This is a genomic window from Streptomyces sp. JW3 (assembly GCF_052216785.1).
Lineage (GTDB): Bacteria > Actinomycetota > Actinomycetes > Streptomycetales > Streptomycetaceae > Streptomyces.
The window spans coordinates 1-43974 of the sequence record NZ_JBQOUX010000066.1; the positions used below are offsets into that span (position 1 = coordinate 1).

A 43974-nucleotide genomic window follows, 5' to 3' on the forward strand; every position below is an offset into this window, starting at 1 on the left:
GGGACCGTCACCGACGGTCCCGGCCCCCGGCGCGTCGCGCTACGGCACGGGGACGGCGGGCGCCCGGTCCGGGAGGAAGCGGTGGCTGCGCCCGGCCAGGTACGCCGCCTGGTAACGGGGCACCTCGCGGTGCCAGTTGAGGATGCCCGCCATCCAGTTCTCCAGGTCGGTCACATAGCCGCGCATGATCTCGCGCGCCTCCTCGGAGAGCTGGAAGTCGTCGTAGACGACCGGCAGTTCGTGCGCGACCACGTGCTCGAACTGGCGCATCCGCTGGCTCATCAGGTCGTGCACGACGTCGAGCGCGGTCGGGTAGTCGATGCCGAAGAAGTTCTGCACGACCAGGATCGCGTTGTGGATCTCGCCCTCGTACTCGATCTCCTTCTGGTAGGAGAAGATGTCGTTGAGCAGGCAGGCCCAGTCCATCGCCGCGTTCTCCAGCGAGCGGACCGGGCCGCTGCGGTAGACCTCCGGCGGGACGGCGGGGCCGTGGCCGGCCCGGCACAGGCCGAGGGTGAGGTCGGAGCCGAAGGTGTCGCGGCGCATCTCCAGGTAGTCCACCGGGTCGGGGACGCGGTGCTGGATCTGGTTGGTCAGCTCCCACACCCAGGCGGCGGTCATCTTGTCGACGGCCTGCCGCAGCGGCAGCCGCTGCGCCGGAGTCATGCCGGCGGTGGTGCGGGCCCACAGGTCGGTCAGGGAGCGTTCCATCGCGTTGGCGGGCGGCGGCACCGGTTCGCCGGCCAGCGGCATGCACGCGGACAGCCGGGCCGTGGTCAGCCGGGCGGCGGCCAGGTCGCGACGGTGGCCGTAGACCAGCGGGTAGTAGTCGTCGCCGTAGGTGCCGAAGGCCAGCCAGCCGGAGGCGAGGTCCAGCTGCTCCTGGCCGGCGTCCGGGTCCAGGCCCGCGGCGCACAGCGGCAGGTCGCAGCTGAGCAGCTTGTCCTCGTCCCACACGCCTTCACTGAGGATGCCCATCCGCAGCGACCACTCGGACAGGTGGCGCCGGGAGCCGTCCAGGGCGGGGCTGAGGGTCAGCGGGAACGGCATCCGGATGTCCGGGATGCGGGACGGGCCGACCGGCTGGAACGGTACGTGGGTGAAGGACCGCAGCCGCCGCTCGGCGCCGGCCGCGGCGAGCAGGGCGCGGATGTCGGCGGCGGCGCCGCCGGGGCCGGCCGGGACCCGCTGCCAGGGGGTGGCCGTGGCGGTCGGGGACACGTTCTCGTTCATGTAGCGGCTGGAGCGCAGGTGCCACTCGTGGCCGCCGGACTGCCAGTCCTGGAGCCCCGTGGCGTAGGCGGCGACGGCGGCGGCCTCGGGCGGGGTCAGGCCCTGCTCCAGGGCCACCGCCGGGACTTCGGTGAACGCGGTGTGCTCGAACTGGTGCAGCCGGGAGGTGAGGACGTCGTTGACGATGTCGGCGGCCTGCTGGGTGGTGCAGCCGAAGAAGGTCTCCAGGACCAGCACGCCGTTGCTCAGCTCGCCCTCGTCCTCAACCTCGCGCTGGTAGGAGAAGAGGTCGTTGCGCAGGTGGACGGCGTCGGAGAAGGTCTCCATCAGCACCCTGAGCGGCCTGGTGCCGGCGACGGCGGCCGGCACCTCCGCGGTGGCGTACTCCACCAGTCCGGCCGACCAGGGGGCGCCGCCGACCTTGCGGCGCATCTCGATGTACTCGACCGGGTTGGCGATCCGCCCCTCGTTGATGTTGGACAGCTCCCACAGGGACTCGTTGAGCAGGTGCTCGGTGGCGACGGCGAAGCGGCGGCGCCAGTCGGCCGACATGGCCGGCACCGTGCGCTGCCACAGGTCGGCGAGGCCGGCCTCCACCGGGTTTTCCGGCTCGGGCATCCCGGCCGCGAGGTCGAGCGGCATGAACAGCGGGAGCCGGTCCAGGTGAGCCTTGCCGGCGACGCGGTCCTGGGTGCGCTTGTACTTCTCCAGGAAGTGGTCGTCGAAGAAGAACACCCACACGTACCAGTCGGTGATCAGGGAGAGGGCCGGTCCGTCGCAGTCGGGATGCGTGTAGGCGCACAGCAGGCCGTAGTCATGGGCGTCCAGGTCGGGCTGCTCCCAGACTCCGGAGCCCTCCAGCATGCCCATGTCGCGCGCCCACCGGGCCGAGTGGGCGCGCGCCTCGTCGACATGGGGGTTGAGCCGGGCGGGATGCGGCAAGTAGAAGTGCGGGAGTTCGAAGGGCTGCTGCGTCATGGCCGGGCCCTACCCAGGGCCTTTCGGGGGCATCCTCGGGGCGGCTGATGATCACACCATCGCGTGAATTCGGGCCGGGTCAGGAACCTCGCGCGCCCTCAGTCCCGTACCTGGATCAGCGCGTGGGTCCCGCCGGTGCGCCAGCGCTGTTCCTCGGCGGCGACCAGCGCGGTCTCGGTGGCGGCGGCCAGGCCGGTGATCACGTCGGACTTCAGGGTGCGCAGCGCGGCCACCGGGCCGGGGAAGTACCCGGTGACGTCGGCGAACGGTGTGGTCGGCGGCCAGCGCCGGTCGCCCACCAGCCGCCGGTAGTTCAGGTCGCCCTTGACCACGGTGAGCGTCGCGGCGGCGAACTCGGCGCGCAGGTCGGCGGGCATGTCCGCATAGGGCAGCGGGGCGCAGGAGAAGGGGTGGGCGCGGACGGTGAGCCGGCCGTCGGTCAGGGCGGCCCACAGCCGGTGTCCGTACTCGGCGGCGGCACCCTCCGCGCCGGTCAGCCGCCGTACCGCGGCCAGCACGTCGGCGGGCGTGGCGTCGGAGACGTAGTACGGGTACGGCTTCACCTGGAGCACCGCGCGGGTGATGTGGCCGTGGCTGAGGAGGTGGTCGACGAGGAGCAGGTCGGGGACGAGCTCGCGGCCGGCGTTGTCGGCGACCAGGCACAGGGTGCCGGACTGGCCCGCGGGCGGCAGCAGGGACCACAGGCGGGCGCTGTCGTCGGCGACCAGCGGCGGGGCGTCGCCGGCGGCCGCTGCGGTGCGGGCGGAGAGACGGAAGCCGAGGTCGGCGCGGTTGCCCCAGAGGGAGCCGTGCAGCAGGGCGTCCGCCTGGCGCTCGGCGGGGAGCCGGGAGAGGCCGTCGAGCGCGGCGAGTTCCCGGTCCGTCTCCGGGGCGTCGAGTTCGGCCAGCTTGACCGGCCGGAAGGGGTCGATGCCGTGCCAGGGGCCGGGCTCGGACCAGCCGGTCGCGTCCAGCAGCCGGCGGTAGAACCAGCTCTCCGACCACAGCCACGGCACCTCGAACCAGGACCGGCCGGCGTACTCGTACATCCCCCAGGCCGCCCAGCGGTCGTGGTCGGCGGCGTCCTCGGGCAGGGGTTCGATGCCGCCCCGCAGACAGTTCTCCAGCAGGGCGTCGAGGGCGCGGCGGCGGTCGGGGCCGTAGGGGAGGTTCCGCCGCACCTGCCGGATGATCGCCGGGTGCCGTTCGGCCAGCACGGAGTGCGGGAAGGAGCCGGGCGCGTCGGCGCGCAGCACGGGCGGCAGGGCGTCCGGACCGGCGGAGGGCCTCTCGGACGGCGTGGGGAGGTCGGGCGCGGGGAGGTCGGGCATGCGGCTCACCGTAGCGCGGTGGTCACACCGGTCCCGGCTCCCGCTCCAGGCGCACCGCGAGGCGGGCGTAGTGGGGGCGCCGGGTCACCGGCACCAGGGCCCGGATCAGCAGCCGCCACATCTCGGCGACCCGGCGGGGCTGGCGGGCGACCGGCTCCACGGCGCGGCCCACCACGCGGGTGCCGACGAAGGAGCAGACGAAGGTGTGGGCGACGGCGTCGACATCGATGTCCGGGTGCAGGTCGGACTCCTCGACCGCGCCGACCAGCCGGGCGGAGGCCAGCTCCAGCCACTCGGTGAAGGGGTGCCGCAGCGGCGGCCGGACCGGCACGCCCGCGGTGGCCAGCCGCAGTCCGGCGCGCAGCACCGGGCCCTCGACGGAGAGCCGGGTGACGCCGAAGGTCAGCCGCATCAGGGCTTCCAGGGAGGAGTAGCCCCGGCCGTCCATCTCGCGGGCCAGCCGGCGCGAGGTCCGGGACTGCAACTCCATGATGGCCTGGGCGAGATCGTCCTTGGCCGCGAAGTGGAAGTAGAGCGCGCCCTTGGTCACGCCCGCGCGGCGCACGATGTCGCTCAGGCTGGTCGACTCGTAGCCCTGGCGGTCGAACAGGTCGGCGGCGGCCGCGATGATCGTCGCACGGGTCTGCTCGGCGCGTAACTGCCTCGCCATCGGATGGACACTCCTGGGCTGGAACCGAACGGGCCATGCCGTGTGTTCTGACCCGCAGCAGACAATAACTCACCCTGCGATCAGCCTCTTTGACGAGGTCGCGGGCCGGCCGGCGGCGTCGGCGGGGCCCTGGCGCCCGGTCCGCTCGGCGCGCGGATTGTCACGATGCGGTAGTGACAACCGCCATCGCATCGTTGGTCACTTGACTACCGGTGGTCACACGCGATTGGCTCCGGCCCAGCGAGACTCACCCAGTTGGCGCACAGCTGTCGCCCGACGGTGGCCCCTCGCCCTGTTCCTCCTGCTCGGCCGCTCAGCGAGGTGCCGCTTTCCCATGAACAGTTCTCCCCCGCCGCCCGCCCCGTCCGCGCGGCGGCGTCTGGCCGCCCTGGCGGTCGCGGCCTGTCTGCTGACGGCGGGCTGCTCCGGTACCGCCGACGACGCGGCCGCCGCGAGCGGCGGCAAGCCGGACAGCGGCCGGATCAGGATCGCCCTGGTCACCCACGGCGGCGAGGGCGACGCCTTCTGGGACCTGGTGCGCAAGGGCGCCGAGGCGGCGGCCGCCAAGGACGGCGTCGACCTGACGTACGCCGGCGACGCCGACACGGCGGGCCAGGCCGAGCTGGTCCGGGACGCGATCGGCGACCGGGTGGACGGCATCGCCGTGACCCTGGCCAAGCCGGGCGCGATGAAGCAGCCGGTCGCCGAGGCGCGCGCGGCCGGCATCCCCGTCGTCGGCCTCAACTCCGGCATGGACGCCTGGCGGTCCACCGGGCTGCTGGAGTACTTCGGGCAGGACGAGAGCGTGGCGGGCCGGGCCGTCGGCGACAAGCTCGACGCGCTCGGCGCCGAGCACACCCTGTGCGTCATCCACGAACGCGGCAACGTCGCGCTGGAGGCGCGCTGCGCCGGCGTGAAGAAGACCTTCGGCGGCGTGACCGAGATGCTCTACGTCGAGGGCACCGACATGGAGGCGGTGCGGGACGCGGTCGCCGCCCGGCTCGGGCAGGACACCCGGATCGACGAGGTCGTCATGAACGGCGCCCGGTACGCGCTGACCGCGGTGCGGGCGGTGCACGACGCGGGCAGCAAGGCCCAGGTCGCCACCTTCGACCTCGACAAGGACCTGGTCGCCGCGGTCAAGCGCGGGGACGTGCAGTTCGCCGTCGACCAGCAGCCCTACCTCCAGGGCTATCTCGCGGTGGACGGGCTGTGGCTGTACCGGACCAACGGCAACGTCAGCGGCGGCGGCACCGAACCGGTGCTGACCGGGCCCGCGTTCGTCACCAAGGCCAACGCGGACGCGGTCGGGCGGTTCGCGGCGGGCGGCACGCGGTGAACCGGTCCGCGGCCCGCCAGGTGTCCCAGACCCCGTCGGCGCCCCCGGCCCGCCTCTCCTCCCCGATACCGATCGCCTAGGACGACGATGTCTGCACGGACAGGTGCCCCGCGCCGCCTCGGCCGCCTCGGCTCCATACGTCTCTCCCTGATCCTGCTGGCCGTGGTCCCGAGCGTCACCCTCGCCGTGATGTGGGGCGTGACCACCAACCGGATGTTCTCCGAGGGCCTTGAGCTGCGGTCGCAGACCCAGCTGAGCCGGGCCACCGGCGCGATGGGCACCGACGCCACGCTCGCCCTCCAGCGGGAGCGCGGCGTCTCGGCGACCTGGCTGGCGACGCCCGGCGGCTCGCGCAAGGAGCTGGCGGCGCGGCGCAAGGAGACGGACGCGGCGGTGGCCGAACTGGTCGGGCAGAGCGACGCGATCCACCGGGCGCCCGCCCGGGTCTCGGAACGGCTGTACGCGGTGCTCGGCTCGCTGGGCAGCCTGGAGTACTACCGCGACCAGGTCGACGCGCCCACCGACATCACCCCCGACCAGGCGCTCGACCAGTACTCCTCGATCGTCGACGAGCAGATACACGCCTTCCAGGAGCTGTCCCAGGTCGACGACGGCGACCTCACCTCGCAGGCCGGCCCGCTGGTCGCCCTGGAGCACGCGGCGGAACTGACCTCCCAGGAGGACGCCCGGCTCACCCTGGCCTGGCCCGCCGGGCGGCTCGACGAGGCCGAGTGGACCGCGTTCTCCCAGGCGGTGCACACCCGGCGCTGGCTGGTCCAGGACCAAATCATGCCCTCGCTGCGCGGCACGGCGAAGACCCAGGTCGAGTCCATCCTCGCGAGCGAGGCGTGGCAGACCATGGAGGCGGTCGAGGACGAGGTGCTCGCGGCCCGCGGCGCGGACGGGACCGGCGCGATCCGCATGCCGGACGCCCGGCAGCGGTGGACCGCCGCCTTCGACGAGGTCTCCCTGCGGTACGCGCAGCTGATCCGGCAGCAGACCACGGACCTGCTCGACCGCAGCGCCGAGGAGGCGCGCGGACTGCTGCTCACGGCGGGCGCGCTGAGCGCGGGCGGACTGCTCGCCCTGCTGCTGTGCGTGGTGCTGTCCTGGCGGATCACCCGCTCGCTGTCCCGGCGGCTCACCGGTCTGCGGCGGGCCACCCTGAGCCTGGCCGAGCAGCGGCTGCCCGACGTGGTGGCCCGGCTGGAGCGGGGCGAGACGGTCGACGTGGAGTCGGCGACCCCGCCGCTGGACTACGGCCGGGACGAACTCGGGCAGGTCGCCCAGGCGTTCAACGCCGCGCAGCGCACCGCCGTGCACACCGCCGTGGAACTCGCCGACACCCGGCGCGGCTTCCAGAAGGTGATCCTCGGCATCGCCCGGCAGAGCCAGAACCTGGTCAACATGCAGCTCGGCAAGCTCGACGCGCTGGAACGCCGGCACACCGACCCGGAGGTCCTCAAGGGCCTGTACGAACTGGACTCCGTGGCCAGCCAGTTGCGCCGCTACGAGGAGAACCTCGTCATCATCAGCGGCGAGCAGCCGCGGCGCAGCTGGCGGGAGCCGGTCGCGCTGGTCGACATCCTGCGCGGCGCGGTCGGTGAGGTCGCCGAGTACCAGCGGGTGGAGATCTCCACCGACGAGGACGTCTTCCTGGCGCCGCCCGCGGTGGCCGACGTGATCCATCTGCTGGCCGAGCTGATCGACAACGCCACCGCGTACTCGCCGGCGCCCGCGCCGGTCGGGGTGCGGGCGGCGATGGTGGCCCGGGGCCTGGCGGTCGAGATCGAGGACCGGGGTCTCGGCCTGTCCGAGGAGGACTACGTCTCGTTCAACGAGCAGTTGGCGGTGGAGCCGAAGTTCGACGTGGTGGCCCTCGCCGGCGATCTGCGGCTCGGCATGTTCGTCGTCGCCCGGCTCGCCCACCGGCACGGCATCACGGTCACGCTGCGTCCGTCGCCGTACGGCGGCACGACGGCGATCGTGCTGGTGCCGCACGAGATCGTGGTGCGGGAGCGGCCGGAGCGCGGGACCGAGGACGAGGGCGAGGGCGACACCGTGCGGCCGGCGCCGGCGCCCGCCCCCGCCGCCACGCCCGTACTCACCCCGCGGCCCGACCGCGGCTTGCCCTCCCCCCTCCCCCGCCGCGTCCCGCAGACGAGTCTCGCCGCCGAGTTGCGCGAGGAGCCCGGGGCCGCCGCGGAGGGCGACGGTTGCCCCGACTTCACCGCCGAGCGTGCCGCGTCCTCCCTGGCCGGTTTCCAGCGCGGCACCCTCCAGGCCCGTGACGAGGAGCCCGAGGAACGGGACGGCCGCGCCCCGGACTCCGCCCGCCGACCGCTCACGAAGGACACGCCATGACACGCCCCTCGCCCGCCACCCACACCCAGCTGGACCAGTTGCTCACCGGACTCGTGGAGCGGGTCGCCGACGTCAACCAGGCCGTCGTGCTCTCCGAGGACGGGCTGGTGGTCAGCAAGTCCACCGGGTTCCTGCGCGACGACGCCGAGCGGCTCGCGGCGACCGCCTCCGGCCTGATGAGCCTCAGCAAGGGCGTCAGCATGGACTTCCGGGGCGGCCCGGTGCGCCAGGCGCTGATCGAGATGGCCAACAGTTACCTGGTGCTGACCTCCGCAGGACCCGGCGCCCACCTGGTGGTGCTCACCGGTCCGAACGCCGATGTGGGGGTGGTGGCGTACCAGATGAACATGCTGGTGAAGAAGATCGGTGAGCATCTCAGCGCGGCCCCCCGGGGCGTCACGGGCCCCGGTGCTTGACCCATGAGGGAAGGCGACGCGTGACATGAGGGAAGGCGACGCGGAGGGCCGGCTCGTGCGGCCGTTCGCCCTGACCGGCGGGCGCACCCGGCCCAGCCGCGCCGACTTCACCCTCATCACGACGGTGACCGCGGTGCACCCGCCGCCCGGCCGGACCGGGCGGCGGCAGCCGGAGCACGCCCGCATCCTGCGGCTGTGCGCCGAGCCCGTCGCCGTGGCGGAGCTGGCGGCCCTGCTCGACCTGCCGGTGAGCGTGGTGGTCATCCTGCTCTGCGATCTGCTGGAGGACGGCCGGATCGTCGCGCGGGCGCCGCACCCGGTGTCGCACAGCACCGCCGACCTGGACCTGCTACGGAAAGTGAGGGAGGGCCTTGGCCGGCTCTGAGTCCGTCACCGCGGCGGCATCCGCTCCGGACGCCGTGAAGATCCTCATCGCCGGCGGCTTCGGCGTCGGCAAGACCACCATGGTCGGATCGGTCAGCGAGATCGCCCCGCTGCGCACCGAGGAACCGCTGACGATGGCCGGCCTGGGCGTCGACGACCTGGCCGGCATCGAGGAGAAACGGTCCACCACGGTGGCGCTGGACTTCGGCCGGATCACCGTCGGCGACGACCTGGTGCTCTACCTGTTCGGTACGCCGGGGCAGCAGCGGTTCTGGTTCATGTGGAACGACCTGGCGATCGGCGCGCTCGGCGCGGTCGTCCTGCTGGACGTGCGCCGGCCGGAGTCGAGTTTCGCCGCCATCGACTTCTTCGAGCGCCGGGGCATCCCGTTCGTCGTCGCGGTCAACGGCTTCCACGGGGAGCACCCTTATCCGGCGGAGGAGATCCGCGACGCGCTGGCACTGCCGGACCAGGTCCGGGTGCTGCTGTGCGACGCGCGTGAGCGGATCTCCTCGCGGGATGTACTGATCGCCCTGGTCGACCAGTTGATCGCCGCGGCGGCCGGCTAGTACCGGGATCGGTCAGTACCGGGATCGGTCAGTCCAGGCCGGCCGTCTTCAGCCACGCCTTGGCGACGTCCAGCGGGTCCTTCTTGTCCAGCTGCACCTGGGCGTCGAGGTCGAGCAGCGTCTCGGTGTCCAGCTTCGCGGACACCGCGTTCAGGGCGGCGACGCCCTCCTCGGACAGCCCGTCCTTGTTGACCAGCGGGGTGACGTTGGCGAAGCCGAAGAAGTTGTCCGGGTCCTTCAGGACGACGAACTTCTCCTTCACGATGGTCGGGTCGGTGGTGAAGATGTCCGCGGCCTGCACGGTGTTCTTGGTCAGCGCCGCCTGGGTCAGCGGACCGCCCGCGTCCAGCGCCTTGAACGACTTGAACTTCAGCCCGTACTTCGACTCCAGGCCCTTCAGCCCCTGCTGCCGGGTCTGGAACTCGGGCGAGCCGCCGATCACGAGGTCCGGGGCGATGTCCTTGAGGTCGGCGAGCGTCGAGTCGGCGGTGAGGCCGTACTTCTTCGCCGTGGCGGCGTTGACGCTCACCGAGTCCTTGTCCTCGGCGGGCGAGGACTCCAGCAGGGTGAGGCTTTTGTCGAGCTTGGCCTTGGCGGTCGTGTTGACCTCCGCGGCGGAGGTCTGCTCGGCGTCCGCGTCGAGGTAGGCGAGCAGCGAGCCGTTGTACTCGGGCAGTACGGTGACGGAACCGTTCTTCATCAGCCCGTACGTCGTCTCGCGGCTGCCGATGTTGTGCTTGTAGGTGACCTTGAGGCCCTTGGCCTTGAGCGCCTCGCCGTAGATGTCGGCGAGCAGCGTGCTCTCGGCGAAGTTGTTGGAGCCGACGACGACCGTGCCGGCCGCCGCCTTGTCCCCGTCCAGGGGGTTGTCGCCGCCGTCGTCGGAGGAGGAACAGCCCGAGAGCAGTGCCGCGGTGGCCATCAGCGTTACGGCCGCCACACCGGTGTGCCTCGTCCTGGACCGGCTGCTCTTCGCAGTGAAAGTCATTCACCGATCCCATCCCGCCGCTTCTCGGTCAGTCAAGAACAGCCTGGTTACGGTTTTCTGCGCACCCCCGGGGACACCGCGAACCGCCCGGCCGCCCAGAACAGACCCAGCGTGACCAGGGCGAGGACGGCCACCAGGGTGGCGCCGCCGACCACCTTCTCGTAGTCGCGCTGGTAGAGCCCGTCGACGATGTACCGGCCGAGGCCGCCCAGGCTGACGTAGGCGGCGATGGTGGCCGTGGAGACGATCTGGATGGCCGCCGAGCGCAGTCCGCTGAGGATCAGCGGCAGCGCGACCGGCAGTTCGACCTGGAGCAGCACCCGGGACTCGCGCATGCCCATGCCGCGGGCGGCGTCCACCGGGGCCGGGTCGACGGAGCGGACGGCCTCGTAGGTGGTGACCAGGATCGGCGGGACGGCGAGGACGACCAGCGGGATCATCACCTGGGACAGGCCGAAACCCATCGCGATGACGATCAGGACCAGCAGTCCGAAGCTGGGCAGCGCGCGGGCGGCGGTGGCGACGAAGGCCAGCGCGTTGCCGCCGCGCCCGGTGTGCCCGGTGACCAGGCCGACCGGCAGACCGATCAGGGCGGCGACGGCGAGGGCCAGCGCCGAGTACTGGAGGTGTTCGAGGAGGCGCTGCGGGATGCCGTCGTAGCCGTGCCAGTGGGCGCCGTCGCTGAAGAAGGCGTTGCCGAAGTTCAGGACGTTCATCCGGTGGCCTCCGCCGGGCTGCGCCGGGTGCGGGTGCCGCGCGGCATCCACGGGGTGAGCAGGGCGCGCAGGGCGACCAGGGCCGCGTCGCAGGCGATGGCGAGGACGGCGGTGGTGAGCACCGAGTTGGCGGCCAGTTCGGGGCGGTCGTACTTCTGGGCGGCGGCCAGCAGGTTGCCGAGGGCGCCCTGGTTGCCGATCAGCGCGCCGACGCTGACCAGCGAGATGCTGGAGACGACGGCGACCCGGAGGCCGGCCACGATGGCGGGCACGGCGATCGGCAACTGCACCTGCGCGTAGCGGCGTACCGGCCCGAAGCCCATCGCGGTCGCGGCGGCCAGGGTCTCCTCGGGCACCGAGCGGACGCCGTCGACGAGGGCCGGGACCAGGACGACCAGGCTGTAGACGGCCAGCGGGATCATCACGGTCAGCTCGGTCTGGCCGGTGTAGTCGATGAGGACCACGAAGAAGGCCAGCGACGGGACGGCGTACAGGACGGTCGTCACGCCGAGCACCGGCGGGTAGAGCCAGCGGAAGCGGACGCAGAGCTGGGCGATCGGCAGGGCGAGGACCAGTCCGGCCAGCACCGGCAGCAGGGCCTCGCGCAGGTGCAGGCCGATCAGTCCGAGCCAGGTGTTCTGGAGGTCGCTGGGGATGTCGAAGAAGCCGTTCACGACACCGCCCCGGTGGACGCCCCGGCGTGCTCGGCGTGCGCGGCGCGGATCGCGTCGCCGATGGCCGTCTGCGAGACCACGCCGGTGACCTTGCCGGCCGCGTCCACGGCGACCGCCCAGCCGGTGGGCGAGAGCACCGCGCAGTTCAGGGCGGCGCGCAGCGAGTCGGTGCCGGGGGTGAACGGCCGCCCGTACGGCAGCAGCCGCGCCGGGTCGATGTCGCCCGGGGTCAGGTCGCGCGGTTCGCTCCAGCCGAGCGGGCGGCCGTCGTCGTCGGTGACCAGCAGATACGGCGACTTGGCGGCGGCGCCGATCCGCTTGGCGGTGGCGTCCACCGGGACCACCGGGACGGTGCTCAGCTCCAGCGCGGCGGACGGGAAGAAGGACAGCCGCCGCACGCCCCGGTCGGCGCCGAGGAAGCCCTCGACGAAGGCGTCGGCGGGGTCGGAGAGCAGTTCGGCGGGGGGCGCGTACTGGGCGAGGTGACCGCCCTCGCGCAGCACCGCGACCATGGTGCCGAGTTTGATGGCCTCGTCGATGTCGTGGGTGACGAAGACGATGGTCTTGCCCAGTTCGTCCTGGAGGCGCAGGAGTTCGTCCTGGAGGCCCTTGCGGACCACCGGGTCGACGGCCGAGAACGGCTCGTCCATCAGCAGCACCGGCGGGTCGGCGGCGAGCGCGCGGGCCACGCCGACGCGCTGCTGCTGGCCGCCGGAGAGCTGGTACGGGTAGCGCTTGGCGAGCGAGGTGTCCAGGCCGACCCGGGCCATCAGCTCCGCCGCCCGGTCGCGGGCCTTCTGCTTGCTCCAGCCGAGCATCCGGGGCACGGTGGCGATGTTGTCGACGATCGTCCGGTGCTGGAAGAGACCGGCGTTCTGGATGACGTATCCCATGGAGCGGCGCAGGGTGGTGACGGGCTGCCGGGTGACGTCCTCGCCGTCGAGGAGGATGGTGCCCTCGCTGGGCTCGACCATCCGGTTGATCATCCGCAGGGTCGTCGTCTTGCCGCAGCCCGAGGGGCCGACGAGGACCGTGATCGAGCGGTCCGGTATCTCCAGCGACAGCCGGTCCACCGCCACCGTGCCGTCCGGATACCGCTTGGTGACTGATTCCATCCGTATCAAAGCGCCGAATACCCTTCGGGTGGGCGGACATGCCGGGAGTGCTGGCCAGGGGTTGTACGGGCAGTTGCGTGTGCGACTGCCGGGTGAGTCTAGGCCAGCCCCTTGAACCGGCCGCCTGGCACACCTGCCCCGGGCCGTGGCCGTTACGCCGCCGCCCGGCGCCCGGTCCGCGTCACCGGCAGTCCCGGGGAGCGCAGTACCCGGCGGTCCGCGTCCACCGCGAAGACCGCGCAGCCCGGCCGGGCGGCGGCCCAGGTGACGCCCTCGCGGCCGAGCGCGAAGGCGGCGGTGGCCGCGGCGTCGGCCTCGGTGAGGGTGGCGGCCACCACCGTCAGGCTGAGCAGTCCGGTCGCCGGGCGGCCGGTCCGGCCGTCGATGATGTGGTCGCCGCGCTCGTAGCGGGCGGAGGTCGCCACGGCCGCGTCGGTGATCTCCAGCACCGTGCACAGCCGGTCGGCGTGCTCGGGATGCCGTATCCCCACCCGCCAGGGGCCGCCGGCGGCGACCACGTCACCGCCGGCGTTGAGGCAGAAGCGGCGCGCCCCGGCCGCGGTCAGCAGTTCCGCCGCCCGCTGCACCGACCAGCCCTTCACCACCGCGCAGGGATCGAGCCGCCGCCCCGGCAGCCGGGCGTCGAAGGCGCCGCCGGTCGCCGTCCGGTACTCCGCGCACAGGCCGAGCACCTCCCGCAGGTCGTCGCTCGGCTCGAAGGTCTCGCCCCGGTCCAGCCGGGACACCTCGCTGTCGGCCCGGAACGGACTGAACCGGGCGTCCACCTCGCGCAGCCATGCGAAGACCGCGTCGGCGGCCTGCCCGGGAACGCCCTCGTCGTCGATCCGCAGGGAGACCGGGAACCCCATGACGTGCTCGACGCGCCGCACGTCAGAGCCCCGCCGCGTCGAGCACGGCCTGAAGCGACTCGCGGTACCCGTCGCTGGTGACGGTGGCACCGGAGACGGTGTCGATGTCGGCGCTCTGCGCCTGGAGGGTCTCCTCGACGAGCTGCGGCACGGCGGCCGTGGTCTGCGGGTGGTGGGGCTGCTGGAGCATGGTGACGGCGGTGATCCGCTCGTCCTCGAAGGTCACCTGGACCTGGACGGGGCCCTTCTCGGTGTTCACGGTGGTACCGCTGACGACCCGCCCGGCGGCACCCGAAGGGGAGGGGGAGGGGGCCGCGGCAGGGGTGGGGGCGGCGGCCTGCGGGGCCGTCGTGGGCGCGTACCGCCACACGGGAATCAGCCCCGCGACGCTCAGCACCAGAACAGGTATGGCTCGTTTCACGGCGTGCTCTCGTCTCCCCCTCAGCCGGCCAGGCTGAAGCGCTCGAAGTGGATCTGCGGACCGGGCACGCCCAGCTCGCGCAGGCTGCCCAGGACGGCGTTCATCATGGGCGGCGGTCCGCACAGGAAGACGTCGCGGTCGGTGAGGTCGGGGATCAGCCGGGCCAGTTCGGCCGGGGCCAGCCGGTCGGGCACCGGCGGCCCGGTCACCAGGTGCAGTTCGGCGCCCTTGGCGGCGGCGAGGTCGCGCAGTTCGTCGTAGAGCACCGCGTCCGGTTCGGCGGTGACCCGGTAGAGGACGACGGCGTGGCCGTCCAGCTCCTCCAGCAGCGCCCGGATCGGGGTGACGCCGACGCCGCCCGCGACGAGCACGGCGTCCGGCCGGGTGCGGTGCAGGGTGGTGAACGCGCCGTAGGGTCCCTCGGCGAACACCCGGGTGCCGGGCCTCAGCCGCCGCAGCGCGGCGCTGCCGTCGCCGGCGGTCTTGACGGTGAGCCGGAGCGTACGGCCGTCGGGCGCGGCGGACAGCGAGAACGGGTTGGCCTGCCACCAGCGGTCCCGGGTCAGGAACCGCCACAGGAAGAACTGGCCGGCGCGGGCCGGCAGCCGGTCCAGGTCGCGGCCGGTGACGTACACGGACACCACGTGCTCGTTCTCCGGGACGACGGCGGTGACCCGCAGCCGGTGCCGCCAGTTCCGCCACAGCGGCAGCGCGAGCCGCCCGGCGAACACCGCGCCCAGCGCGAGGCCCCACACCGTGTACCAGTACCCCGTCCCCCACGACGACGACGTGAACGACGACCCCGCGGCGACCTGGTGGGTGAAGGCCAGTACCACCGCGACGTAGGTGTACAGGTGCAGGAAGTGCCAGGTCTCGTACGCCAGCCGGCGCCGCGCGGCCCGCGCCGAGACGCCGCCGATGACCAGCAGCAGCGCGAAGGCGACCAGCGCCCGCAGCACGCCCTCGACCGTCTCGGCGAGGTCGACGAGCTGGTTCACCGGGTCCAGCCCGGACCCCCGCGCGTACCCGAAGGTGATCAGCACCACGTGGGCGAGGAGCGTCCACAGCACGCCGAAGCCGGTCCAGCGGTGCCAGGAGGTCAGCCGGTCCATGCCGATCCGCCGGTCCAGCCAGGGCAGCCGGGCCACCAGCAGCAGCTGGAACGCCATGAACAGGGCGCCGTACAGCCCGGCCAGCCGGCCCAGCACGATCAGCGCGTTGGAGGCGAAGCCGCCCTGGACGAAGAGGACGGCCACGACGGCCGCGTTGGCGGCGAACAGCGCGTACAGGCCGGTACGGGCCAGCACCCGGGGGCGCAGCAGCGGGGTACGGGGCGGCTGGACGACACGGGGAGCGCGTGGGGCAGTGGTCACGCCCCGAGCTTCACCCGGCCGCCCTGTCGTTTTCCTGTCGACCGGCTTTCGAGTGGTTATCGATCCCGGTACGGCGATGACCTGGGGCTCGGCGGCGCGCGGCGGGTGGCGCACTATGGGCGGGTGGAAAAAGTACGCCTCCTCGTCGTGGACGACGACCCGCCCATCGCCGACCTGGTCGCCACCGTCGCCCGGTACGAGGGCTGGGAGGCGGTGACCGCCAACACCGGCGAGGAGGCGCTGCGCACCGCCGCCGCGTTCCACCCGGACATCGTGGTGCTCGACCTGATGCTGCCGGACCTGGACGGCTTCGGCGTCCTGGACCGGCTGCGCCGCTCGGGCACCCAGGTGCCGGTGGTCTTCCTCACCGCCCGCGACCAGGTCGCCGACCGGGTGGCGGGGCTGACCCGGGGCGGCGACGACTACCTGGTCAAGCCGTTCGCGGTGGAGGAGCTGATGGCCCGGCTGCGGACCGTGCTGCGGCGCAGCGCCGGCCCCGGTTTCCAGCGCTCGGTGCTGAGCGTCGGCGACCTGACCATGGACGAGGACACCCGCCAGGTGCGGCGCGGCGCGGCCCTGCTGTCGCTCACCCCCACCGAGTACGAGGTGCTGCGCTACTTGATGCGCAAGTCCCCGACCGTGCTGACCAAGGCGCAGATCCTGGACCATGTGTGGGAGTACGGCTTCGGCGGCCGGTCCAACGTGGTGGAACTGGTGGTCAGCCGGCTGCGCCGCAAACTGGACGAGGCGGGCGACGGCGACGCGCTGATCCACACGGTGCGCGGCTTCGGCTACGCGCTGCGCCGGGCCGCCCAGTGAAAGGTCCGGTGCGTCCGGTACGGCGGCTGTGGCGGGCCTACCGCGACTCGCGGCTCGGCACCCGCCTGGCCCTCGGCCTCGGCCTGCTGTCGCTGCTGGCGTTCGCCGTGGTCGGCACGGCGCTCACCACGTACATGCGGGACTACCTGGAGGCCCGGCTCGTCGACCAGATGAAGCTGGCGCAGGTGGTGCAGACCAAGGACGCGGCCGAGCACGGCACGGTGCAGCGCAAGCCGTACTACGGCTGGTACACGGCCGTCTACGACGTCTCCGCCGCCTCGGCCGACCTGCGCGAGCCCGCCGACGTGCCCGCCGACCCGGGCGCGCTGACCGCGCTGGCCGAGGAGATGGCCCGCTCGGGGCAGGACATCACGCGCACCGTCCGGATCGACGGCCGCGGGCCCTACCTGCTGCGGGCCTGCGAGGTGCAGCCCGGGGTGGTGCTGGTCAGCGCGGCGCCGCTGGGGGACGTCGAGAACACCATGGACCATCTGATCGCCGTACAGGTGGTCGCGTTCGGGGTGGCGCTGCTGGCGCTGGTGGTGGTCGGGCGGCGGATGCTGCGGCGCGGGCTGAAGCCGCTGAGCGACATGGCGCACACCGCGCACGGCATCGCCTCGCACGACCTGACCGAGTCGGCGGCCCGGCTGCCGCTGCGGGACGCCGGGCGGGACGGCGGCCGGGAGGTGGCGGAGCTGCGCACCGCGTTCAACGCGATGCTGGAGCACATCGACGACTCGCTGGCGGTGCGCGCCGAGGCGGAGGGCCGACTGCGCCGGTTCGTCGCCGACGCCTCGCACGAACTGCGCACCCCGCTGATGTCGGTGCGCGGCTACGCCGACCTCTTCCAGTACGCGGCCGCCAACGAACCCGCCGAACGGGACCGCCATCTGGCCCGGCTGCGCGCCGAGGCGGCCCGGATGGGCGTTCTCCTGGACGACCTGCTGCTGCTCGCCCGGCTGGACGCGGCCGAGGTGGCGGCACCGCTGCGGATGACCGGCACCGACCTGACGGAGCTGGCCCGGCAGGCCGCCGACGCGTTCCGCGCCTCGCACCCGGGCCGTCCGCTGACCGTGACGGCCCCCGCCGAGCCGGTCCGCCTGCCCCTCGATCCGCAGCGCGTCCGCCAGGTCCTGGACAACCTCCTCACCAACGCGGCCGTGCACACCCCGCCCGGCACGGCGGTGTCCCTGCGGGTGGCGCGCGACACGGAGACGGCCCGGGTGACGGTGGCCGACACGGGCCCCGGCATCCCGCCCGCCGACCGGGAACGGGTCTTCGACCGCTTCTACCGCGTCGACAAGGCCCGCAGCCGCGACCGGGGCGGCAGCGGGCTGGGCCTGGCGGTGGCCCGGTCACTGGTGGTGGCGCACGGCGGCACGGTGGAACTGACCAGCGCGCCGGGGACGACGGTGTTCACGGTGACGCTGCCGCTGGACGGCGCGGACGGCGCGGACGGCGCGGATCTTACGGACCGCTGACGGACCCGCCGCGCTCCCGCCGCCGGCCGGCCGGCGGTCCTAGCGTGTCCGTATGCGTGTACTGGTCACCGGCGGTGCCGGGTTCATCGGGTCCCATGTCGTCGAGGCGCTGCGGGCGCGCGGCCACGAGGCGGTGGTGTACGACCTGGCGGACGACCCCGCCGCGGACGTGCGGGACGCCGGGGCCGTGCGGCGGGCGCTGGGCGGCGTGGACGCCGTGTGCCACCAGGCGGCGATGGTGGGCCTGGGCACCGGCTTCGCCGACGCGCCGGACTACGTCTCGCACAACGACCTGGGCACGGCGGTGCTGCTGACCGCCATGGCCGGGGCGGGGGTGCGGCGGCTGGTGCTGGCCGGGTCGATGGTGGTGTACGGGGAAGGCCGGTACGCCTGCGCCCGGCACGGTGTGGTCCGGCCGGGGCCGCGGGCGGTGGCCGACCTCGCGGCGGGGCGGTTCGAGCCGCCCTGTCCGGTGTGCGGCGCCGCCCTCGTACCGGAGCTGGTCGGCGAGGAAGCCCCGGTGGACCCCCGCAACGTGTACGCGACGACCAAGCTGGCCCAGGAGCACCTGGCGGCGGCCTGGGCCCGCGCGACCGGCGGCAGCGCGGTGTCCTTGCGGTACCACAACGTGTACGGCCCCCGGATGCCCCGGGACACCCCGTACGCGGGCGTCGCCTCCTTCTTCCGTTCCGCGCTCGCCCGCGGCGAAGCGCCGCGCGTGTACGAGGACGGCGGACAGCGGCGGGACTTCGTGCACGTGCGGGACGTGGCCGCGGCCAACGCGGCGGCGCTGGAGGGGGACTCCCCCGAGGGCGCGCTGACCGTCTACAACACCGGCAGCGGTGAGCCGCGCACGGTCGGCGAGCTGGCCCGCGCCCTCGCCGCGGCGTGCGGCGGGCCCGAACCGGTGGTGACCGGTGAGTACCGGCTCGGGGACGTCCGGCACGTCACCGCCGACTCCGCCCGGCTGCGGGCGGCGCTGGGCTGGAAGCCGGCGGTCGGCTTCCAGGAGGGGATGCGGGAGTTCGCCCGGTCCTGAGCTCTGCGCGGCTCAGGCCGGAGCGTGCGGCAGGATCACCTCGAAGCGGCAGCCGCCGGAGACGTTGCGCACGGTGGTACGGCCCCGGTGGGCCTCGACGATGCCGCGCACGATGGCCAGCCCCAGTCCCGCGCCGGCCGGCGGGGTACGGGCGTGGCTGCCGCGCCAGCCGGTGTCGAAGACGCGCGGCAGGTCCTCCTCGGGGATGCCGCCGCAGCCGTCGGTCACCGTCAGCAGTACTCCGTCGGGCAGGCGTTCGGCGGCGACGGCCACCGTGCCGTCGGCCGGGGTCCGGCGGATCGCGTTGACCAGCAGATTGCCCAGCACCCGGCTCATCTCCCGGCCGTCCACCTCCACCGGCACCGCCACCACCTCGTCCCCGACCAGCCGGACGCCGAGTTCCCGCGCCAGCGGGTCCGCGCCCGCGAGGGCGTCGCCGACCAGGTCGTACAGCGACATCCGGGTCGGGGACAGGCTCAGCGTGCCGGCGTGGATGCGGGACAGTTCGAACAGGTCGCCCACCATGCCGTTGAGGCGTTCCACCTCGGTGCGGATCTGCCGCAGATAGCGGTCGGGGTCGGCGGCGACGCCGTCCTCCAGCGCCTCCGCCATGGCCCGCAGTCCGGCCAGCGGGGTGCGCAGGTCGTGCGAGATCCAGGCGACCAGTTCACGCCGGGAGGACTCCAGGGCGCGTTCGCGGTCCCGGGAGCGGGCCAGTTTCTCGCTGGTGGCCTCCAACTCGCGGCTGAGAGCGGCGAGTTCGGCGGTGGCCGGGCCGGCCGGCGCGGCGAAGTCGCCGCCGTCCCCGAAGGACCGGGCGGCCAGCGTCAGCGCCCGGCTGCGGGCCACCACCCAGCGGCCCAGCAGCAGCGCGGTGGCCAGGGAGACGACGGCGGCCATCGCGGCCACCGTGGTGACCACCGACAGGTCGTGCGCGGACAGGAACATCGCCTGGGCGACGGCGAGGGTGCCGGCCAGCATCGCGGTGACGGCGACGGCGGCGACCACCGCGAGATGCGCGGTCAGCGAGCGGCGCCGGATCAGCATCAGGACACCGGCGCCGAGCAGTCCGGCCGCGGCGGCGCCGGCGAAGGCGTACAGGGCGATGAGCATCATGTCGCGCACGGTCAGTCCTCCTGCGGGGCGGGTTCGAAGCGGTAGCCGACGCCCCACACCGTCTGGATGAGCAGCGGCCGGGCCGGGTCGTCCTCGACCTTGCCGCGCAGCCGGCGGACATGGACGGTGACGGTGGACAGGTCGCCGAAGTCCCAGCCCCACACCTCGCGCATCAGCTCCTCGCGGGTGAAGGCCCGGCCGGGGTGGTGCAGGAAGAAGGCGAGCAGGTCGAACTCGCGGATGGTGAGGGCGAGTTCGGCGCCGTCCTTGGTGGCGCGGCGGGCGGCCGGGTCGAGCCGCAGCCCGGCCGCCCGCAGCACCTCCGTACGCGGCGCGGAGGGCTGGGCGCGGCGCAGCACGGAGCCGACGCGCAGCACCAGTTCGCGGGGGCTGAACGGCTTGGTGACGTAGTCGTCGGCGCCGACCTCCAGGCCGAGGACGCGGTCCTCCTCGTCGCCGCGCGCGGTCAGCATGATCACCGGGACCGGGCCCTGCCCGCGCAGCCGGCGGCACACCTCCAGGCCGTCCATGCCGGGCAGCATCAGGTCGAGGACGACCAGGTCGGGCCGGTGCCCGGCGGCTCGGGCCAGCGCGTCGGGGCCGTCGCCGGCCCGGTCCACGACGTACCCGGCCCGGTCCAGGTACCCGGAGACGACCTCGGCGACGGTGGGGTCGTCGTCGACCACCAGGACCCTGGGTCCGGCCGGCGGGCCCGGCTGCTGCTGTTCCATGCCGTCAGCCTCGCACCACGGGCGCGGAGCCGTCGCCGCCGGGCGCCGGACGTCCGTGTTTCGTAAGGAGCCGATGACCGTTTCACCCGTTTCGCGTTCGTAGGGTGAGAGGGGTGACGACCTCATTCCCCGCACTTCCCGACCCGCCCCCCGTGCCCTCGCCCGCCGTGCCCTCTCCCGCTGTGCCCCCGCCCGCCGTGGACCTCGTACTGCCCTGTCTCGACGAGGCCGAGGCGCTCCCCCGGGTGCTGGCCCGGGTCCCGGCCGGCTGGCGCGCCCTCGTGGTGGACAACGGCTCCACCGACGGCTCGGCCCGGATCGCCCGGGAGCTGGGCGCGACGGTGCTGCGCGAGGAGCGGCGCGGCTTCGGCGCCGCCTGCCACGCCGGGCTGACCGCCGCCACCGCCGACATCGTGTGCTTCTGCGACTGCGACGCCTCCCTCGACCCGGCCGACCTGGTGCCGTTCGTCGCCGAGGTCCGGGCCGGTGCGGCCGATCTGGTGCTCGGGCGGCGCCGCCCGGCGGGCCGGGGTGCCTGGCCGGCCCACGCGCGGGCCGGCAACCTCGCGCTCGCCCGGCTGCTGCGCCGCCGCACCGGCCTGCGGCTGCACGACCTCGGGCCGCTGCGCGCCGCCCGCCGCGCCGACCTGCTCGCGCTGGAGCTGACCGACCGGCGCAGCGGTTACCCGTTGCAGATGGTGGTGCGCGCCGCCGACGCGGGCTGGCGGGTGACCGAGCACGACGTGCCGTACCTGCCGCGGGCCGGCACCTCCAAGGTGACCGGCACCTGGCGCGGCACCTGGCAGGCGGTACGGGACATGCGGCGCGTCCTGGCCGAGACCCCGCACGGGGCCCGGCGGGAAGAGGCGGCGCGATGACCGCCCCGGCCGGAGAGGGCGGCGCGACGACCACCCTCCTCGTCATCGCCAAGGAGCCCCGGCCGGGGCGGGTGAAGACCCGGCTGACGCCGCCGTTCACGCCCGCCGAGGCCGCCGCTCTCGCCGAGGCGGCCCTCGCGGACACCCTGGACGCCGTGGCCCAGGCCCCGGCCCGGCGCCGGGTGCTGGTCCTGGACGGCGTCCCCGGCCCCTGGCTGCCGCCCGGCTTCGACGTCGTACCGCAGTGCGCGGGCGGCCTCGACGAACGGCTGGCCGCCGCCTTCGCCGGGTGCGCGGGGCCGGCCCTGCTCATCGGCATGGACACCCCGCAGATCACCCCGGAGCTGCTCACCGTGGACTTCGCCGACTGCGACGCGTGGTTCGGCCCGGCGGTGGACGGCGGCTTCTGGGCGCTGGGGCTGGCCGACCCGGACCCGGCGCTGCTGCGCGGGGTGCCGATGTCGACGCCGCACACCGGCGCCGCCCAGCGGGCCCGGCTCGCGGGACTGCGGGTACGGGACCTGCCGCCGCTGCGTGACGTGGACACCGCCGCCGACGCCCGCCTGGTCGCCGCCGAGGCACCCGGCGGCCGGTTCGCGGCCCGGCTGGCGCGGATCGCGGCGGTGCGCGGATGACCGCCCCGTACGAGGTCCGCCCGGACGACGGCGTACGGCCGGCGGCCGGACAGCCCGAACAGGCCGGACAGCCCGAACCGGGCGGCCTGGTCGGACACGTCGGGCGGCAGAGCGACCGGCCCGCCGCCGTCGACGACCGGACCTGGTCCGCCGACCCCTACGCCCGCGCCCTGCGGGCCGGGCACGGCCCGCTGTTCCTGCGCCGCGCCGACGGCTGGCTGCTGCCGCTGGAGGTGGAGCGCTGGTGCGCCGAGGCCGACGCGGCGGACCTGGAGGTACTGCGGCGCTGCGAGGGCGCGGTGCTGGACGTCGGCTGCGGTCCGGGCCGGCTGGTGGCGGCCCTGTCCGCCCAGGGCCGCCGGGCCCTCGGTATCGATGTGAGCGGCGCCGCGGTGGCCCGCACGGTCCGCGGCGGCGGGCGGGCGCTGCGCCGCGACGTCTTCGGCCCGCTGCCCGGCGAGGGCCGCTGGGGCACCGTCCTGCTGCTCGACGGCAACGTCGGCATCGGCGGCGACCCGGCCGCCCTGCTGGCCCGGACATCCCGGCTGCTGGCCCCCGGCGGTCTGCTGATCGCCGAGACGGTCCCGCACCCGGACGTCGACGAACGGGTGCGGGTCCGGGTGACCGACGCGCGCGGCGCGGCCGGCCGGCCGTTCCCGTGGGCCCGGCTGGGCACGCCGGCCCTGCTGCGGTACGCGGACCGCGCCGACTGGCGCGCCGAGGGTCAGTGGCCGGCCGGCGGCCGGACCTTCGTCGCCCTGCGCAGCCGCCGTACCAGCAGCAGAAGCGCCGAGCCGCCGAACAGTACGGCGGTGACGAGCAGCCAGCGGGCCGCGAAGCCGGCCGCGGACAGCCCGGTCGCCCGCTCGTAGCGCTCCGCCACCGTCCCGGCGATCATCGGGAACCACACCAGGAGCAGCAGCCCGGACAGCGCGGCGGGCACCCGGACGTACCCGGCCAGGTCCCGGTGCCGGCCCGCCGCCCGGAGCAGGGCGCGGTCGGCCGCCGCGTACAGCGGCAGCAGCACCAGGTCGTGCACGAGCGCGGCGCCCGCGAACCACAGCAGGACGCCGAGCCAGTCCCCCGCGAGCAGCCGCACGCCCGCGTACCCGGCCAGGGCGAAGGAACAGGCGAGGAGCAGGATCGGCAGCGGACGGCCGAGGGGGACGAGGCGGAGGAAGGTGCGCATCACAGGTCTCCGAACGTCATCCGGGCCACCCACTTGGTGTTCAGCACCCCGGGCGCGGCGGGCACGATGATCCGGGCCGGGTAGCCGTGGTCGGCGGACAGGGTCGCACCGCCCACGGTCAGGGCGAGCAGCGAGCGGGGGTCGGCGACCTGGTTGGCGCGCAGTGCGGCCCGCCGGAAGGCGCCGTGCCGTTGCAGCGACTCCACCAGGACGTCGGGCGGATCGTCGTATCCGACGAGGGCCGCGAGGTCGCGCAGCCGGACCCCGCGCCACTGCTGGTCGGAGGTCGACCAGCCCTCGACGCAGGCGATCGGCAGCGCGGCGCGGTGCTGGGTCATCGCCAGCAGTTCGGCGCGGCTGAGCCGCACCGTCCGGCCGGTGCGTCCGACGACGACCAGCCGCCACGCCTCCGCGCCGGTCTCCCGGGCGTCAATCCCGGCGTAGGCGGCGGTCTTGTTGATCTGGAAGCCGTTCGGCCCGCTGCCGGGTTCGGCTCCGCCGTGCGGCGCGAGCAGGGCGGTGCGCCGCAGCGGGCCGTCGAAGCCGCGCCCGAACGTGGTCAGGAACAGCAGCAGCGAGGCCCCGCCGACCAGTCCGAGGGCACCGCGCCGGGAGACGGTGGGCGCGGCGGGCCGTACCGGTACGAGATCGGACGCCGTCTCCTCACGCATCCGGCGCAGATTGCGCAGCGCGGTCGGCGTCTTGAGGGCGGCGTGGGCGAGGAACGCGGCGAAGAACACCCAGGCGCCGTAGAAGTGCAGGGGGTAGAAGGAGCCGGGGAAGACGTAGTCGAGCTGGACGTTGAGGATGCCGGTGGTGAACTCGAACAGCGCGCCGCCGACCAGGAGCAGCAGGGAGAGCCGCTCCAGGGCATGGCCGAGCGACCGGGCCGGCGGCAGGGTGAACAGCCGGGGCACCACCGACCAGAGCTTGGCCAGCAGCACCGGGACGAGGGTGATGCCGAGGGTGACGTGGACGCCCTGGGTGAGCCGGTACAGCCAGTGCGGGCCGGTCGGCCAGGCGAACAGGTAGAAGCCGAGCAGGCCCTTGTCCGGGGTCTTGTCGTTGACCGGCGAAAGACCCGGGTTGTAGGCCGCGTAGGACAGCAGGCCGGTCCCGAACAGCAGGGTGATCCCGCCGAGCAGCAGCACGCCGAGCACCGCGGTGAACCGGGGACCGCGCAGCGGGCTGCGCCAGAACGCGGGAGAGAAGGGAGTCCGTGGCATGCCCCGACGGTAAGCACCGCGACCGCCCCGGAGGGCTCCGCCAACCATGACGAAACGCTGACGTCCGCGCCCGCCGGCGCCCCGCCGGCCGGTCCCCGGCCTAGCGTTCCACCGTGAACCGCGCCCTCCTCCGTGACCTGTCCGCCGTCGCCGCCGCGGCGCTGCTCGTGGTGGCCGCCGTGCTGGTCGGCACCGCCGTCCAGCGCCGGGACGGCACCCTGCACGTGAGCTGGCCGCCGCTGCTGGCGCAGTGGGACCCGCACGTGGGCCCCGGCACCCCGGCGGCGCTCGCCGTCGCGGTCGTCGTCGTGGCGTACGGTCCCGCCGCGGCGGCCCGGCTGCGCTGGCGCCCGCTGCTGCTGACGGCCTGGGCGGCGACGCTGGCCTGGACCTGGTCGCTGGCCCTGGTCGACGGCTGGCACCGGGGCATCGCCGAGCAGCTCACCACCCGCAACGAGTACCTCCAGGTCATCGACCGCTTCCCGGACATCCACGCCGCCCTGCGCGACTTCACCGGCCACATCCTGATCGACGCGCCGGACAACTGGCCCGCGCACGTCGCCGGGCACCCCCCGGCGGCCACCCTCACCTTCGTGCTGCTGGACCGGATCGGACTGGGCGGCGGAGGCTGGGCCGGCGCCTGGTGCATCACCGTCGGCACCACAGCGGTGGTCGCGGTGCTGATCGCCGTACGCGCCCTGGCCGACGAGTCGCTCGCCCGCCGGGCCGCGCCGTTCCTCGTCCTGGCCCCGGCGGCCGTCTGGGTCGGCACCTCGGCCGACGGCTACTTCGCGGCGGTCGCCGCGTGGGCCGTGGCGCTGCTCGCCCTGGCCGTGACGGGCCGCCGGCTCGTGCCGACCGCCGTCGCCTCGGGCCTGCTGTTCGGCCTCACGGTCTACCTGTCCTACGGCCTGACCCTGTTCGCCCTGATCGCCGCCGCCGTCCTGCTGCTGGGCCGTCGCCGACTGCGGCCCCTCCTCCTCGCCCTGGCCGGATTTCTCGTCGTCCCGGCACTGTTCACGGTCGCGGGCTTCGACTGGTGGGAGGCGTACCGGCTGCTGGTCACCCGCTACTACCAGGGCGCGGGCGGCGACCGGCCCTACGGCTACTGGGTGTGGGCCAACCTGGCCTGCACGGTACTGATCGTGGGCCCGGCGACGGTGGCGGGCCTACGCCGGTGCGCCCGCCACCCGGCCCGCCCGTTCGGCCCCGAATCCCGGCTGGCGCTGCTGACCGGCGCCGCCCTGCTCGCCCTGCTGGTCGCCGACCTGTCCGGCATGAGCAAGGCGGAGACGGAACGGATCTGGCTGCCGTTCGCGGTGTGGCTGCTGCCGGCCTGCGCGTTCCTGACGGGGCGCCGGGGGTGGCTGGCGGCCCAGGCAGCGCTGGCCCTACTGCTGAACCACCTGTTGCTGACCGGCTGGTGACCGGCGTCGGCGCGGGTGCGATCGGCTTCAGGATGGCAACCTGAGTATGGAAGCATGCGGTGTTCCGGACCAGGACGGAGGAAGCCGGTTGTGATCGACCGATTCAAGGACGGGCTGCTTACACCGTCGGAGACGTCCTCGTACCTGCAGATCCCGCAGTCGACCCTGCACGGCTGGCTCAAGGGCGAAGCCGCGGGCGCACCTCTGGTCCACCGGGTGGAGCCGGCGCGTCCTGGGCAGCCGTCCGTGCCTTTCGTCGCGGTGGCGGAGGCGTACGTGTTGCGGTCACTGCGTGGGCTCGGACTGCGGATGAGGGAGATCCGCGAAGCGGCCGAGGCGGTACGCGCCGCCTTCGGCACACCGTACGGGCTGGTGTCCAAGCGGATCGCGACCGACGGGGTGGACATCTTCATCGAACACGGCTTGGGCGACCTGCGTCGCGCGCGGGACGGACAGGCACCCATTCGCGAGGTCGTCGAGGAATACCTGCGCTACCTGTCCTGGGAAGCGGGCGACGAATTCCCGTGCAGCCTGCGGCTGCGGCAGTACGGGCAGACGGCACCTGTCGTCATCGATCCGCGGTTCGGGCACGGCCTACCCGTCGTCGAGGCCAACCGGGTGCCGGTGAAAGCCCTGACGGACCTTTGGGAGGCCGGGGAGTCCGTCGAGGACATCGCCTACGAGTACGAGATGGAACCGGACCAGGTGGACGCGCTGTGCCGGGCCGTGGTGCGCCTTGCCGCCTGAGTTCTTCCTCGACCGCGACCTCGGCCGCCGGGTGGCCGAGGAGCTACGGGCGCGCGGTTGGCGGGTCCACCGCATCGGCGATGTGTACCCGCTCGACGCTCAGGACATCGCCGACGACGTCTGGATCAGACACGGCCTCGACCAGGGCTGGGTCCCGCTCTCGAAAGATGGCCGCATCAAGACCCGGGACAACGAGATCCAGCCCGTGTACGACTGCGCGGCAGTCCTCTTCTACCTCGACAACCAGCAGCTCCGCAGCCTGGAGATGGTCGAGCGCCTGCACGCCCACCGCGACCGCATCCACAAGGCCACCGCGGAAGGCGGCCCGGCGGCCTATGCCGTACGTGCCGACCGCATCGACCGCACCTGGCCCTGACGACCACGCCCGTCGCTGCCCGCCACCCGGTAGCCTGAACCACCACCCCACGCCCCGCCTGAGCGCCCCCACCGGCATGCTGCTGCACCCCGGCGTGCCGCTCTCAGCGGCTCCGCCTCCCGTCCCCGACACCGCACAGGCAGCCGCATATGGAACCCCGCAACTACCGCATGGTCGTGTCGACGACTCAGGACTTCGTCAACGCCTCCGCCGCAGGTTCCGCCGGTGGCGACTTCCGTCACTGGTGCGACAACCTGCCGGACGACTGCGAGAACCCGTTCCCCTCCGGGAAGGTCAAGATGAAGGAGTCCGAGACGGTCGACAACAACGCGGAATGGCGCCGTCAGCGCACGTTCCCGGTACCGAAGGCGGTCGACCGCAGAGAGAAACTGTTCATGCAGGCGCACCTGCGCATAGGCGGCGGCAACACGGTGTCGCCCCGGTTGTACTTCCACGACGACGGTCCGGGCACGGGCTTCGTGTACGTGGGCTACATCGGCCCGCACCCGGACAACACCCAGACCTGAGCGTCAGCGCCCGGCGGCGAACCGTATGAACGCGGACCACTCCGGGGTGCCGAAGGCCAGTTGGGCACGGGCGGGCGCCTTGGAGTCACGGACGTGAACGGCGGCGGGGGTGGCGGCGATCTCCAGGCAAGCCCCGCCCTCGTTGCCGCTGTAGCTGCTCCTGAACCAGGTGAGGTCGCTCATTGTTCTCCCAGCATGTTCTTGATCAGAGCGAGGGACTCCCGCATGGTAAGCGCCTGCGCCCTGAGGCTTCCGTACCGTGCGGCCAGAATACGTACTTCCTCAGGGTCAGTTGACAAGCGTGCCGACCCCTGTACCTCGGCGTACCCCACCTGCGGTTTCCCTTTGGGCGTCAACAGGATGAACGACCCGCCCATACCCGCGTGTTCGCTGCGGTCGGTCGGCATCACCTGTAGCTCCACGTTGCGCAAGCCAGCCAAGTGCGACAGGTGATCCAACTGCTCCTTGTGAACTTCCGCCCCGCCGAGCGGCCGTCGCAGCACGGACTCGTCGATGACCGAGGTGATCATGGGCGGCGGCCACGGCGTGAGAATCTCCTGCCGCGCCAATCGTGACGTCACCCGCTGCTCGATCGTCTCCTCGCCGAGCAGTGGTTTGCGCATCTCGTACAGCGCCCGAATCCGTCGCTCGGTCTGGAACAGCCCGGGGATGTCATGGCAGCTGTAGTCGTTGATCTCGACGGCCTCCCGCTCCATCCGCGCGTAGTCCCTGAACCACGCCGGATGCCGGACCCGGGCCTTCGCCTTGGCCTTCTCGATGTCCTCGATGACCGCTTTCAACAGCCCGCCCGCGTTCAGCAGTTCGTCCGCCGCCCGCAGGAACTCCGCCTGCGGCACCCGCCTGCCCCGCTCGATCGAGGAGACGAGATCCTCGCCGTATCCGAGCCGGTCCCCCAGCTCCTTCTGAGTCAGCCCGGCCCGCTCGCGCAGCAGTTTCACCTGCTTGCCGATGGCCCGCATGAAGTCGCCACTCAGCTCACCCTCGTCGGACATCTCCGCACCCCTCACCGCACGACCGACGCCCGGTACCGCACACGCTGCGTACCGGTACGCGAACCCTCCGTACCGAAGGAATTCCTGGTCAGGGTAGAGCGGGGCGGCCACGCTGGGTGAGGTGAAGTCGCAGATCTCCACCCGGAAATTCACCCAGCTCCTCAGCGCCACGCCCCGGGGCGCCCGGCTCGCCCGGCTGCTGGCCACGCAGCAGCTCGACGAGTGGGGCTGGCCGCCCTCCAGCCCGGTCAGCGAGGACGCCGCCCTGGTCGTCGCCGAGCTGGCCGCCAACGCGGTGACACACGCCCGTGTGGGCGGCCGCTGCTTCCGGCTGTCCCTCGCGGTCGACGCCTCGGGGACGCTTCGGATCGAGGTGGCGGACCCGCGCGGCGACCGCGAGCTCCCGCCGCACACGACCGACCCCGGCCCCGCGGCCGAGTCGGGCCGGGGCCTGCTCCTGGTGACGGCACTGGCCGACGACTGGGGCACGGCCCCGTACCCGCCGTCCGGCAAGACGGTGTGGGCCTGTCTCACCTCCCGGTCAGGCTGACCAGGGCACCCGGCACACATGCGGCTCCACCTCCGCCGGACAGAGCGCCGCGGGCACCGCTTTGCGGACCGCCCGCCACACCCGTAGAGAGCACGTCAGGCGGACGCGCAGCTCCACCGCCCGCCGGTGCGCGGGGTCCGTGCCCGGGTGCTCCCGGGCCCATTGGTCGGCCAGGTAGTCGTAGTCCCCGGAAGCGGGGACCACGGTGCGCCCTGCGATCCGGGCGGCGCGGGCAGTCACGGCGTTCTCGACGACGCGGCCCGCCCACGCCAGATCCCTGGCGTCTCCGTAGAGGCCGAGGACCAGGGACCGGGTCCGGGGCATCAGCCGGCGTTCTCCTGCGGCTCCAGCCGCAGCGAAACCGAGTTGATGCAGTACCGCTGGTCGGTCGGGGTCGGGTAGCCCTCGCCCGCGAAGACGTGGCCGAGGTGCGAGCCGCAGCGGGCGCAGCGGACCTCCGTGCGGACCATGCCGTGGGAGTGGTCCTCGATCAGTTCGACCGCGTCGGAGTCCTTCGGGTCGTAGAAGGACGGCCAGCCGCAGTGCGACTCGAACTTGGTGGTCGAGGTGAACAGCTCCGCCCCGCAGGCCCGGCAGGAGTAGACGCCGGTGGTCTTGGTGTCGGTGTACTCACCGGTGAAGGCCGGCTCCGTGGCGGCCTGCCGCAGGACGGCGTACTCGGCCGGGGACAGCTCCGCGCGCCACTGCTCGTCCGGCTTCTCGACGTCGTACGCCATGAGTGCTCAGCTCCCCTACTAGCTTCTACTGCTTCTGAAGACGGTCCAGGATCAGCGGGCCGAGGTCCGTGACGTCGCCCGCGCCCATGGTGAGAACGAGATCACCGGGCCGTGCCATTCCCGCGACCGCCTCCGGCACCTCGGCGGCTTCGTGCAGCGGGGTGACGTCGGCGCCGGCCGCGCGGGCCGCCTCGATGATCAGGTCGCTGGTGACGCCGGGGATCGGGTCCTCGCGGGCCGGGTAGATGTCGAGGACGACCGAGGCGTCGGCGAGCGCGAGGGCCTGGCCCATCTCCTTGGCCAGTTCCTGGGTACGGGAGAACAGGTGCGGCTGGAAGACCACGTGGATCCGGGCCTCGCCGGCCGCCGCGCGCATCGCCTCCAGGTCGGCGGTCATCTCGGTGGGGTGGTGCGCGTAGGAGTCGATCACCTGGACGCCGGCCGCCTCGCCCTTGAGCTGGAGCCGCCGCTTGACGCCGGTGTAGGCGGCGAGCGCGGGAGCCAGGTCGGCGGCCGGGACGCCGAGGGCGGCGCCCGCGGCCAGGGCGGCCACCGCGTTGGAGGCGTAGTGGCGGCCGGGGACGGAGACCGTGAAGGTCAGCTCCGTGCCGTCCGGCAGCGCGACGGCGACCTCGCTCTTCAGGCCCTGGGGGACGACGGAGCGGATGCGGACGTCGGCGTCGGCGGCCTCGCCGTACGTCACCGTGCGGACCGTGCCGGCCAGGCGGCGGGTCAGTTCCCGCGCGCCCTCGTGGTCGGCGGAGATCACCAGCGTGCCGCCGGGCACGATCCGCCCCGCGAAGGTCTCGAAGGACTCGTAGATCTCGTCCATCGAGGCGTAGTTGGCGTGGTGGTCGAGTTCGACGTTGAGGACGATCGCGACCTCGGGGGCGTACTTGTGGAAGCTGCGGTCCGACTCGTCGGCCTCGGCGACGAAGATCTCGCCGGTGCCGTGCAGCGCGTTGGAGCCGGGCGCGTCCAGGTCGCCGCCGATGGCGTACGAGGGGTTCAGGCCCAGCTCGGCCAGGGAGACGGCCAGCATGGAGGTGGTGGTGGTCTTGCCGTGGGTGCCGGCCACCGCGAGCGGGCGGGCGCCGTCCATCAGGGCGGCCAGCGCGTCGGAGCGGTGCACGACCGGGACGCCCAGTTCGGCGGCGCGGGCCAGCTCCGGGTTGTCGGCGCGGATCGCGGAGGAGACGACGACGCAGCTCGCGTCGTCGGCGAGGTGCTCCGCCGCGTGTCCGACGTGCACCGTCGCGCCCAGCGCGCGCAGCGCCCGCGCGGTCGCGGAGTCCTTCGCGTCGCTGCCGGCCACCTTCGCCCCGCGCTGCGCGAGGATCTTGGCGATCCCCGACATTCCGGCACCGCCGATGCCGATGAAATGCGGTCGGTCCATGGCGGTGGGGAGGCCGGGTGCCATGTGTGTCTCCCTGTGCGTGCTGATCTGTGCGTGCTGACCTGTGCGTGCTGACCTGTGCGTGCTGGCCTGTGCGAGGCAGTCGGTACGTGTCTGCGGCGGTCAGCCTATGCGGTGCCCGGCGCGGTCGCCGACCCGAGTGCGGCCGTGGCTCACTCCTTGCTGTGCGAGAACAGCTTCAGCACCGGGACGCCGACCTTGTGCCGGGCCCGGGAGGCCCAGTCCCGGTGGAAGAACTCCTCCACGTAGTGCGGGTCGGTCAGCACGATCACCTCGTCCGCGCCGACCTCCTCCACCAGGCCCTTGAGCGAGTCCAGCGGGTGGTCGTCGATCAGCCGGCCCACCGCCTCGTCGCCGGAGGCGCGCAGTGCGGTGAGGGAGACCTCCAGGGCCCGCTGTCCGGTGGTCAGCGCCTCCTCGCCCTCGGGGGTCTCCCCTTCTCTGACGGCCTCGTCCAGTTCGCCGAGCGCCACGTCGTCGATGGCGCGCAGCAGGCGGTCCGCCTGGTCGCCGCGCGGCTGGAGCAGCACGTGGAAGGAGACCCTCTCGTCCCCGTGCAAGGTGGTGACGAACTCCACGTCGGCGGACGTCAGGGCCTTCTCGATCATCAAAACGCTGGTGAACACCGGGCGCCTCTTCTCCATCGGCCTGTCAGCTCCATCGGCTCTGCGGAAACCATCCTGCCCCGTGATCGCACGGGTACTGCCGGATTCAGTGTGCCCGTCGCGAGCTAAGCGGAACGGGAGATTCCAGGTATTGCCACCCGGCTTACACCCTCCGGTAGCTACCGAAGAGGAAACCTTCCTGCTCCAGCAGCGAAGCCAGCTCGAACCGGTGCGGCACCGCCAGCGACGGACCGGTGGCGATCCGCTGCGCGCCGCCCGCCGTCAGCGTCGGCGAGACGGTCAGGCACAGCTCGTCCAGCACTCCGGCCGCGACGAACTGGCCGAGCAGCCGCGGCCCGCCCTCGGTCAGCAGCCGGCGGTGACCGAGGGCGGCCAGGGCGGCCACCGCGCGTACCGGGTCCACGCCGGGGCCGTCCCCGGCGACCACCACCCGGGCGCCGGCCCGCTCGGCGGCGGCGACTCGGTCGGCGGGCGCGCCCGCCCCGGTCAGGATCAGCGTGGGGACCAGCGGCGAGGTGAACAGCGGCAGCGAGAAGTCCAGCGCGAGCGCGGCGCTGACCACCGCGACGGCCGGCACCGGCCCCTGCCCGGCGGCCCGCCGCGCCTCCTCGAGGCCCGCCCGCGCGCGTGCGGGGCGGTAGCCCTCCTGGCGTACCGTCTCGGCGCCGACGACGACCACGTCGGCGAGCGCCCGCAGGGTGCCGAAGATCCGCATGTCGGCGGCGCTGGAGATGGGCTGGGAGCGGCCGTCGTGCTGGGCGGCCCCGTCCAGCGAGGAGACCATGTTGGCCCGCAGCCACACGTCCGGTCCGCCGTCGCCGCCGAGACCGTCCGGATAGGCGTACGCGGCGGCCAGCTCCGTCAGGCTCCACTCCCGGTCGGCCCCCTCGGGCCCCCGGGGCGCTGCTGTCCGGTCGGTCTCCTCGGGAACCCCGGGCGCTGCTGTCTGGTCGATCACAGGGAACAGGCGTCGCATGCCGTGCAGTGTTCCACGGCATCTAACATGATGAACCGTGTCGTCCTCCTCCCCGGCCTCCGGCCGCGCCGCCGCCGGATCCGCGCACATAGCGGGCCCCGCGGGTACCGCCCCGCGCTCCCCCGTCTCGCTGTGCGCCCGTGCGCCGCAGGTCCCCGCCGACCGGCTGGTGGCCGAGATGGTGCCGCCGCCGCGGTTCGACTCGGTCCGCTTCGACACGTACGTACCGGACCCGAACCAGCCCAGCCAGCGCGAGGCCGTACGGGTCCTGGAGGGGTTCGCGGCCGGGCTGGGCGCGGCGCCGGCGGCCGGCGGCCGACGCGGCTTGTTCGGGTTCGGCCGCGCCAAGGCGCCGAAGACCGCCGCCGGACCCCGCGGGGTCTACCTGGACGGCGGCTACGGCGTCGGCAAGACCCACCTGCTGGCCTCCCTGTGGCACGCCACCGACGCCGAGCCGGCCCGGAAGGCGTTCGGCACCTTCGTGGAGCTGACCAACCTGGTCGGCGCCCTCGGCTTCCAGCAGACCGTGCGGACCCTGTCCGGGCATCGGCTGCTGTGCATCGACGAGTTCGAACTGGACGACCCGGGCGACACCGTCCTGGTCTCCAGTCTGCTGGCCCGGCTGGTGGAGGCGGGCGTGGCGCTGGCCGCCACCTCCAACACGCTGCCCGGCAAGCTCGGCGAGGGCCGGTTCGCGGCGGCCGACTTCCTGCGCGAGATCCAGGGCCTGTCGGCCCACTTCCGGGCGCTGCGCATCGACGGCGAGGACTACCGCCACCGGGGTCTGCCGAAGGCCCCGGCGCCCTACTCCGACGAGCAGGTCACACGGGCCGCGCGGGCCACCGAGGGCGCCTCCCTGGACGCCTTCCCGGACCTGCTGGACCACCTTGCCCGGGTGCACCCCAGCCGCTACGGCGCGCTGACCGACGGCCTCGCGGCCGTGTGCCTGACCGGGGTGCGTCCGGTGCCGGACCAGTCGACGGCGCTCAGGCTGGTGGTGCTCGCGGACCGGCTGTACGACCGGGAGGTGCCGGTGCTCGCCTCCGGGCTGCCGTTCGACCAGTTGTTCAGCGCGGACATGCTGAACGGCGGCTATCGCAAGAAGTACTTCCGGGCGATCTCCCGGCTGACCGCGCTGGCCCGCGACGCGGCACACCTGGCCGACGCCCGCTGAGGACCGCGCACCACGCCCGGCACCCCCTGGTCAAGGGGGTCTTCACGCCACCTGGCCACTCTTTTCAGGCTCTCTTCACACCCGAAACGCCGAGTTAACCCTGCAAACGACTTTGCCGGGCTAAGGTCTTTCTTGACCAGCCTTTGACCAAGTGTTGGTCAGCGTAAAGCGATTCGAGACCGACGGAGGGAGGCGCGTGTCCCGAGGTACGACGGCCGGCACCCCGGCCCACCCCGCGCACTCGCCCCGACCGCCCTCCGCCCATTCGCCCCGAGCGCTTCCTTCGCAACCGCACATACGAGCAGTGAAGCCGTGGCCAAAGCAAGGTCACCTCTGTCACCTGACCTGACCGTCCGACGCGCCCCCACCGCGCGCCAGGAGGAAAACACCCTCATGCAGCCCCTCATCGACCACGCCCGCACGTTCGGACAGCGCCCTGAGGAGTTCGCCAGGTTCGCCGCGGGCCAGTCCCCCGACGTCCTGTTCATCACCTGCTCCGACTCGCGGGTCGTACCCGCCCTGATCACGGGCGCCCGGCCCGGCCAGCTCTTCGAGCTGCGCACCGCGGGCAACGTCGTCCCGCCGTACACCGCCGAGCGTCCCACCGGCGAGGCTGCCACCATCGAGTACGCCGTACAGGTGCTCGGCGTCGACGACATCGTGGTCTGCGGCCACTCGCACTGCGGCGCCGTCGGCGCGATGGTCCGCGGCGACGACCTGACCGCCGTACCCGCCGTCCGCGACTGGCTCCGCTACGGCGCCGACCGGCCGGAGTGCGCCGACCCGGCCGACCCGGCGGTCGCCGAACCGGTGCAGAACCACGTCCTGGCCCAACTGCTGCGGCTGCGCTCCTACCCCTGTGTCGAACGGGGCCTGACGGAGGGCCGGCTGCGGCTGCACGGCTGGTACTACGAGGTGCACACCGGCACCGTGCGCGCGCACCGCGCGGACACCGACACCTTCGACGTCCTGTGAGCGGCGGCGCCATGTCCCGAATATCCCTGGCCAAGTACCCCTTCCTGCGGCAGGACTTCGCGGCCTCCCTGGTCGTCTTCCTGGTGGCCCTGCCGCTGTGCGTGGGGGTCGCCGTCGCCTCCGGCGTACCGGCCGAACTCGGCCTGATCACCGGCATCGTGGGCGGCATCGTGGCCGGCCTGCTGCCCGGCAGCAGCCTCCAGGTGTCCGGCCCCGCGGCCGGCCTGACCGTCCTGGTCTACGAGGCCGTCGACAGCTACGGGCTGCCCGCGCTCGGCGTGATCGTGCTGGCGGCCGGGCTGCTCCAGCTCGCGATGGGCGCCCTGAAGCTGGGGCGCTGGTTCCGGGCCATCTCGCTCTCGGTGGTCGAGGGCATGCTGGCCGGTATCGGACTGGTCATCATCGCCGGACAGCTGTACGCGGCGGCCGGTCTGGACGCCCCCGCCTCCGGGCTCGGCAAGATCGCCGGGCTGCCGGGGGCGGCGGCCGACGCGTTCGGCTCCACCGAGGCGCTGGTCTCGCTGGCGGTCGGCGCGGGCACCGTCGCGGTGCTGGTCGGCTGGCAGAAGCTGCCGCGGCGGGTGCGGACCGTGCCGGGCGCGCTGGCCGCGGTGGTGCTGGCCACGCTCGCCGTCCTCGCCTTCTCGCTGCCGGTCGCCACCGTCGAGGTCAACGGCCTGTTCGACTCCATCCAGCCGCCCGGCGCCGACGCCTTCGGCGAACTGGCGAGCGTCGGCATCATCGGCACGATCATCGCCTTCACCCTGATCGCCTCCGCCGAGAGCCTGTTCAGCGCCGCCGCGGTGGACCGGCTGCACGACGGTCCGCGCACCCAGTACAACAAGGAACTGATGGCGCAGGGCGCGGGCAACGCGGTCTGCGGAGTGCTCGGCGCGCTGCCGATGACCGCGGTCATCGTGCGCAGCTCGGCCAACGTCCACGCGGGCGCGCGGACCAAGGCGTCCCGGGTCCTGCACGGCGTATGGCTGCTGCTGTTCGCGGCGCTGCTGCCGGCCGCGCTGGCCTACATCCCGCTGCCCGCGCTGGCCGGCATCCTGGTGCACGCCGGCTGGAAGCTGATCCCGTTCCGGGGGATCACCGCGCTGTGGCGGGCGCACCGGGGCGAGGCGCTGATCCTGATCGTCACGGCCGGGTCGATCGTCGCCGTCAACATGTTCGAGGGCGTGCTGATCGGGCTGGCCCTGTCGGTGGTCAAGACCGCCTGGGAGGCCTCGCACCTGAAGACGGAGATCGTCGACAAGGGCGCCGGTCCGATCCAGGTGTACCTGTCGGGCAACGCCACCTTCCTGCGGCTGCCGAAGATCCTCGACAGCCTGGAGGCGCTGCCCGCGGACCGGCCCATCGAGCTGGACCTGTCCGGGCTGCACCACCTGGACCACGCCTGCCGCACCGCCCTGGAGAACTGGGCCGAGCGGCACAGCGCCACCGGCACCGATCCGGTGAAGGTGACGGAGCGGGCGCCGGAGAAGACGCCGGAGCAGACGCCGGAGAAGGCGAGCGAAAAGGTGACGGAACGGGCGGGATGACGCCCGACTGAGACGTCCGGGCACCCCACGCGCCCCCGTGGGGTGTCCGGACCCCGCACGTGCGCCGCGTGTGGTTCCCCGGTCTGACCCGTGCGCCGCGTGTGGTTCCCGGGTCTGCGGCGAGATGATAAACACAGCGGGGTCACAGTCCTGTCCGCCAGCAGGAAGGTTTCCCCCCATGTCCGTGTCCCCGCGTCCGGCACCCCGCCCGGCGTCCCGCCGTGAAGTCCTCGCCCGCTCCGGTGCCCTGGGAGCGGGCATCGTGTTCACCGGCGCCCTGACCGAACTCTTCGCCGGCACCGCCACCGCCCGGCCCCTGGGGCACACCGGGTACGGCTCGCTCGTCCCCGACCCCGACGGGCTGCTGGACCTGCCCGCCGGCTTCCGCTACCGGGTGCTGTCCCGGGAGGGCGACCCGCTGCGCTCCGGCGAGGGCCCGGTCCCCTCCAATCACGACGGCATGTCCGCCTTCCCGGCCGGCCGCGGCCGCGGCGCCGTCCATCTGGTCCGCAACCACGAGAACCGCGCCGACGGCCGGGTCCCGGTCCCCACCGTCGAGGGCCTGACCTACGACCCGGCCGGCAAGGGCGGCTGTACCGCGCTGACCCTGGACTCCCGCAACCGGGTGCTGTCCGAACGGGTCGCCATCGCCGGTACGGCGGTCAACTGCGCGGGCGGGCCCACCCCCTGGCACACCTGGCTGACCTGCGAGGAGACCGAGGACCGGGCCGGCACCAACGGGTACGCCAAGGACCACGGCTTCATCTTCGAGGTCGACCCGGCCGACCCGCACCGCACCGGCGCGGTCCCGCTGACCGCGATGGGCCGCTTCCAGCACGAGGCGATCGCCGTCGATCCGCGTCGGGGCGTGGTCTACGAGACCGAGGACGCCTTCGAGAAGCCGTTCGGCCTCTTCTACCGCTTCCTGCCCGACAAGCCGCTCGGCGGCACCGGCTCGCTGCGCGCGGGCGGCCGGCTCCAGGCGATGCGGGTGCCCGGCGTCCCCGACCTGTCCACGATCCAGCAGACCGGCGCCGCCTTCGACGGCATCGAGTGGGCCGACGTCCCCGACCCGCTGGCCGCCGAAACCCCCGTCCGCTTCCAGGACTTCGGCCCCGGCGGCATCACCCACGCGCAGAAACTGGAGGGCTGCTACTGGGGCGGGCGCAGCGTGTACTTCGTGTCGTCCTTCGCCCGCAGCGCGGACGGCTCGGCGGCCGACCACTACGGCCAGATCTGGCGCTACGACCCCGAGCGGCGCCGGCTCACCCTGGTGATCGTCTTCGGCCCGGACACCGACGTGCGGCTGCCCGGCGAGTCGCCGGACAACATCTGCCTGGCGCCCAGCGGCGGCCTGATGGTCTGCGAGGACGGCAACGGCGCCCAGCACGTCTTCGGGGTGACCCGGAAGGGCGAGGTGTACCCGATGGCCCGCGGCCGACAAAACATCGGCACGGCCGACGACCCCGAGTGGGGCGAGTTCGCGGGCGTCACCTTCTCCCCCGACGGGGACACCATGTACGTCAACTGCTACACCCCGGGGACGACGTTCGCGGTGACGGGCCCCTGGCAGGGGTGACGGCGGCAGCACTCGGGGTACCCGGGCCCGTATGACGGAGAACGCGCAGGTCAGCGGCTCGTACTGGCTCGACACGGCACCGGGTGCGCCCCACCCCGCCCTCACCGAGGACCTGGAGGTCGACGTCGCCGTGATCGGCGGCGGCGTCGCGGGGCTGAGCACGGCGTACGAGCTGGCGCGGGCCGGGCGGAGCGTGGCGGTGCTGGAGGCCGGGCGGATCGCCGCGAGCGTCACCGGCCGCACCACCGCCAAGCTCACCGCCCAGCACACCCTGGTCTACGACAAGCTGCGCCGCACCCGGGGCCCCGAGGGCGCCCGGTGGTACGCCCGTTCGCAGACCGAGGCGATCGCACGCGCCGCCGCGCTGGTGGACGAACTCGGCATCGACTGCGACTGGGAGCCCAGGAGCGCGTACACCTACGTCCGCGACGCGGGCCGGGTGGCGGAGCTGCGGGCCGAGGCGGCGGCGGCGAAGGAGGCGGGGCTGCCGGCCGAGTTCGTGACGGAGACCGGGCTGCCGTTCCCGGTGGCGGGGGCGGTGCGGGTCTCCGGGGGCGCCCAGTTCCACCCGCGCAAGTACCTGCTGGCCCTCGCCGCCGACCTGGTGGCGCGCGGCGGCCGGATCTTCGAGAACACCGTCGTGCACGGCCTGGACGAGGGCGCGCCCTGCCGGGTGTCGACAGGGACCGGCGCGACGGTGCGGGCCCGGGACGTGGTCGTGGCCACCCATTACCCGATCTTCGACCGGGCGCTGCTGTTCACCCGGCTCTCCCCGCGCCGCGAACTGGTCGTGGCCGGTCCGGTGGACGCCGGCCAGGACATCGACGGCATGTACATCACACCGGACGAGGGCACCCGCTCGGTGCGCACCGCCCCACTCGGCGAACCGGGAAAGCGGCTGCTGATCGCCACCGGGGAGCACTTCACCCCCGGCACCGGCGACACCCGGGAGCGCTTCGAGCGCCTGTCCGACTGGGCCCGCGACCACTTCCCCGGCGTCGAGCTGACCTACTCCTGGGCCACCCAGGACATCGACCCCACCGACACCGTGCCGATGGTGGGCCCGCTGCACCCGGGCGCCCACCACACCTACGTCGCCACCGGCTTCGGCGGCTGGGGGCTGAGCGGCGGCATGATGGCGGGCCTGCTGCTCACCGCGCAGCTCACCGGCGCGGGCAGCGAGTGGAGCGAGCTGTACGACCCGCGCCGGCTGCGCACCCAGGTACGGGAGGCGCCGCAGTTGCTGAAGACGCAGGCCGAGGTGGCGAAGCACTTCGTCGGCGACCGGCTCAAGCCGGCCCCGCCGGTGGACACCGTGCCGCCCGGCGAGGGCGCGGTGGTCCGCACGGCGGGCGGCGACCGGGTCGCCGTCTACCGCGACGAGGCCGGCGTGCTGCACGGCGTCTCCCCGCGCTGCACCCACCTGGGCTGTCTGGTCGGCTTCAACGCGGCCGAACGCGCCTGGGAGTGCCCCTGCCACGGCTCCCGCTTCGACACCGACGGCAAGGTCATCGAGGGCCCGGCGACCAAGCCGCTGGAGCGGCGGGAGATCTGAGCGTCCGGCCGGGCGGGTGACCGCGCGGCCGGGTCACCAACCAACACAATATAACCAGACAAAACCACCCATACATTCGTACGATGATCACTCTCGTACGACGTACGGCCCTGGCTGCCCTCCTCGGCGCCGCCCTGACCGCCTGCGGCACCGCCGAGGCCCCGCAGCGCCCGGCCGCCTCCGCCGCTCCCTCCGCGAAGCCGTCCGTGCCGACCCTCGCGCCCGGCCCCGCCGGCCTCACCCCGGTCTTCGAGCACGGCCCGCGCACCGCCGGGCGGACCGTGGCGCTCACCTTCGACGCCGACATGACCGCCGACCAGGGGCCCCGGGCGGCGGCGGGCGAACGCTTCGACAACCCGTCGCTGATCTCGGCGCTGCGGGAGCTGAAGGTGCCGGCGACGGTGTTCATGACCGGCCGGTGGGCCGAGGAGTACCCCGACCAGGCCCGCGCCCTCGGCCGCGACCGGCTCTTCGAGGTCGCCAACCACTCCTACAGCCACTACGCCTTCACCGAGGACTGCTATGACCTGCCGACCGTGGACCGGGAGCGGATGCGGGCGGACGTGGAGCGCGCCTACGCGGCGTTCCGCACGGCGGGAGTGAAAGACCCGATGCCGTACTTCCGTTTCCCCGGCGGCTGCCATGATCCGGCCGCCCTGAAGGAGCTGGCGGCGGCCGGTGTGACCGCCGTGCAGTGGGACGTGGTGAGCGGCGACGCCTTCGCGACGGACACGGACGCGGTGGCCCGGCAGGTGCTGGACGGGGTCCGGCCGGGCTCGGTGGTGGTCCTGCACTGCACCCGCAGCGCCGCCCCGGTCACCGAGGCGGCGGTCCGGGCGGTCGTCCCGGAACTGCGGCGGCAGGGCTACCGCTTCGTGAAGGTGTCGGAACTGATCGGGAGCGCGAGCGGCCGGACCTGACGGCGGGCGCGGCGGACGGCCCGCCCGGGCCGGGCGCGGGCTTGGCAGACTGGGCTCATGACCACTGAGCCCACCCCGGTGACCGACAGCCCCTTCCGCGCCGAACCCGGCGGCCGCGACCTCGCCCCGCAGTTCGTGCTGCCGCTGGTGGTGCGGATCGAGCGGGCGGCGCCGCCGGCCCGTACCGACGCGCTGGAGACCGCCGCCCGGGCGGTGCTGGTGCTGCTCGCCGACGAGCGGTCGACGGGCCAGGGGGAATGGGCCGAGGCGGTGCGGGACTGGCAGGACGCCCGGATCCGCAAGGTGGTGCGGCGGGCGCGCGGCGCCGAGTGGCGGCGGGCCGAGGCGCTGGACGGCATCACGGTGACCGGGAAAACGGCCGAGGTACGGGTCTTCCCGCCGGTCCCGCTGGACGGCTGGCCCAAGGAACTGGCCAGGCTCCAGGTCTCCGGCACCGACCTGGACGACCCCGAGCCGCCCGCCGGCGCCGACCGGTCCGGACCGGTGCTGTGGATGAGTCCCGAGGTCGGCATGTCGGCCGGCAAGGCGATGGCGCAGGCCGGGCACGGCGCCCAGCTCGCCTGGTGGGAGCTGACCGGCGAGCAGCGCGCCGCCTGGCGCGCCGCGGGCTTCCCGCTCGCGGTGCGCACCGCCGACCCGGCCGACTGGGCCCGCCTGACCGGCAGCGGGCTGCCGGTGGTCCGGGACGCCGGGTTCACGGAGATCGCGCCGGGCTCGTGCACGGTGGTGGCGGATCACCCCGCGCTGCGGTGACGCCGCTGCCGGAACCTCAAATCTTCCTCTGAACGCGACCGGCCGACGGTTCGGCACCACCCCCGGCGGCGATATCACCGGCAGGTGCGAAGGAGAGGGGGTGCAGGCCATGTATCGACTGGGAACCGGTATCGGATGGCGCCCGGAGATCGCGGACGCCGTCGAGGCGATGCCCGGCATCGACTGGGTCGAGGTCGTGGCCGAGAACGTCTGTCCCGGTCATCTCCCCGAGTCCCTGCTGCGGCTGCGCGAGCGCGGGGTCACGGTCGTGCCGCACGGCGTCTCCCTCGGTCTCGGCGACGCCGAGCGGCCCGACCCGGCCCGGCTGGCGGCGCTGGCCGCGCGGGCCGAGGCGCTCGGGTCGCCGCTGGTCACCGAGCACATCGCGTTCGTCCGGGCGGGCGGCCCGCTGACCGCCACGCCGCGCCTGGAGGCGGGGCACCTGCTGCCGGTGCCCCGCACCCGCGACGCCCTCGCCGTGCTGTGCGAAAACGTCCGCGTCGCCCAGGACGCGCTGCCCGTGCCGCTCGCCGTGGAGAACATCGCCGCGCTGTTCTCCTGGCCGGAAGAGGAAATGACGGAGGGTCAGTTCCTGTACGAGCTGGCCGACCGGACCGGCGTACGGCTGCTGATCGACGTGGCCAACCTGCACACCAACCACGTCAACCGGGGCGAGGACCCGGCCGCGGCGCTCGCCGAACTCCCGCTGGAGGCCCTCGCCTACGTCCATGTCGCGGGCGGCTTCGAACGCGACGGCGTCTGGCACGACAGCCACGCCCACCCCGTCACCCAGCCGGTGCTGGACGTGTTGAGCGACCTCGCGGCCCGCGTCGCGCCGCCGGGCGTGCTGCTGGAGCGGGACGAGGACTTCCCCGCGCCGGCCGAGCTGGCGGGGGAACTGGCCGCGATCCGGGCGGCGGTGGAGAGGGGGCGGGGGCCGGCACGTACCGAGGTCGCGCGAGGCAGGCGTGCGGTAGCGGCTGCCGGCGCGGCCACCCGGCGGCGGCTCGCGCTCGCCCAGACCGACCTGCTGTCGGCGCTGGTCGCCGGGGCGCCGGCGCCCGAGGGGTTCGACCGGCCCCGGCTGGAGGTGCAGGCGCGGGCGCTGGCCGGGAAGCGGGCCGACGTGGTGGCGAAGGTCGCGCCCGAACTGCCGCGGATCCTGGGCGCGGCGTACCGGCCGGCCTTCCTCGGGTACGCCCGGGGCCGGCCGATGACGGGCGGCTACCGGCGCGACGCCCTGGACTTCGCCGCGCACCTGGTGCGCACCGGGTCGCCGCAGGACGCCCGGGTGCGGCGGGAGGTACGGGAATGGTGGCGGGAGCGGTCCGGACCGGTGCCCCGCTCACGACGCCCGACGGTGCGACTGGCGCGAGCCACGCGACGGATGATGCTGGGGCGCTGAACCGACCCGAACGGAACGTCACATACCGGCAACACTGGGTCCGGATGCTGAACAGGGCGTGGCGAAGGGCCTGCCTTTGGCATAGAAAAACGGCATGTTCTGGGTCCTTCTTCTGCTGTCGGCCTGGGCCGTCGCCGGTACGGCGTGCACCCGGCTGTGTCTGGCCGCCGCGCGCGCCGCGAACGGCACCGCGGACTTCGGCCGCGGACGGGAACTCGACCTCTACGAGGCCGCGTTCCTGTCCGGCGGCCCCGCGCGGGTCGCCGACCTGACGATGGTGTCCATGGCCCGGCAGCGCCGGCTGCTGCTCGCGCACACCGGCTGGGCGACCGTCGTCGACCCGCGCGGGCAGGACGAGATGGAGCGGTCCGTGATCGGGGCGATAGGACCCGGCGGCCAGTCCCGCATCGCCCCGGTACGGGTGTCGGCCGCCTCGACGGAGGCGGTACGGGGGCTGGCCGACCGGCTGGTCAGCGCGGGTCTGGCGGTGCCGGACGGGGTACGCACGGTGGCCGCCGCCGTACGGCAGGTGCGGCTCGCCGCGCTGGGGGTGTGCGCGCTGGGGGTGGCGGCGCTGGCGCTGCCCGCCGCCGACGACGTGCCGCGCTATCTGATCGCCCTGTGGTTCGCGCTGCCGCTCGCCCTGGCGCTGAGCTGCCTGGCCATAGCCCGCATCGAGGTCCACCCCTACTCGGCATGGGCGTCACCGGCGGGGCAGCGGCTGCTCGGCGCGTTCGCCCGGCGGGCGGGCCGGCCCGGGGACGCGCCCGCCGACCTGTCCTCCGTCGCCGTCCGGGGCGTCCGGGCCCTCGGCGACGCGGACTTGCGTGCGGCCTTCGCACACCGCGAGGAGTACGGCGGCCTCCGGGACTGACCCGCCGGGGGCGCGCGGCAGCACTCGGCGCCGACACCCGCCGGGGTGCTTGCCTTCCCGAGCCACCGAACGAAACATCCCTTTTGTTGCACATCGTGCAGCGACACCGTGCAGCGAAGGGATACGCGATGAGAGCCGCCGCCGTCTACTCGGCCGCCGGGTCCTTGTTCCTGGCCGTCCTCACCGCCGCCCCGGCCGGCGGCTCGCCCGAGCCGCCGGCC

At 73.6% G+C, this 43974-nt stretch carries 45 protein-coding genes; 25 read left to right on the forward strand and 20 right to left on the reverse strand.

Going from position 1 to position 43974, the window contains the following annotated elements:
- Positions 1-39: 39 nt before the first annotated feature.
- The 3 genes from cyc2 to ACTT8P_RS24525 all read right to left on the reverse strand — a co-directional run bounded on the left by cyc2 (position 40) and on the right by ACTT8P_RS24525 (position 4212).
- Entirely contained in the window at positions 40-2211 is a 2172-nt protein-coding gene (cyc2, locus tag ACTT8P_RS24515; protein WP_442833887.1) for a germacradienol/geosmin synthase Cyc2, read from the reverse strand.
- Between the two features lie 98 nt (positions 2212-2309).
- Positions 2310-3542 carry a damage-control phosphatase ARMT1 family protein gene (locus tag ACTT8P_RS24520; protein ID WP_442833888.1) on the reverse strand — a complete coding sequence of 411 codons (1233 nt, stop codon included), beginning with the start codon at positions 3540-3542 and terminating at the stop codon, positions 2310-2312.
- 22 nt (positions 3543-3564) lie between these two features.
- Complete coding sequence (locus ACTT8P_RS24525; RefSeq protein WP_442833889.1) at positions 3565-4212, reverse strand: ScbR family autoregulator-binding transcription factor; 648 nt, start codon at positions 4210-4212, stop codon at positions 3565-3567.
- A 334-nt stretch (positions 4213-4546) separates the two neighbouring features.
- Between ACTT8P_RS24525 and ACTT8P_RS24530 the strand changes: the two genes are divergently transcribed.
- The 5 genes from ACTT8P_RS24530 to ACTT8P_RS24550 all read left to right on the forward strand — a co-directional run bounded on the left by ACTT8P_RS24530 (position 4547) and on the right by ACTT8P_RS24550 (position 9284).
- Positions 4547-5551 (forward strand): substrate-binding domain-containing protein, encoded by a 1005-nt coding sequence (locus tag ACTT8P_RS24530; protein WP_442833890.1) that lies wholly within the window; start codon positions 4547-4549, stop codon positions 5549-5551.
- An 87-nt stretch (positions 5552-5638) separates the two neighbouring features.
- Complete coding sequence (locus tag ACTT8P_RS24535) at positions 5639-7915, forward strand: sensor histidine kinase (RefSeq protein ID WP_442833891.1); 2277 nt, start codon at positions 5639-5641, stop codon at positions 7913-7915.
- Positions 7912-8331: a roadblock/LC7 domain-containing protein gene (locus tag ACTT8P_RS24540; protein WP_442833892.1), complete on the forward strand. Its 420-nt coding sequence runs from the start codon at positions 7912-7914 to the stop codon at positions 8329-8331. Before ACTT8P_RS24535 ends, ACTT8P_RS24540 begins: the two co-directional genes overlap by 4 nt.
- 25 nt (positions 8332-8356) lie before the next feature.
- Complete coding sequence (locus ACTT8P_RS24545) at positions 8357-8716, forward strand: DUF742 domain-containing protein (RefSeq protein WP_442833893.1); 360 nt, start codon at positions 8357-8359, stop codon at positions 8714-8716.
- Complete coding sequence (locus ACTT8P_RS24550; protein ID WP_442833894.1) at positions 8703-9284, forward strand: GTP-binding protein; 582 nt, start codon at positions 8703-8705, stop codon at positions 9282-9284. Before ACTT8P_RS24545 ends, ACTT8P_RS24550 begins: the two co-directional genes overlap by 14 nt.
- 28 nt (positions 9285-9312) lie before the next feature.
- On the opposite strand, the gene ACTT8P_RS24555 is transcribed toward ACTT8P_RS24550, so the two are convergent.
- From ACTT8P_RS24555 to ACTT8P_RS24585, 7 genes are all read right to left on the reverse strand, one after another.
- The gene (locus tag ACTT8P_RS24555) at positions 9313-10272 is read right to left on the reverse strand and encodes an ABC transporter substrate-binding protein (protein ID WP_442833895.1); all 960 of its coding nucleotides are present in this window, start codon (positions 10270-10272) and stop codon (positions 9313-9315) included.
- 47 nt (positions 10273-10319) lie between these two features.
- Positions 10320-10988 (reverse strand): ABC transporter permease, encoded by a 669-nt coding sequence (locus ACTT8P_RS24560; RefSeq protein WP_442833896.1) that lies wholly within the window; start codon positions 10986-10988, stop codon positions 10320-10322.
- Positions 10985-11662, reverse strand: coding sequence for an ABC transporter permease (locus ACTT8P_RS24565; protein ID WP_442833897.1), 678 nt, complete (start codon positions 11660-11662; stop codon positions 10985-10987). Before ACTT8P_RS24565 ends, ACTT8P_RS24560 begins: the two co-directional genes overlap by 4 nt.
- On the reverse strand, positions 11659-12786 hold the full coding sequence (locus ACTT8P_RS24570; protein ID WP_442833898.1) for an ABC transporter ATP-binding protein: 1128 nt from the start codon (positions 12784-12786) through the stop codon (positions 11659-11661). Before ACTT8P_RS24570 ends, ACTT8P_RS24565 begins: the two co-directional genes overlap by 4 nt.
- A gap of 143 nt (positions 12787-12929) precedes the next feature.
- A complete protein-coding gene (locus tag ACTT8P_RS24575) occupies positions 12930-13667 on the reverse strand; it encodes an FAD:protein FMN transferase (RefSeq protein WP_442833899.1) in 738 nt (245 codons plus the stop codon).
- A gap of 1 nt (position 13668) precedes the next feature.
- Positions 13669-14067, reverse strand: a complete 399-nt coding sequence (locus ACTT8P_RS24580; RefSeq protein WP_442833900.1) for an FMN-binding protein — start codon at positions 14065-14067, stop codon at positions 13669-13671.
- A 20-nt stretch (positions 14068-14087) separates the two neighbouring features.
- The gene (locus ACTT8P_RS24585; protein WP_442833929.1) at positions 14088-15374 is read right to left on the reverse strand and encodes a ferredoxin reductase family protein; all 1287 of its coding nucleotides are present in this window, start codon (positions 15372-15374) and stop codon (positions 14088-14090) included.
- Between the two features lie 189 nt (positions 15375-15563).
- Between ACTT8P_RS24585 and ACTT8P_RS24590 the strand changes: the two genes are divergently transcribed.
- Genes ACTT8P_RS24590 through ACTT8P_RS24600 form a run of 3 tightly spaced genes read left to right on the forward strand, consistent with a single transcriptional unit; the run spans position 15564 to position 18779 of the window.
- Positions 15564-16259, forward strand: a complete 696-nt coding sequence (locus ACTT8P_RS24590) for a response regulator transcription factor (protein WP_442833901.1) — start codon at positions 15564-15566, stop codon at positions 16257-16259.
- An 8-nt stretch (positions 16260-16267) separates the two neighbouring features.
- Positions 16268-17740: a sensor histidine kinase gene (locus tag ACTT8P_RS24595; protein WP_442833902.1), complete on the forward strand. Its 1473-nt coding sequence runs from the start codon at positions 16268-16270 to the stop codon at positions 17738-17740.
- Positions 17741-17792: 52 nt separating this feature from the next.
- A complete protein-coding gene (locus tag ACTT8P_RS24600) occupies positions 17793-18779 on the forward strand; it encodes an NAD-dependent epimerase/dehydratase family protein (protein ID WP_442833903.1) in 987 nt (328 codons plus the stop codon).
- 12 nt (positions 18780-18791) lie between these two features.
- On the opposite strand, the gene ACTT8P_RS24605 is transcribed toward ACTT8P_RS24600, so the two are convergent.
- On the reverse strand, positions 18792-19904 hold the full coding sequence (locus ACTT8P_RS24605; protein WP_442833904.1) for a sensor histidine kinase: 1113 nt from the start codon (positions 19902-19904) through the stop codon (positions 18792-18794).
- A gap of 2 nt (positions 19905-19906) precedes the next feature.
- Complete coding sequence (locus ACTT8P_RS24610) at positions 19907-20626, reverse strand: response regulator transcription factor (protein ID WP_442833905.1); 720 nt, start codon at positions 20624-20626, stop codon at positions 19907-19909.
- A 167-nt stretch (positions 20627-20793) separates the two neighbouring features.
- Between ACTT8P_RS24610 and ACTT8P_RS24615 the strand changes: the two genes are divergently transcribed.
- Genes ACTT8P_RS24615 through ACTT8P_RS24625 form a run of 3 tightly spaced genes read left to right on the forward strand, consistent with a single transcriptional unit; the run spans position 20794 to position 23011 of the window.
- Positions 20794-21504 carry a glycosyltransferase family 2 protein gene (locus ACTT8P_RS24615; RefSeq protein ID WP_442833906.1) on the forward strand — a complete coding sequence of 237 codons (711 nt, stop codon included), beginning with the start codon at positions 20794-20796 and terminating at the stop codon, positions 21502-21504.
- Positions 21501-22139 carry a TIGR04282 family arsenosugar biosynthesis glycosyltransferase gene (locus ACTT8P_RS24620; RefSeq protein WP_442833907.1) on the forward strand — a complete coding sequence of 213 codons (639 nt, stop codon included), beginning with the start codon at positions 21501-21503 and terminating at the stop codon, positions 22137-22139. Before ACTT8P_RS24615 ends, ACTT8P_RS24620 begins: the two co-directional genes overlap by 4 nt.
- Positions 22136-23011 carry a methyltransferase domain-containing protein gene (locus ACTT8P_RS24625; protein ID WP_442833908.1) on the forward strand — a complete coding sequence of 292 codons (876 nt, stop codon included), beginning with the start codon at positions 22136-22138 and terminating at the stop codon, positions 23009-23011. Before ACTT8P_RS24620 ends, ACTT8P_RS24625 begins: the two co-directional genes overlap by 4 nt.
- A 316-nt stretch (positions 23012-23327) precedes the next feature.
- Here the strand turns inward: ACTT8P_RS24625 and ACTT8P_RS24630 are convergent, their stop codons facing one another.
- On the reverse strand, positions 23328-24554 hold the full coding sequence (locus ACTT8P_RS24630; RefSeq protein WP_442833909.1) for a molybdopterin-dependent oxidoreductase: 1227 nt from the start codon (positions 24552-24554) through the stop codon (positions 23328-23330).
- A 113-nt stretch (positions 24555-24667) separates the two neighbouring features.
- On the opposite strand from ACTT8P_RS24630, the gene ACTT8P_RS24635 reads away from it, so the two are divergent.
- The 4 genes from ACTT8P_RS24635 to ACTT8P_RS24650 all read left to right on the forward strand — a co-directional run bounded on the left by ACTT8P_RS24635 (position 24668) and on the right by ACTT8P_RS24650 (position 27631).
- Positions 24668-25981: a hypothetical protein gene (locus ACTT8P_RS24635; RefSeq protein ID WP_442833910.1), complete on the forward strand. Its 1314-nt coding sequence runs from the start codon at positions 24668-24670 to the stop codon at positions 25979-25981.
- Positions 25982-26071: 90 nt separating this feature from the next.
- Positions 26072-26728, forward strand: coding sequence for a DUF433 domain-containing protein (locus tag ACTT8P_RS24640; protein WP_442833911.1), 657 nt, complete (start codon positions 26072-26074; stop codon positions 26726-26728).
- Positions 26718-27104 (forward strand): toxin-antitoxin system, toxin component, PIN family protein, encoded by a 387-nt coding sequence (locus ACTT8P_RS24645; protein ID WP_442833912.1) that lies wholly within the window; start codon positions 26718-26720, stop codon positions 27102-27104. The genes ACTT8P_RS24640 and ACTT8P_RS24645 overlap by 11 nt, the downstream gene beginning before the upstream one ends.
- 176 nt (positions 27105-27280) lie before the next feature.
- Positions 27281-27631 carry a hypothetical protein gene (locus tag ACTT8P_RS24650; protein ID WP_442833913.1) on the forward strand — a complete coding sequence of 117 codons (351 nt, stop codon included), beginning with the start codon at positions 27281-27283 and terminating at the stop codon, positions 27629-27631.
- Positions 27632-27634: 3 nt separating this feature from the next.
- Here the strand turns inward: ACTT8P_RS24650 and ACTT8P_RS24655 are convergent, their stop codons facing one another.
- Complete coding sequence (locus ACTT8P_RS24655) at positions 27635-27814, reverse strand: DUF397 domain-containing protein (RefSeq protein WP_442833914.1); 180 nt, start codon at positions 27812-27814, stop codon at positions 27635-27637.
- Complete coding sequence (locus tag ACTT8P_RS24660; RefSeq protein WP_442833915.1) at positions 27811-28644, reverse strand: helix-turn-helix domain-containing protein; 834 nt, start codon at positions 28642-28644, stop codon at positions 27811-27813. Before ACTT8P_RS24660 ends, ACTT8P_RS24655 begins: the two co-directional genes overlap by 4 nt.
- A gap of 121 nt (positions 28645-28765) precedes the next feature.
- Here ACTT8P_RS24660 and ACTT8P_RS24665 point away from each other — a divergent pair, with 121 nt between their 5' ends.
- Entirely contained in the window at positions 28766-29194 is a 429-nt protein-coding gene (locus ACTT8P_RS24665; protein WP_442833916.1) for an ATP-binding protein, read from the forward strand.
- On the opposite strand, the gene ACTT8P_RS24670 is transcribed toward ACTT8P_RS24665, so the two are convergent.
- The 5 genes from ACTT8P_RS24670 to ACTT8P_RS24690 all read right to left on the reverse strand — a co-directional run bounded on the left by ACTT8P_RS24670 (position 29186) and on the right by ACTT8P_RS24690 (position 32950).
- Positions 29186-29518, reverse strand: a complete 333-nt coding sequence (locus ACTT8P_RS24670) for a hypothetical protein (RefSeq protein ID WP_442833917.1) — start codon at positions 29516-29518, stop codon at positions 29186-29188. The genes ACTT8P_RS24665 and ACTT8P_RS24670 overlap by 9 nt on opposite strands.
- Positions 29518-29931 (reverse strand): peptide-methionine (R)-S-oxide reductase MsrB, encoded by a 414-nt coding sequence (msrB, locus tag ACTT8P_RS24675; protein ID WP_442833918.1) that lies wholly within the window; start codon positions 29929-29931, stop codon positions 29518-29520. The genes ACTT8P_RS24670 and msrB overlap by 1 nt, the downstream gene beginning before the upstream one ends.
- A 25-nt stretch (positions 29932-29956) precedes the next feature.
- A complete protein-coding gene (murC, locus tag ACTT8P_RS24680) occupies positions 29957-31351 on the reverse strand; it encodes a UDP-N-acetylmuramate--L-alanine ligase (protein WP_442833919.1) in 1395 nt (464 codons plus the stop codon).
- 149 nt (positions 31352-31500) lie between these two features.
- Positions 31501-31974: an indole-3-glycerol phosphate synthase gene (locus tag ACTT8P_RS24685; RefSeq protein WP_442833930.1), complete on the reverse strand. Its 474-nt coding sequence runs from the start codon at positions 31972-31974 to the stop codon at positions 31501-31503.
- 142 nt (positions 31975-32116) lie between these two features.
- Positions 32117-32950 (reverse strand): pyrimidine reductase family protein, encoded by an 834-nt coding sequence (locus ACTT8P_RS24690; RefSeq protein ID WP_442833920.1) that lies wholly within the window; start codon positions 32948-32950, stop codon positions 32117-32119.
- An 88-nt stretch (positions 32951-33038) separates the two neighbouring features.
- Here ACTT8P_RS24690 and zapE point away from each other — a divergent pair, with 88 nt between their 5' ends.
- The 9 genes from zapE to ACTT8P_RS24735 all read left to right on the forward strand — a co-directional run bounded on the left by zapE (position 33039) and on the right by ACTT8P_RS24735 (position 43753).
- Entirely contained in the window at positions 33039-34124 is a 1086-nt protein-coding gene (gene zapE, locus ACTT8P_RS24695; protein ID WP_442833931.1) for a cell division protein ZapE, read from the forward strand.
- Positions 34125-34517: 393 nt separating this feature from the next.
- A complete protein-coding gene (locus ACTT8P_RS24700; protein WP_442833921.1) occupies positions 34518-35099 on the forward strand; it encodes a carbonic anhydrase in 582 nt (193 codons plus the stop codon).
- 11 nt (positions 35100-35110) lie between these two features.
- A complete protein-coding gene (locus tag ACTT8P_RS24705) occupies positions 35111-36646 on the forward strand; it encodes a SulP family inorganic anion transporter (protein ID WP_442833922.1) in 1536 nt (511 codons plus the stop codon).
- A gap of 178 nt (positions 36647-36824) precedes the next feature.
- Entirely contained in the window at positions 36825-38225 is a 1401-nt protein-coding gene (locus tag ACTT8P_RS24710) for a PhoX family protein (protein ID WP_442833923.1), read from the forward strand.
- Between the two features lie 31 nt (positions 38226-38256).
- Complete coding sequence (locus tag ACTT8P_RS24715) at positions 38257-39780, forward strand: FAD-dependent oxidoreductase (protein ID WP_442833924.1); 1524 nt, start codon at positions 38257-38259, stop codon at positions 39778-39780.
- A gap of 83 nt (positions 39781-39863) precedes the next feature.
- Positions 39864-40700: a polysaccharide deacetylase family protein gene (locus tag ACTT8P_RS24720; protein WP_442833925.1), complete on the forward strand. Its 837-nt coding sequence runs from the start codon at positions 39864-39866 to the stop codon at positions 40698-40700.
- A gap of 57 nt (positions 40701-40757) precedes the next feature.
- The gene (locus ACTT8P_RS24725; protein WP_442833926.1) at positions 40758-41474 is read left to right on the forward strand and encodes a peptidyl-tRNA hydrolase; all 717 of its coding nucleotides are present in this window, start codon (positions 40758-40760) and stop codon (positions 41472-41474) included.
- A 109-nt stretch (positions 41475-41583) separates the two neighbouring features.
- On the forward strand, positions 41584-42879 hold the full coding sequence (locus ACTT8P_RS24730) for a DUF692 domain-containing protein (RefSeq protein ID WP_442833927.1): 1296 nt from the start codon (positions 41584-41586) through the stop codon (positions 42877-42879).
- A 94-nt stretch (positions 42880-42973) separates the two neighbouring features.
- On the forward strand, positions 42974-43753 hold the full coding sequence (locus ACTT8P_RS24735) for a TIGR04222 domain-containing membrane protein (RefSeq protein WP_442833928.1): 780 nt from the start codon (positions 42974-42976) through the stop codon (positions 43751-43753).
- The last annotated feature ends 221 nt before the right edge of the window (positions 43754-43974 follow it).

Bases quoted from the DNA above. Each gene is read 5' to 3' on its own strand.
- ACTT8P_RS24725 (WP_442833926.1), top strand. From the start codon at position 40,758: ATGACCACTGAGCCCACCCCGGTGACCGACAGCCCCTTCCGCGCCGAA.
- ACTT8P_RS24700 (WP_442833921.1), top strand. From the start codon at position 34,518: ATGCAGCCCCTCATCGACCACGCCCGCACGTTCGGACAGCGCCCTGAG.
- ACTT8P_RS24545 (WP_442833893.1), top strand. From the start codon at position 8,357: ATGAGGGAAGGCGACGCGGAGGGCCGGCTCGTGCGGCCGTTCGCCCTG.
- ACTT8P_RS24610 (WP_442833905.1), bottom strand. From the start codon at position 20,626: ATGGAACAGCAGCAGCCGGGCCCGCCGGCCGGACCCAGGGTCCTGGTG.
- ACTT8P_RS24520 (WP_442833888.1), bottom strand. From the start codon at position 3,542: ATGCCCGACCTCCCCGCGCCCGACCTCCCCACGCCGTCCGAGAGGCCC.
- ACTT8P_RS24535 (WP_442833891.1), top strand. From the start codon at position 5,639: ATGTCTGCACGGACAGGTGCCCCGCGCCGCCTCGGCCGCCTCGGCTCC.
- ACTT8P_RS24730 (WP_442833927.1), top strand. From the start codon at position 41,584: ATGTATCGACTGGGAACCGGTATCGGATGGCGCCCGGAGATCGCGGAC.
- ACTT8P_RS24600 (WP_442833903.1), top strand. From the start codon at position 17,793: ATGCGTGTACTGGTCACCGGCGGTGCCGGGTTCATCGGGTCCCATGTC.
- ACTT8P_RS24555 (WP_442833895.1), bottom strand. From the start codon at position 10,272: ATGACTTTCACTGCGAAGAGCAGCCGGTCCAGGACGAGGCACACCGGT.
- ACTT8P_RS24620 (WP_442833907.1), top strand. From the start codon at position 21,501: ATGACCGCCCCGGCCGGAGAGGGCGGCGCGACGACCACCCTCCTCGTC.
- ACTT8P_RS24715 (WP_442833924.1), top strand. From the start codon at position 38,257: ATGACGGAGAACGCGCAGGTCAGCGGCTCGTACTGGCTCGACACGGCA.
- ACTT8P_RS24630 (WP_442833909.1), bottom strand. From the start codon at position 24,554: ATGCCACGGACTCCCTTCTCTCCCGCGTTCTGGCGCAGCCCGCTGCGC.
- ACTT8P_RS24655 (WP_442833914.1), bottom strand. From the start codon at position 27,814: ATGAGCGACCTCACCTGGTTCAGGAGCAGCTACAGCGGCAACGAGGGC.
- ACTT8P_RS24560 (WP_442833896.1), bottom strand. From the start codon at position 10,988: ATGAACGTCCTGAACTTCGGCAACGCCTTCTTCAGCGACGGCGCCCAC.
- ACTT8P_RS24540 (WP_442833892.1), top strand. From the start codon at position 7,912: ATGACACGCCCCTCGCCCGCCACCCACACCCAGCTGGACCAGTTGCTC.
- ACTT8P_RS24530 (WP_442833890.1), top strand. From the start codon at position 4,547: ATGAACAGTTCTCCCCCGCCGCCCGCCCCGTCCGCGCGGCGGCGTCTG.
- cyc2 (WP_442833887.1), bottom strand. From the start codon at position 2,211: ATGACGCAGCAGCCCTTCGAACTCCCGCACTTCTACTTGCCGCATCCC.
- ACTT8P_RS24735 (WP_442833928.1), top strand. From the start codon at position 42,974: ATGTTCTGGGTCCTTCTTCTGCTGTCGGCCTGGGCCGTCGCCGGTACG.
- ACTT8P_RS24525 (WP_442833889.1), bottom strand. From the start codon at position 4,212: ATGGCGAGGCAGTTACGCGCCGAGCAGACCCGTGCGACGATCATCGCG.
- msrB (WP_442833918.1), bottom strand. From the start codon at position 29,931: ATGGCGTACGACGTCGAGAAGCCGGACGAGCAGTGGCGCGCGGAGCTG.
- ACTT8P_RS24660 (WP_442833915.1), bottom strand. From the start codon at position 28,644: ATGTCCGACGAGGGTGAGCTGAGTGGCGACTTCATGCGGGCCATCGGC.
- ACTT8P_RS24625 (WP_442833908.1), top strand. From the start codon at position 22,136: ATGACCGCCCCGTACGAGGTCCGCCCGGACGACGGCGTACGGCCGGCG.
- ACTT8P_RS24710 (WP_442833923.1), top strand. From the start codon at position 36,825: ATGTCCGTGTCCCCGCGTCCGGCACCCCGCCCGGCGTCCCGCCGTGAA.
- ACTT8P_RS24690 (WP_442833920.1), bottom strand. From the start codon at position 32,950: ATGCGACGCCTGTTCCCTGTGATCGACCAGACAGCAGCGCCCGGGGTT.
- ACTT8P_RS24670 (WP_442833917.1), bottom strand. From the start codon at position 29,518: ATGCCCCGGACCCGGTCCCTGGTCCTCGGCCTCTACGGAGACGCCAGG.
- ACTT8P_RS24705 (WP_442833922.1), top strand. From the start codon at position 35,111: ATGTCCCGAATATCCCTGGCCAAGTACCCCTTCCTGCGGCAGGACTTC.
- murC (WP_442833919.1), bottom strand. From the start codon at position 31,351: ATGGCACCCGGCCTCCCCACCGCCATGGACCGACCGCATTTCATCGGC.
- ACTT8P_RS24720 (WP_442833925.1), top strand. From the start codon at position 39,864: ATGATCACTCTCGTACGACGTACGGCCCTGGCTGCCCTCCTCGGCGCC.